Consider the following 41927-nt stretch of genomic DNA (forward strand, 5'->3'; position numbering starts at 1 on the left):
GTAAGGCCCTGGTTTTGGTACTGCTTAGCAACCGATACCACAAAGCGAAGGTTTGTTTTTGTCAAACGTTCTAACGCTACCTGGTCGCCCTCACGGATCTTTTGCGCCAGGATCACTTCCTCCTCAGCTGTGATCAAATCTACCTTGCCAATATCATGCAGGTATTTTTCGAGCGATGCCGATTCGCGGTTAGTGATTGATTGGGATATTTTAAGTTGTCTCATTTTTTAATACAGATTATTAAGCTAAAAACGGTTCAATAAGATACATGTGCCGGGTTAAACAACCGGAGGTAAAACAGATTACATTAAACTTTGCTTCCTTCTTTATTTGTGAACCCGGGATAGTATTTATTTAAAACGAGGGTTTGCTACTGATATTATTGCTGTAAGGAGCGAGCGGTTTAAAAGTTTTTTAAATAATGTGCTAACCAATTAAATGTTTAATCAACATATTACCCTATAATGAACAGCACAAAGGTAAGCATTTATTTGCTATTATAGTGTCATTTAAACACCATGAAAATAAGGTTAATGTGAAGATTTTTGAACTTAAACTAATCTTGTTTAGGTTCGGGCGCTTGTTGGGTTTCATCTGTCTTCTGCTCATCATCATCTGTTTTTGTTTTTTTATGGTTTTTGTTCCACTTAATTTTTATTTTACCTTCATCGCCATCGGTGGCAAGTATATGTAAAACAATGCCTTTCATACGTTTTTTATTACGTTCGGTTTCATCTGCTATTTTGCTGTCATTCTTCGGGTTTCGTAGCGGTACATCAAGTGCAATGTTAGTACCCCGCGATAGCGAATAAGTGCCCTCAACGTCCATATTGAGCACGCTGGAGTTAATTTGCATCGGCGCAATTTTAATTTTATCGCCATCAAGATCAAACCGGGCTTTTAAATCGCCAAATGTTATGTTATCGAGATCGCGAAAAGGGAAGGCAAATTTGCCTACGCTTTTTATGGGCGCAAAGTTCACCAATGCACCATCGGTTAAATTAACCTGTGCAAATCCTTTTATTGATTTCGGTACCAGATCGCCGGTGTTTTTGATCCCGCCTTTAATATCAACCCTTGCCGAAAGAAAACCCCGCAAGTTATCGCTGGTAAAATCCTTGAGACCGAAGTTGTTAAACGATGCAAAGAAAGTATTAGTATTTACGTGGTTAATAGTTGTGCTAATTGCAAAATTATTGGTTGGCCCCTGCAGTACCAGGCCGCTTAAACTCAATGATCCTCCCGAACTTTTAAGGCTTACATTGCGCATTTTCATGGTATTGTCGGCCAGTAAAATATCGGCATTAACGTCTGTCGCCAAAAACTTTTTATAATATACTTTGGCTAAGCGCAGGTGAAGTTCGGCCTGCCCTTTATCAAAGGCGGTATTAAGTTGATTGGTGATTTTGGCATTGGACATCCTTTTGCCCGTTCCGCCGCTGCTTTTACTGCTTTCGTATCCGCGGTTGTTCAGGAAGCCTAAAAACTCGCCAAGATGTATCTGCGGACTGGTGATCTGCCATACAATCAAAATCTTTTGTGGATCGGTATAATACAGGTTGAGGAAATTGCTCACCTTACCCTGCATATACACTACGCTACTGCCATTTTGCAGGCGGATATTATTTATGTAAAGATCTTTATCGGTAAATTTTAAGGCAATGGAGTTGTTTTTGAATACGAGTCCACGGGGGAGGTAATTTACATCTGCATTTTTTATATCTACATTACCGGTAACGAAGGGTTTAGTGAATTTGAAATTTACAATATCGGCTTTATAGGCCAGTTTTAAATCAACAATGCCTTTGGTAAATTTCAGGCTTTCATCGCCAATAACCGGGTTAAGTTTGGTAACGGGAAAGCGCGATCTGAAAATCCCGGTGGCCACCGGTGTATTCAGGTTGTTGATAAATGCGGTATCAATAGTAAATGGAATATTCTTATAGCTGCCGTTAAAATGATAAAGCTTTATAACCGAGTTATCGTCATTTAAACCTTTGCCATTGATATAGTTATTACTGAATACACCATTAAAACTACAATTTTCAACAGTGCCCCCAAGGGTTTTCAATATGTTATCTTTTACTTTAGCCGTAACATAAATGGATGGATCGCCGCCGCCGCCAAAGCTTCCCTTCAGGTCGCAGGTAACATCAATTGGCTTTTTAAGATCGAACATTTTGAGGCTTTTGGTAATGTTGGCAGCCAGTAGGTTTGCAGCATCGTTCCACAAAATTTCATCCACTTTGAGGTTGATGGTGAAATCGGTTTCGGGCGATTTAAGATTAAACTGTCCACCTACAGTAAATGGGTTATCGCCAATGTTTAATGTATTGGGAGCAAGGTTAATAACCTGCGATGCATAATCATAACTGATATCAAAATGGCCTTTTAAAAGCCTGTTTTTCATAAAGCTTCCCTTTTTTGTATTGAAGGAAAAGCTATTTGCCATGGTATTTAAGTCGATATCGGCGCTCCACCCTTTAGCAGGATACTCCATTCTACCCTGAATATCGTTAACTGCAAATTTGAACAGTTTGTAAGCATGACGATCGTCAACAACAAAGTTTACCTTGTTTAACGAAAACCTCCCAATTTGTGTGGAAGAACTGGTTTGTTGCTCTTTCGGATCTTTTTCAACCTTAGGTTTTGCTTTAAATATCGAAGTATTGCTATAACCGGTGCTATCGGTAAACACGTCGATATCGGCATTGCTGATATCGATTTTATTGATCACCACTTCGCCCTTTAAAAGGGCCGAGGCATTTACGGATACTTCAAGGTCTTTGGCGGTAAGCAATGTATGATGATGTTGCGCCCAGCGGTTATCTTTCAGTACTACATCTTTCAGCTCGACAGACACCCCCGGAAAACCTTTAAATAATGTTGGATCGATAGTGCCGATAGTTAGCGTGCCGTTCAGGTTTTTATTAAGCTCGGAGGTGATCATAGCAATCACCTTGTGTTTATTATTATTAACATAAACAGTAAGGGCAATAAACATAATTATAATTAAACCAACAAGCGCTCCGGCGATCTTTAAGGTTATCTTTAACCATTTCGGCATCTTCAACTAATTTATTGTTAAAGCGTTATGGTTATATAATTGTTTGTATTGTAACATATAATTAACACATGGTATAGGAATAGGTAAATAAATCTGCAATAAGATACAATATTTTAAATGTATAATCGGCTACATCAATATCATGGAAACAACTAATAAAATAAAAGTAATTGTCACAGGTGCTACCGGCATGGTAGGCGAGGGTGTATTGCACCAATGCTTATTGAGCGATAAGGTTGAAGCAGTATTAGTTATTAACCGTAAACCCTGCGGTGTAACACATCCTAAACTAAAGGAAATTATACATGCTGATTTTTTTAACCTCAAACCCATTCAGGATCAGTTAGAAGGTTACAATGCCTGCTTTTTTTGTTTAGGCGTTTCATCGGTAGGGATGAGCGAAGAAGCTTATTATAAAGTAACTTACCTGCTCACTATGCACGTGGCCGAAATTTTGAGCCGCATAAATCCGGATATGACCTTTTGTTATGTATCTGGTGCCGGTACTGACAGTACAGAAAAAGGCCGCAGTATGTGGGCCCGGGTAAAAGGCAAAACCGAAAATGATTTGATGAAGCTGCCCTTCAAACAGGTATTCAACTTCAGGCCGGGATTTATGAAAAGCTTTAAGGGGGCAAAAAACACATTGCCGTTTTATAAATACATCAGTTGGATGTACCCCATAGGCCGCCTTATTTACCCAAAGGGTTTTATTACGCTGGAGGAAGTTGGCAAAGCCATGATCAATACGGTAAACCGCGGTGCTGGTCGCTGGATATTAGATGGAAAAGATATTGTTGCCATGGCGAATAGCTAATAGCGGGTAATGATATATGGAGGAGGCCATCGTGTAAAACCCGATATATCGTAAATGTTGGGTAGTTGTATTTTGATTAATAGTATTTTGTGTTTTTGGAGCAAGCTTTGAAATGGTACTGTTAACAGTATTATTTATGAAACTTAAACTCCAGCAAAAAATGAACACAAAATTCATGAAAAGCCGCTTAAAAGCACATTTAATAGCGGCGACTATTTTATTAGGCAGCTTGTTTGCCTTTACTTTTAAGGCCGCTGCCCAGGCACAGCCCGTTAAAAACATTGTATTAGTGCACGGGGCTTTTGCCGATGGCTCGGGCTTTAAGGCCGTGTACAATATCCTTACTAAAAAAGGTTATAATGTTACAGTAGTGCAAAATCCGCTTACTTCTTTAAAGGACGACGTTGACGCCGCCAACCGGATCCTGGATAAACAGGATGGCCCGACAGTATTGGTAGGCCACTCTTATGGCGGTACGGTAATTACCGAAGCAGGGAATAATTCAAAAGTGGTAACATTGGTTTATATAGCCGCTTTTATGCCCGATAAAGGGGAAAATACGATAAAATGGGTACAGTCGGCTCCTCCGGCTCCCGAAAACGGTATTTTGCCGCCGGATGATAAAGGTTTTGTTTACTATGATAAAGCCAAATTTCATGGCGGCTTTGCCGGCGACTTAAGTAAAGCCGAAGCTGACTTTATGTTTGCATCGCAGGGGCCAACGTCTGTTCAGTGTTTTGTTACGCCTGTTGCCGAAGCGGCATGGAAAACCAAACCAAGCTATGCTATAGTGGCCACCGAAGATAAAAGCATTGTGCCCGATGTTAAGCGCACGATGTACAAACGTGCCGGTGCAAAAGTAACAGAGGTAAAAGGCAGCCACGTGATTTTCATTTCGCAGCCTGAGGCAGTTGCCAAAGTCATCATCGACGCGGCAAATGGCGTTAAATAATCAGATAGTTTTTGTTACAGTTTTAGGCGGAATTGGTCGTGATTGACTGTTCCGCTTTTTTATTGGTTTGCCGGAAAAGTGTTGTCACAGGGCAAAGATGTTATTTGATTTTCCCAGTGCGCCGGATTCATTTTTAGTAACGGCAATGCTATATACTTTATGAGTAAATTAAACGTTTTACCATCTCAAAACAGCCAATCCGTTGTGCAAACCTTATTTTATATTGTTAAAATAACACTAATTATTGCTTGTCTGAATAGACGTAACGGCAATTTTTTTAACAGGCGCTTAAACTATGTAATGACTTTTTTACAGGCCAAAAGGTTCCTTTAAGTAAATAATGCATTTTATCCGAATAAAATTTTAAATAAAATTTTTCTTTGTCAAAAATTAAGTGTTATTTCGACAATAATTATAAATCTTTATATGAGCAATAACCAATTAGTGATCGGGGTTGATTACGGGTCTGACTCCGTGCGCTCCGTGATAGTAAACGCGGCCAACGGAGAAGAAATAGCATCATCAGTATTTAATTATCCCCGTTGGCGCGATGGCAAGTATTGTGTACCTGCCGAAAACCAGTTCCGCCAGCATCCGCAGGATTATATCGACGGACTTAAAGCCACCATTAAAGATTGTATTGCACAGGCCGGCGGTGAAGCCATTGCAAAAAATATAAAAGGCATTTCTGTTGATACCACCGGCTCAACCCCCGTTGCGGTTGATGCTACAGGTACTCCGCTTGCTTTAACCCCCGGTTTTGAAACTAACCCCAATGCCATGTTTGTATTGTGGAAAGATCATACTTCGGTTAAAGAAGCAGCACAGATCAATGAGCATGCTACAAAATTTGATACCAATTATTTGAAATATGTTGGCGGTATTTACTCATCTGAGTGGTTTTGGGCTAAGCTGCTGCATGTGCTAAGGGTTGATAAAAGTGTACGTGATGCTGCCGCCTCATGGGTTGAGCATTGCGACTGGGTTCCTTTCCTGTTAACCGGTGGTACCGATGTTAAGTCTATTAAGCGCGGCCGTTGCTCTGCAGGTCACAAAGCATTGTGGGCCGAAGAATTTAATGGCCTGCCTCCTGAAGAATTTTTTGTTTCCCTTGATCCGATACTGGCTGGTTTCAGGGATAAATTATATGAAGATACATACACGGCCGATGAAGCAGCCGGAAACCTCAGCGCGGAGTGGGCGGAGATATTGGGACTCTCAACCGATGTGATTGTAGGTACCGGCGCTTTTGACGCACACATGGGCGCTGTTGGCGGCCAGATTGAGCCTTATCACCTGAGCAAGGTAATGGGCACATCAACCTGCGATATCCTGGTTGCCCCAACCTCAGAGATGGAAGGCAAACTGGTACGCGGTATCTGCGGACAGGTTAACGGATCTGTTATTCCGGGAATGGCAGGTTTAGAGGCTGGTCAATCGGCTTTTGGCGATACTTATGCCTGGTTTAAAAATATCCTGGCCTGGCCATTGAATAACCTGCTTTCGCAATCGCAGGTAATTGACGCGGCTACTGCTGAAGCGTTGAAAGAGGAGATTTCAGAAATGATCATCCCTGAATTGAGCAGGCAGGCAGCATTGTTACCCATCGAAGAAAGCAATGAGCTGGCTATTGATTGGTTTAATGGACGACGTACACCGGATGCTAACCAGGAATTGAAGGGTGCTATAACCGGTTTAGGTTTGGGCAGCGATGCACCACGGGTATTCCGTGCGCTGGCCGAGGCTACCTGCTTTGGTGCCAAGAGCATTGTTGATCGTTTTATCAGCGAGGGTATCCCGGTTAAAGGGATCATCGGTATCGGCGGCGTAGCTAAAAAGTCACCTTTCGTGATGCAAATGATGGCCGATGTTTTGGGGATGCCTATCCGCATTCACCAGTTTAAACATACCTGTGCTTTGGGCGCTGCGATGTTTGCTGCGGTAGTTGCCGGTATCTACCCAACTATTGAAGAAGCTATGACAGCCATGGGCCGCGGCTTTGACGTGGTTTATGAGCCAAACATCGCGCTAAAAGAAGTTTATCAGCAACGCTATAACCAATACAGCATATTGGGCAAGTTTGTAGCTGCCGAAGTTGCTTTGAAAAATAACCCTGAACTGCAAAACGCTTAATAAAGACATGAGTAAATATGATCATATAAGGCTTAGTGCCTATAATGCCAATATGCAGCTGCCCAAACTGGGCCTGGTGCTGTTCACTTTTGGTAACGTAAGCGCCGCCGACAGGGAATTAGGTGTATTTGCGATAAAACCAAGCGGTGTTCCTTACGAGGATTTGTCGCCGGAGAAAATGGTAATCGTTGACTTTGATGGTAACACGGTTGAAGGTGACCTTCGCCCGTCAAGTGACACCAAAACACACGCCGTACTTTATAAACACTGGGAAGGCATCAACGGTATTGTGCATACGCACTCTACCTACGGCACTGCCTGGGCACAATCGCAACGGGATATCCCAATTTTCGGTACTACCCATGCCGATCATTTAACGGTTGATATCCCTTGTGCACCGCCTATGAATGATGAAATGATTAAAGGCAACTACGAATACCAAACCGGTTTCCAAATCATGGAATGTTTTGAGGAAAAAGGCTTGGATTATAAAGAGGTTGAAATGGTGTTGGTTGGTAACCACGCGCCGTTTACCTGGGGTAAAACCGCCGAAAAAGCGGTGTATAACAGCGCCGTACTGGAAGCTGTAGCCCAGATGGCTTACCTTACCGAGCAAATTGACAGAAGCGCCCCCCGCTTAAAAGATGCGCTGATCAAAAAGCATTACGAGCGCAAACACGGACCTGATTCATATTACGGACAATAAGCATGAGAAAGATAAAAACGTTTTTAGCTCCCCTCTTGAGAGGGGGCGCGATGGATAAGAGCGGGAGTGTGTTATGCGCCCGGAATAACAAAAGCGATGAACACACCCCTACACCCCCCTCAAGAGGGGAATCGCACGGTTCCCACTTTTTCTCTTTTTTCCTGCTGCTTTGTTTTTTTGCCTGCACCCGTTTATCGGCTCAGGTAGCAGCTACACCGCCAATGGGCTGGAACAGTTATAACTGTTTTGGTTCGGCAGTACATGAAGATGAAGTAAAAGCTAATGCTGATTACATGGCCGAACATCTGAAACAACATGGCTGGGAGTATGTAGTGGTCGACTTTTTATGGTCGTACGATAACCCTCCGGGTAGTAATATCGGCAACCCTTTCCAGTTGCGTTTACAGGATGGCTCATATGTGCCATGGTTAACTATGGATAAATGGGGCCGCCTTACGCCGCAGCCTACTAAATTCCCTTCGGCTTTTGGCGGTAACGGCTTTAAACCGCTGGGCGATTATATTCACAGCAAAGGTTTGAAATTTGGGATCCACGTAATGCGTGGGATCCCGAGACAAGCCGTTTGGTCAAAATCGCCGGTTAAAGGCACCAATGGCATTACTGCCGATATGGTGGCCGATACCAACTCAAAATGCCCTTGGATGAACCACATGTATGGTTTGGACATGAAAAAGCCCGGTGCACAGGAATACCTGAATTCGCTGCTGGAGCTTTATGCTTCATGGGGAGTTGACTTTATTAAGGTAGATGACCTTTCGCGCCCGTACAGTAATGCCGAGGTTGAAGGTTACCAAAAAGCCATTCAGCAATGCGGCAGGCCGGTTGTATTAAGCTTATCGCCCGGTGAAACCCCGGTTGCGCAAGCGGCTCATGCTACCAAATATGCCAATATGTGGCGCATGGCTGATGACTTTTGGGATAACTGGAAAGAGATCCTTCATATGTTTGAATATGCTAAAAGCTGGGAAGGTGTAAGTGGCCCCGGTCACTGGCCCGATTGTGATATGATCCAGATTGGTAAGCTAAGTAAACGCGGCCCGGTAGGGCAGGAGCGCTTCAGCCGCTTTACCGAGGACGAGGAATATACCCACATGACCTTCTGGAGCATCTTCCGTTCGCCGCTGATGATAGGTGGTAACCTGCCCGAAAACCGTGATTTTGAGTTGAAGCTTTTTACCAATGATGAGGTAATTGCGGTAAACCAAAAAGGATCGAACCCTAAGCAGTTATACAAAAAAGATGGCGCCATGATCTGGTATTCGCAGATCCCCGGCAGTCAGGACATTTACGCAGCCTTTTTCAATATTGGCGATGATGACAAATCTGTATCCCTGAATTTCAAAGACCTGGGCCTGAAAGGCAAAGTAACAGTTCGTGACCTGTGGAAAAAACAGGATGTTGGCCAATACAAAACAAGCTATCAGCAAAAAATAAACAAACACAGCGCAGCATTATTCAGGCTGTCGCCAAAAAACTAAACCAATTCACTAAATCACTCATTCGCTAAATCAATAATTAATTATAATGATCGATCTGAAAACATTTGAAGTATGGTTCATAACCGGGAGCCAGAATTTATACGGAGAAGAAACACTGAAAAAAGTTGCCGAGCACTCGCAGGAAATTGCTAAAGGTATTGATGGCGCTGCCAATATCCCCGTGCGTGTGGTATATAAACCAGTTGTTAAGTCAACCGAAGAAATTTATAACACTTTGCAGCAGGCTAACGTTGCCGAAAACTGTATCGGTGTTATTGCCTGGATGCATACTTTTTCGCCAGCCAAAATGTGGATCAGGGGCTTAAGCATCCTTAAAAAACCGATGCTGCACCTGCACACCCAGTATAACCGCGATATTCCATGGAGCTCAATAGATATGGACTTCATGAACCTGAACCAAAGCGCCCATGGCGACAGGGAATTCGGCTTCATGGTATCACGCATGCGCATTAACCGTAAAGTAGTTGTTGGTCACTGGCAGGATAGCGAAGTGTTGAAAGACATTGAAAGCTGGAGCCGTGCGGCAGCAGGCTGGTACGATTGGCAAGGTGCCAAATTTGTTCGCTTTGGTGATAACATGCGCTTTGTTGCTGTTACCGATGGTGATAAAGTTGAGGCCGAATTGAAATTTGGTTTCGCTGTAAATACTTATGGTATTGGTGATTTAGTAGCTGTTGTTGACAGCATCAGCGATGCTGAGGTTAAAGCCCTTACCGATGAGTATGAAGCTACTTATACTATGGCCGACGACCTTAAGCAAGGCGGTGCAAGGTATCAATCGGTATATGACGCTGCTAAAATTGAACTTGGCTTACGTAAGTTTTTACAGGATGGCGGCTTTAAAGGTTTCAGCGACACATTTGAAGACCTGCATGGCATGATCCAGTTACCAGGCATTGCTTCACAGCGCTTAATGGCCGATGGTTACGGTTTTGCTGGTGAAGGCGACTGGAAAACTGCTGCCCTGGTACGTGCATTTAAAGTAATGGGTGCCGGTTTGCCGGGTGGTAACGCTTTCATGGAAGATTATACTTACCACTTCGACCCAAACAATGCTTTGGTTTTAGGCTCACACATGCTTGAGGTTGATAGCAGCTTAGCTAATGGTAAAGCAGCATTAGAAGTACATGCCTTAGGTATTGGCGGCAAGGCCGATCCTGCACGTTTGGTATTTAACGTAGCTGGCGGTGCTGCATTGAACGCTTCTATTGTGGATATGGGCAATCGTTTCCGTTTAATTGTTAACGAAGTTGAAGCCATTGAGCCGGTTGAAGATCTGCCGAAATTACCGGTTGCAAGGGTGCTTTGGAAACCACTGCCAGATATGAAAACCGGTTGCGCAGCATGGATCTATGCCGGTGGCGCACACCATACCGCTTACAGCCAAAACCTGTCGGCCGAGCTGATCAACGATTTTGCTGATATGGCCGGTATCGAGTTTTTACGCATTGGTAAAGACACCAAGCTTGATCAGTTCAGAAACGAGATCAGGTGGAATGACGCGGCTTATAAATAGCCCCCTCTAAATCTCCCCCTGAAGGGGAAACTTGAAAAAAAATATAAGATGGTCGCCGCTCGGCTCCGGCCGAGTGGCAACTATTAAGCGGCCTCTGGCCGCCGGGATTGGAGTAGCAGGCCAGAGGCCTGGGGATAATAACCACTCGGCTGAAGCCGAGCGGCGGCGTTTTTTTTAAAGACTTACGAAGTTTTTAAAACTTCGTAAGTCTTAAGTTCTGCGCTGTTTCGCGTTAGGGATAAAAGCGGATACTGGCCAGTGAATAAGGCCTTGTGCAGTATGAGCGGATAGCCCGGCCGCAGGCAACGCCATTGTGAATTTGAGATTTCGGATGTGGGATTTCGGAATTGTCTGAACTCGAATTCATGGAATTAAAGAATTTATCGAATTAGATTAGCATGCTGTTAATCCTTTAATTCGGCAAATTCAGGTTCAGACAAAAATGAGAAGAATATAAACTTAACCAATGCTTTAAAAAGCCCTCACCGTTTAGGGGAGGGTTGGGTGGGGCGCTAAACTAAATTTTAAACCAAATAATGAACAAATTTTCCACTATCGATTACGTGATCTTCGTAATCTATTTTATTGTAGTTACGAGCTACGGGTACTGGGTATACAGCCGTAAAAAGATCAAAGGCGTATCTGATAGTCACGACTTTTTCCTGGCCGAAGGTTCACTTACCTGGTGGGCCATTGGTGCTTCGCTAATCGCGTCAAACATATCTGCCGAGCAATTTATAGGCACCAGCGGACAGGGTTTTGCCGTGGGTTTGGCCGTTGCAGCTTACGAATGGGTTGCTGCCATAGCGCTGATTATTGTGGCTGTATGGTTTATACCGGTATACCTCAAAAATAAGATTTTCACCATGCCGCAATTTCTGCATACGCGGTATAATGAAACGGTAAGTTTTATCATGGCCATTTTCTGGCTGTTGCTGTATGTACTGGTTAACCTAACCTCTATACTTTACCTGGGTGCATTGGCCATTAATAACTTAATGGGCGGCGGATATCTGCATGAGATCATCATCGCATTATCCATTTTCGCGCTGTTCATCACCCTTGGTGGTATGAAAGTTATCGGCTTCACCGATGTTATACAGGTATTGGTACTGGTTGTAGGGGGGTTAGCTACTACTTACATAGCGCTTACTTTGGTGAGTGAGCATTTTGGCTTGGGCAAAGATGCTATGGCGGGCTTAAATAAAATGATGAGCGATGCGCCTGATCACTTTAAAATGATGATGGCTAAACCTAAGCCGGGCGCTCCGCAGGCAGAGATCAACAAATACCTTGCGCTGCCTGGTATTGCTATGTATTTTGCCGGTCAGTGGATCGTGAACCTTAACTACTGGGGCTGTAACCAATATATCACCCAAAGGGCTTTGGGTGCAAATCTGAAAACTGCCCGTACCGGGATCCTTTTTGCCGGTTTAATGAAACTGGCCATGCCTGTTATTGTGGTTTTACCGGGTATTGCTGCTTACGTATTGTACAAAAACGGCGGCTTGCAACAGGAAATGGCATCGGGTGGGCACTTCAACTCAGATAATGCTTACTCGGCTATATTGGGCTTTTTACCAACCGGGTTAAAAGGTCTTTCGGTTGCAGCTTTAACTGCTGCTATCGTGGCTTCGCTGGCAGGTAAGGCTAATAGTATCAGTACCATCTTTACGCTTGATATCTACAAGAAACACATTAGCAAAGAAGCCAGTGAAAAGAGTATGGTTAATGTAGGCAGGCTTACTATTTTGGCTGCATTAGTGTTCTCTATCATGCTTACCTGGAAAGATCTTTTAGGCATAGGCGGCGAAGGCGGCTTTACCTTTATCCAGAAATACACAGGCTTTATCAGCCCGGGGATCTTCGCCATTTTCATTTTAGGTTTCTTTTGGAAACGTACCACCGGAGCCGCGGCTATTGCAGGTATTTTGACAGGCTTTGGCATGTCGGTGCTGTTCAATAATTATGCGCCAAAATTGTTTGGTAACGAGACTTTGCTTTACTCAGCTTTCCCTAACGGTAAGGGCGGCTATGAAATTCCGTTCCTGATTTGTATGGGGCTGTCATTCATGTTCACCATTATTGTGATGGTGGCCATCAGCCTTGCCGGACCGAAAGTTAATCCTAAAGCATTTGAAATTCCGCGTAGTATGTTCAAGGTTGAGAAATCAACCATGGCATTAATTGTAGTTACACTTATCCTGCTTACCATGCTTTATGCAAAGTTCTGGTAAGTACAATAATTTATAAAATGAAGTTTTTTATTGACACAGCCAACCTGGCACAAATTAAAGAAGCCCATGACCTGGGTGTATTAGACGGCGTTACCACCAACCCATCATTGATGGCTAAAGAAGGTATTACCGGCCATGAAAATATCATTAACCACTACAAAGCCATTTGCGAAATTACGGATGGCGATGTAAGTGCCGAAGTTATATCAACCACTTTTGACGAGATGGTTGCCGAAGGCGAAGCGCTCGCTGCCCTTCACGAGCGCATTGTGGTAAAGCTGCCCATGATAAAAGATGGCGTAAAAGCTTTAAAATATTTTAAGCAAAAAGGAATTAAAACCAATTGCACGCTGGTGTTTTCAGCGGGTCAGGCCCTGTTGGCGGCTAAGGCTGGTGCTACTTACGTATCACCGTTTATTGGCCGTTTAGATGATATCTCGACGGATGGTTTACAACTGATTGAAGATATCAGGCTGATTTATGATAACTACGGTTATGAAACACAGATACTGGCAGCTTCGGTACGCCATGCTATGCACATTGTTAACTGCGCTAAGCTTGGGGCCGATGTGATAACCGGTCCGCTGAGTGCTATTACCGCTTTGCTAAAACACCCGCTTACAGATAACGGACTTGCGCAGTTCCTGGCCGACCATGCCAAGGCTGCAGGTGTTTAGTTGAAATATTTGATTTTTGAATAAGAAAGTCCCGCGCGAGGCGGGCTTTTTTTAATTAAATATTTTAAGTGTTTTTTTAACAATTATAAATTAATTTTTATACATTGGTCTCACTGATTCCCAAACCATTAGTTAAACCAATTTATTTGTTCCGGAAATTATAATAGCTAAACGGCAAATGCTTTAAAAAGCAAGCTAACAACCTCAAATTATGAAGAATAACAAGAATTTATTAATGATGTTAAGCTGTTCGGCAGCGCTTTTTGCAGCTTGTAACAGCAATCCAAAAGCAACTGATTCAACCGTGAAAGATTCGACCTCGGTAACTACCCAGTCAATACCCGATTCGGCCAATTTTGAGGCCGATGTACAGGGGCAAAAAGTTAAACTCTTTACCCTAAAAAATAACAGCGGCGCAACAGTGGCCGTTACCAATTATGGCGGCAGGCTGGTAAGCTTACTGGTACCTGATAAAGACGGTAAAGCTACCGATGTTATTTTAGGTTACGATTCATTGAAAAGCTATCAAAAACCAAAGGAGCCGTATTTCGGCGCCATTATAGGCCGCTATGGTAACCGCATTGCAAAAGGTAAATTTACTCTTGATGGCAAAGCTTACCAGTTGGATATTAACGATGGTGTAAACACCCTGCATGGCGGCTTCAACGGCTTTTACGGAAAGGTATTTGCGGCTAAGCAACTGAGCGCTTCGCAGCTGGAATTTACCTATGTTTCAAAGGATGGCGAAGGCGGTTATCCTGGCAATTTAACTGCAACAGTGGTTTATACTTTGGGTGATGATAATGCGCTTAAAATAGAATACAAAGCTACTACCGATAAAACTACCATTGTTAACTTAACCAATCACGCTTATTTTAACCTCAATGGCGCCGGTAATCCAACCATTACTGATAACGTACTGCAAATAAATGCCGACGCTTTTTTGCCTGTGGATACCACGCTTATCCCAACCGGAAAACTGCAGCCTGTTAAAGGTACTCCGTTTGATTTTACTACATCAAAAACCATTGGTAAAGACATTGATGTGGCCGACGAGCAATTGAAAAACGGTAAAGGCTATGACCATAATTTTGTTTTGAACAAACATGATCTTACTACTCCTGTTGCTACAGTAAAAAGTACGGTAACTGGTATCACTTTAGAAGTGTTTACCGAAGAGCCGGGACTGCAATTTTACTCAGGCAACTTTTTAACCGGCGAAACTAAAGATGGAAAAGGCGGCAAAGCTTACCCGCACCGGTCGGCGTTTTGTTTGGAAACCCAGCATTTTCCTGATGCGCCAAACCAGCCGGCGTTTGCTTCAACGGTGTTAAAGCCAGGGCAAACTTACCATACGGTCACCATTTACAAATTCTCCAAATAAATAAGCGATGCTAAAAAGAGCTTTTTTAATGCTGTGTGCTGCCGGTACTTTTACCGCGATGCATGCGCAAACGCAATATACTATAGCGGCTGATAAGGTGAAGGCACACATTCAGCCTACCATGTATGGGATATTTTTTGAGGATATTAACCTTGCTGCCGATGGCGGTGTTTATGCCGAGTTGGTAAAAAACCGTTCGTTTGAGTTTAACATGCCTTTGATGGGATGGAAAGAGCAAAAAAAGGACGGCGGTGACGGCCGCACTGAAGTGATCAACCGTGCTGTTGAACGTCCGGAAAATGCGCACTTTATAAAGAGCTATATCACAACTGATGCCGGTTTTTACGGTTTCTCGAACGAGGGTTTCCGCGGGATGGGGGTTAAGGAAGGCGAGGAATACAGCTTTTCGGTGATAGCCAAACAGGAAGGTGATACCAACGTAAAGCTGAATATTGAACTGCACGGCGATAATGATGCTGTTATAGGTAAAGCCGAACTTACGCCAACCGATAAAGAATGGAACCGTTACAGCGTGAAGTTTAAATCGAGTGCTACAACGCAGAAAGCACAGCTGTATGTTTGGATGAGCGGTAAGGGCGTAATCGACCTCGATATGATTTCCCTGTTTCCCGAGCACACCTGGAAAAACCGCCCGGGTGGCCTGCGTGCCGACCTGGTACAGAGATTGGCTGATCTTAAGCCCGGCTTTTTGCGTTTCCCCGGCGGATGTATTGTTGAAGGCCGCGAGCTGAGCAACCGCTATCAGTGGAAAAAAACTATCGGCGCGGTTGATAAACGCGAGAACATCATCAACCGCTGGAATACCGAGTTTAAACACCGTCCAACGCCTGATTATTACCAAACTTTCGGTCTGGGCTTTATGGAGTATTTCATGACTGCCGAGGATATTGGCGCTTCGCCGCTGCCTATCCTGAATTGCGGTATGGCCTGCGAGTTCAACACCGGCGAACTGGTGCCTTTGGATAAGCTTGATCCTTATGTGCAGGACGCGCTCGACCTGATTGAGTTTGCCAATGGCGATGCCAGCACCAAATGGGGTAAGCTGCGTACCGATCTCGGTCACCCGGCACCGTTTAATTTAAAAATGATCGGTGTAGGTAACGAGCAATGGGGCCCGCAATATATCGACCGTTGGAAAATCTTTACCAAAGCTATCAAAACTAAATACCCGGATATCAAGATTGTGTCTGCTTTAGGCCCATCGCCTGATGGTAAAGAGTTTGACCTGTTAAATAAAACCTTCCGCGGTTTAGGTGCCGATATTTTGGATGAGCATTATTATGCGCCTGCAAAATGGTTCAGGGATAATGCCCGCCGTTATGATAACTATGACCGTAAAGGCCCTAAGATTTTCGCCGGTGAATATGCCGCGCAAAGCAAATCAACCGTAAACCCCGATAACAAAAACAATTGGGAGTGCGCATTATCTGAAGCGGCCTTCATGACCGGTTTGGAGCGTAATGCAGATGTGGTGAACATGGCTTCATACGCCCCGCTTTTTGCTCATGTTGAAGGCTGGCAGTGGACACCAAACCTCATCTGGTTTGATAACCTGAAAAGTTATGCTACGCCGAATTATTATGTGCAGCAACTGTTTTCCATTAATAAAGGAACAGATGTAGTGCCGCTTACCTTAAACAACGAGGCCGTAGCCGGCCAAAATGATAGCTATGCTACTGCCAGTTTAGATAAGAATACCAATGAACTGGTGATCAAGTTTGTGAATACCAGCACTTCGGCTCAAAATGTAAGCTTTAAAATTACAGGCTCAAAAGGTTATCAAAAACAGGCCACGGTTACTACACTAAAAGCCGACGACAAGGATGCTGAAAATTCATTGACCGCACCAACGGCAGTTAGCCCTGTTGAAAGCAAGATTGATATTTCGGGCAATACCCTGAAGCTGGCAGTTGAACCTTACTCGTTTAAAGTAGTAAGGCTTAAAAATAAATAGCCTTGAAAAAGATCCTATTGATCATATCCTTATTGTTCCCGGGCATTTTCTGCAATGCCCAGGAACTAAGGACTGATATATCGGTACACGACCCGGTAATGACCCGACAGGATAGTACGTATTACATCTTTTGTACGGGCAACGGCATTGCTATGTGGTCGTCAAGTGATAGGGTACATTGGAAGGCCGAGAAACCGGTGTTTGCAACGCCCCCGCAATGGGCGGTTGATGCTATTCCCGGTTTTAAAGGGCACATTTGGGCGCCGGATATTTCGTTTTATAATGGGCTGTATTACTTGTTTTATTCAGTATCGGCCTTTGGCAAAAACACTTCGGCCATAGGTGTAGCAACCAATACTACATTACATACCAATGATCCGGCATATAAATGGATTGATCATGGCAAGGTAATTCAATCCATCCCAGGCAAAACCAACTGGAATGCCATCGACCCTAATTTAATTACGGACAAAGACGGTACGCCATATTTAGTTTTCGGCTCGTTTTGGGATGGATTAAAACTGGTAAAACTGAATAAAGACAGGTTAAGCGATGCGGAAAATATTGATAACATTCCAACCATTGCAACACGCCGAAAAATAGCAACGGAAAATCTACCCGCTGTTGACGGTAATCCTGTTGATGCAGGAGGCAATGCCATTGAAGCGCCGTTTATTTTTAAACACGATCAATACTTTTACCTGTTTGCCTCGATAGATTATTGCTGCAAAGGACCGAAGAGTACTTACAAAATGATTATCGGTCGCTCGAAAAAACTGAAAGGGCCATACCTGGATAAAGAAGGCATAGCCATGAAAAAAGGTGGCGGTAGTATCCTGCTGGCGGGCGATAAGGATTGGTATGGTGTTGGACATAACGGTGTAAGCACCTTTGACGGCGCGGATTACATTATTTTCCACGGCTATGATGCAGCTGATAGAGGGATTTCGAAGTTGAGGATAGAGAGGCTGGATTGGGTTGATGGATGGCCGGTGATAAGGAAATGAATACCTACTTATAGTTATTGCTTATAACTTAGTCGCCACCGCTCGGCTCCAGCCGGGTGGTAACGATCAAGCGGCCTCTGGCCGCCGAAGCAGGAGTAGCAGGCCAGAGGCCTGGGAATAAAAGCCATTCGGCTGGAGCCGGGCGGCGGCTGTTATTGTTGAACCCAGCGCAGGTTAAGCTTCCTCGCCTGAAATCTGTTGCATTAACATTACAATATGAAAATATCACAATACCTCATCGCATTGGGCCTGGCATTTGGCAGCCTGACATATGCCAATGCCACAACCCGCGATACCACATTCCATGCCGATGGTAACCCCATTATCAGGCACAAGTATACTGCCGATCCGGCGGCTATGGTTTATAAGGATAAGGTATACCTGTACACCGGGCATGATGAAGCTGCGCCCGGTCATAACGGCTATACCATGCACGACTGGACCTGCTTCACTACAACCGATATGGTAAACTGGACAGAGCATCCCTCACCGATGAATGTTAAGGCTTTTCAATGGGCCAGGGACGATGCATGGGCTTCGCAGGTGATAGAACGGAATGGCAAGTTTTATTGGTATGTGGCTGTTGAACATGGCACTATTCATGGCAAAGCTATTGGCGTGGCGGTATCTGACAGTCCGTTAGGGCCGTTTAAGGACGCCCGTGGCAGCGCTTTGGTTATCAACGATATGACCAAGGCCGTAAAGCATTCATGGGATGATATTGACCCGACGGTTATTATTGATAAAGGCGGGCAGGCCTACCTGTTTTGGGGAAATGGCATTTGCTATTATGCTAAACTTAAAAGCAACATGACCGAGCTTGACGGGGAGATTAAAACGATTACCCTGCCGCATTATACAGAAGCGCCGTGGATCCACGAGCGTAACGGCTGGTATTATCTTTCATATGCCTATGAGTTTCCCGAAAAAATAGCGTATGCTATGAGCCGGAATATCAATGGCCCGTGGGAATATAAGGGGATCATTAACGAAATAGCTGGAAATTCTAATACCAATCACCAGGCTATCATTGAGTTTAAGGGCAAATGGTATTTTATATATCATAACGGAGCGTTAGTGCCTGATGCGGGCAGTTTCCACCGTTCCGTTTGCATCGATTATTTGTATTACAATAAAGATGGAAGTATTAAGCGGGTGGTAATGACCAGCGAAGGGGTTAGGCCGGCGAAATAATTAGTCGCACTCAAGCCTTCTCCACCAGGGAGGGCTTTGAAGTTTTCCTTACATGATAGTCTAAAGGGAGAATTATTCCAATTGATAAGTACATAATTTAATGAAAGGTAACTTTACCAATTATTTTACTGATATTGCGTTGCGTACGTTTGGCCTGTAAACCAACCGGCTACCAGCTGTTTTACCGCAAAAAACCAATTATAATAAAATATGATCATTAAAAATGTTTACTTATTACTTGCCGGACTTTTATTGGCCGGTTTTACTTCATGCAAAAAGAAGGAAGTTTTGCCGGGCAATTCCGGGAACGTTCCCGGTGATACGGTGGTAAACACCGGAAAGGCGTTGCCGGCTGGTGCAAAAGATGGGGTTACTTTTATCAATTCGGGTAAATCGGTAATTTTTAACCTGTATGCGCCGGGCAAAAAATCCGTATCAGTAATAGGTGATTTTAACGGTTGGGATGTAAATGATACCAAGGCCGTGATGAATAACACACCCGATGGCAAACGCTGGTGGGTACAAATTGATAACATCGATCCCGCTGCTGAATATGGTTACCAGCTTTATATTGATAAATCATTGAAGGTAGCTGATCCATATACCGAAAAGGTGCTTGACCCTGATAACGATTCATACATTTCTTCAGATACCTATCCCAACTTAAAAAAGTATCCAGCCGGGAAAACTACCGGTAATGTAAGCGTTTTTCAGGCCAATCAGCCTGCGTACAGCTGGAAAAACACCAGCTTTACCCGCCCCGATAAAAAGAACCTGGTTATTTATGAGTTATTGCTACGCGATTTTATTGATGCCCATAACTATCAAACCCTTACAGATACGCTGAAGTATCTCTCAAACCTGGGCGTTAATGCTATTGAACTGATGCCTTTTAATGAGTTTGAAGGCAATCTTTCATGGGGCTATAATCCGTCTTTTTATTTTGCACCTGATAAATACTACGGTACCAAAAACGCCTTGAAAGCTTTTATTGATGAGTGCCACTCGCGGGGTATAGCAGTTATCCAGGATATAGTGCTTAATCACTCCTTTGGCCAATCGCCAATGGTACAAATGTATTTTAATACAACAGCGGGCAAACCTGCGGCCAACAATCCCTGGTATAATGTGGACCCAACGCATCCTTACAATGTAGGTTACCAGTTTAACCATGAAAGCGCCGACACTAAATATTTTGTAAAAAACGTGCTCAAATTCTGGATGACGGAGTATAAGATAGATGGTTTCCGCTTCGACCTTTCAAAAGGTTTTACCCAGGTTAACTATGGCACGTCTGATGCAGCCGTGAACGCATGGAGCCAATATGATGCCAGTCGTGTAGCCATCTGGAAAGATTATAACAACTATATAAAAAGTATCGATAATAATAACTTCTACGTAATACTGGAACATTTTGCGGCTAACCAGGAAGAAAAAGAACTGGCCGGCGAAGGCATGATGCTTTGGAACAACCTGAACTATAATGCCAATGAAGCTACTATGGGCTGGCTAACCAACTCCAATTTTCAGGGTTTGTTTTATGATCAGCATACGTTTACGCAGCCGTATAACCTGGTAGGCTACTTTGAAAGCCATGATGAGGAACGCCTGCAGTTTAAAAATGAAAGCTATGGCAATGCGGTTGGCAGCTACAATGTAAAAGATAAAAACACAGGTTTGGCGCGCGAAGAAATGGCAGCTGCGTTCCTGTTTTCGGTTCCGGGGCCTAAAATGCTATGGCAGTTTGGGGAGCTTGGTTATGATGTAAGTATTAACCAGGGAGGCCGCACCAGCAATAAACCTATCTACTGGAACTATAATACCGACCCTAACAGGAGGCATTTATATGGTGTTTATGCAAAGATGATTAAGATGAAGGAAAAGAACGCTGTATTTGCCTCAACCAATTACACTTATGATCTTGCCGGTCCCATTAAAACAATCCAACTAAAAGAAGCCAGCGCGAATGTTGAGGTGGTAGGCAATTTTGACGTGGTGCTGCAAACCGGCAGTATCAGCTTCCCGGCTACCGGAACCTGGTATGATAACATTAACAAAACCAGTATAAGTGTAACATCATTGCCATATTCCATGACGCTGCAACCCGGCGAATATCATGTTTACAGCAGTACTCCTTTACAGCAATAACCAAGTTAAAACACTAAGTGTTAAGGCTTTCGGGAGTTGACAAATGCTGTTTTAAGAGGTAGTTTTTAACAGGAAATTACACTTCTGAAAACTATAAACGTGTAATGGCCTTATTTTTAATTGATTGTTAATAATTAATGTTACCTTTGTAGTAATTAAATAAAAATATAATGCAAGGAACAGTAAAATTCTTTAATGAAACCAAAGGTTTCGGATTTATTACACCAACTAATGGTGGTGCCGAAGTTTTTGTACACGTCTCAGGCCTGATCGACACTATCCGTGAAAACGATAGCGTTACCTACGATGTAGAGCAAGGCAAAAAAGGCTTAAATGCGGTAAATGTAAAAGTAGGTTAAACTATCAATTATATAAAAATCGTACAGCATCTGTTCAGCAATGAGCAGATGCTTTTTTTATGCAATAAAAAAAGCCTAACATATGCTATAAAACAGCTCCGTTAGGCAATAATTATATTCAACAGGGGAGTTTTCCTAAGAAGGCTTTACTATCTTCACTAAGGCATCAATAAATTTAGGTGCATCATTCAAACTCTCAACCAGTTGCACATGCTCACCGCCGAGAGCTTTAAACTCGTCACCATATTCGGTAGTTACTTCATATACGGTTTCAAGGCAGTCGGCTACAAAGGCGGGGCAAAATACCAGGAGACGTTTTTTACCTTCGCCGGCCAGTTTGGCTACAATTTCGCTGGTGTAAGGCTGCACCCATGGGTCATTGCCCAGGCGCGATTGAAAGCAGATGGTATATTTCTCTTTCGGAATGCCCATTTTTTCAGCTATCAGTCTCGCCGTATGATGTGATTGTGCCGAATAGCAAAACCTGTTGGCATCAGTAAGCGTTTCGCAGCAGCCGGCCGATTTAAGGCAGTGGTTATGCGTATGGTCTGCTTTAATCAGCTGCCTTTGCGGCAGTCCGTGAAAGCTAAATAAAACGTGATCGTACGTTTCGGGATTATATTTTTGAGCGTTATCAGCAAAAGTTTCAATCATCAGCTCATTATCATGGAAAGAGTTGATGAACGTAATATTTGGCGATGTTGGCCATTTGCCAACAATGTCCATCACCTTTTCATAAACAGACCCGGTACTGGCCGAAGCATATTGCGGAAACAAAGGGATTACCTGGATACTTTCAACAAGGGCTGCTTTCAGCTTCTCCAAAGCCGACTCGATAGAAGGATTTTGGTAACGCATAGCCAGCTCAACCATATAGTCATCGCCAAGGCGCTGTTGTAAAGCCTGCTGTTGTAAAACACTGTAATGTAACAGTGGTGAGCCTGTTTTAGGGTCCCAAATGGCTTGGTACAATTTGGCCGATTTAGGTGCCCTGAACGGAACAATAAGGCCTTTGACTAAAAGAGTGCGTGAAATGGCCCCGATATCAATAACCCGCGGATCCATCAAAAACTCATTCAAATAACGCTTTACATCTGCTGTGCTGGGGCTATCCGGGGTGCCCAGGTTAACCAGTAAAATTCCTTTTTTAGCCATAACTGTAGGCGCAAAAATAGCAAAAAATGCTCCGTAAGTTATGACGTCGGTCACAATTTACAAATAAATGAGGTGTAAGATAAGTGAATGTTTGAAAGTAGAAATTGAATTTAGGAACTGTGTTATTTGTTTTTCAGGAAATATGTTGATAAGTAATTTAACGTATCAGCTATTTTTATATGATTAGGGCGTTACCTGCGGCCGGGCTCTACGCTCATACTGCACGGGCATTAGCCACAGGCCGGTATCCGCTCCGATCCCTAACGCGGGTTGGATTTAACAACTTTCCACAATCTCCACCAGGGTACACCCGGCGATTCATGGTGCTCATAATGATAGCCAAAAAAATAGCAACTAAAAAATGCAGCCAAATGATTGCGGCGCTGGCTCCGGGCAAAGTGCCGGTTATTGTGTTCGCCTTTATGGGGTTGGTATGTACCGAAGTAAAATAACTGTAATGTGCTTAGTAATGAGGGCGCAACCCAAAACATGATCAGGTTTGGCTGCGGGATCCAGATCTTCAGGATATTGAATACAACAGCCATCACCACAATTTGCCATATGGACAGGTAATTGCGGATAAATTGTACATACCATGCAAAAAAGCTGCCCTGATGATAATCCGGATCTTCATGGGTATGTACGTGGCTATGGTGCTTGTGGTGTTTGGTGTACAATTGCGGGTACCAGAACGAGGCATATAGGAAAGTGCTGAGGTAACCCACAAAGTTATTTAAGCCCTTATCGGGCGAAACTGTACCATGCATAGCATCGTGAGCGGTGATGAACAGCCCGGTATAAAGGTGCATTTGCACCAGCATCAGTACATAAACAAGAGGATTGCTGAAGCTGAAATGCCATTGCATCAGTAATGTAATACTTGTTGCCCAGCAGCCAATTACCAGCGCGGCCACAAATAAACCAATATTTGATGGACTTTTTTGCATGTTACCTATTACAGCAAAAAGCGTGCTGTTAAAAGCTTTCTATAGCGGCTTTTACTTTCTGCATCAGCCACATGGGGGTTGATGTTGCACCGGCAATACCAATGGTATCATTTGGCGCAAACATGTTTTTATCCAGCTCGTCGGTTGAGGATATGAAGTAAGTATTGGGATTGTGCTTGCGGCATACTTCATACAATACCTTACCGTTTGATGATTTTTTGCCAGATACAAAAACAATCTTATCAAAGCGTGTTGCAAATTTAGGCAGGTCTTTATCCCGGTTACTTACCTGGCGGCAAATAGTATCATTAGCCTTAAGGGCGTAGCCGCGTGAAATAAGCTCATCTTTAACCGAGTAGAATTTATCCATACTCTTGGTGGTTTGGCTATACAGCGTAATGTTGTGCGGCAGTTCTACATTGTCCAGCTCGGCAATATCCTGGAAAACTATCGCTTCATCATTTGTTTGTCCCTGCAGGCCAACCACTTCTGCATGACCGTGCTTGCCAAAAATCAGGATCTTCTCGTTCGAGTCGTATGAGGTTTTGATGCGGTTTTGCAGTTTAAGCACTACCGGGCATGAGGCATCAATAAGGGTGATGTTATTCTCTAAAGCCGTACGGTAGGTGTCGGGAGCTTCGCCATGGGCACGGATGAGCACCTTTTCATTATGGAGATCTTTAAGCTGGTCGTGTTCAATGATGCGCAGGCCTTTTGCTTTCAGGCGTTCAACCTCTTCGTCATTATGCACAATATCGCCAAGGCAGTACAGGTAGCCGTCTTCTTCTAAAATCTCCTCGGCCATATCAATGGCATAAACCACCCCAAAGCAAAAGCCCGAATCCTGGTCAATAGTAACTTTTAACTGATAATCTCCCATGGTGCTGCAAATTTACGGCAAAAATAACCGTTGATTGTAATGATTGCATTGATTTTGATGATTATTATATCACTAAATAGTTGATCCCTTAGCTCAATACACCAAATTCAAAACAGCAAAAAATAAAAACTGCGCAATTAGTAATGTTGGGCCAACAATGCTTTGCCGTTTAAATTTAAACTGCTCAAATATAAAAAGCAACAATGCACTCAGCACAAACCAGCAAACATAGTTTTTAAACGGAACGCCGGCATCCAGCCAATGCCAGTAATCAAAATGTATGGCAATAGGCTCAATCAGCACATCGAGCAGGGTAAGGACCATAGCTCCTGAAAGTATTCTTACCAATGTACTTTTTAGGCGGCTTCGCTGCAGGGTAATGCCCGCGGCATAGACCAGCAGGAACCAATTTACCCCGATCATCAGGGGAATTTCAAATAGTTTAATGCCAAGTGTTCTGCCATATTGATAATGCCCGAAGAGCCAACCGGTATGTACACCGATGTATTCGGCCAGGAAGCCGATGCCGAAGGCGGTCAATGCAAACAGCAGAAACCTGCTGTCGAAATTGTCATAACTATAAATGATAATCCCAAGCATCAATAGTAAATGCCAAGGTACCAGGGTTATAAATAATACGGTTAATGAGGGGATAATAAAGCCTATCAACCCTACCAGGTGAAACAGGAAAATAACTATGATACAGATCCTGTTTTTTGCCCGGACAGCATTATCGGATGCCATGGGTTTCAAATTTTTCGCCCTTTCCACATCGTGGTTTTGGTGAGATACCTTTGGATGGATAAAACAGCTACGACAAGCAGGCTAAACATTTGAGCAGGATGTAAAAGGATGTTATACTCCGCTTTTTGACCGGCCGAAAGGGAGATCATGATCCGCGTAAGAAAAATAAGGCCTGCGGTAAAAAGTATCAGCGGCATGTTCAGGGTTGTCAGGATAATCAGCGGACCGGCAATAGTGATGGTAATGTACACTAAAAAACCAATGATGCTGTAGTTAAAAGCCGCCAGGAAATTTTTACTGAACCCGTTTATAGCTTCGCCATATCCCCGGTACATACGGCAGCTGATCATGCCGTTGGCCAGCAGGGCCTCGCCATTATAACGCTCCGCTTTTATGAGGCGCATGATCTCCACGTCTTCCACCACCTTGTTTTTTACCGCTTTGTGCCATTGGTGTTTATGATAAATGGCAGCATCAAACAACATAAACTGACCGCTGGCGGCCGCTACTGAGGCGTTTTTTAATATATATACCAGGCGTAAAGGCAGCAGGTTTAGCAATATGAAATGCATGAGAGGCACTACCAGGTTCTCGCCGAGGGTAAGCATGGTTTGATTGCTAAACAGGCTTAATAAACCCAGTTGGTGCAAATGCATACGGTGCACAGCACTGTTGATAAGCCGGTTACTAACTTGTTCGTCGGCATCCAAAAACAGTAGATATTTACCATCGGCCTGTTTAGCCATTTGGTGGCAGGCGTAATTTTTCCCCATCCAGCCATCTGGTAATTTACCTCCCTTTAACACCCTGAAATGAGGGTGCCCGGCGGCAAATTCAGTACAAACCTGGTAAGTATCATCGCTTGAATCATCGTCATAAATAATAACCTCGTAGTTGTTATAGTCCTGCCGATGGATGGAATTTAACAGGGTTAATATGTTTTCGGCCTCGTTACGTGCAGGGACCAGGATAGAAACTTTATCCGAATAATACCGCCCTATATGGGGCAGTTTGGGGTTGGAGATATAATTGAATAGCGTTACCGCAAACCTGAGTATGATAAAAAAGAGGGTTATTAATATAGCTATGGTCACTTTTTATATATCAAATTCGGTTTGCAGTAATTTGGAGGCTTCATAATGCCTTTGGTAAGCTTCCTGTAATTTACTTATGCTTTTACCGGTGTAATTTTCTGGTTCGCTTTTTAAATAAACGGTTGCCGTTGCCTTTTTATGTTTAAAGTACTGAATAAAAGTTGAAGCAAACACGAGCTGGAAATTTCCGTTTGCTTTTTCAATGATCCTCATAACCCCTTTTTCAAAGTTTATGCAGGTAACAAAGTTAGCATACAGTTTGCCCTGTGGAAATATCAAAACCAAATTTGCCGGATCGGTAAGCAATCCGGCCGCATAGTCAAGGGACTGGATGATACTTTTTGAATCTTTTTTTACCGAAAAAGCACCGGCAAATTTCAGGAAGCGCTCGCTACGGGCAGTCTCTTCCAGGATCATGACATGTAACTTTTTCTTTAGCAATTTATCGTTTACGCAGTATAATATCAACCCATCCCAAAAACTAAAGTGGTTGCCTATCAGCAGCACCGATTTATTTTTATCAATTACAATGTCGTTAAACAACAGTTCATGAAACGTTTTGCCAACTATCCATTTAACATAGTAATGGACAATACGGGTCATGAAAAAGTTTTCTTTATTGCGGATCATATTTTACACGAATGTATTGCATGTCGGCGACAATTTTATCGAATTACACGAAATTTGCTGATGGCTTATCAAATGAAATTAGTGTCAATTTGATATAATTCGGGAAATTAGTGTCAATTAATTAGTGTTCCATATTGATCTGGTTTTTTAACGCTTGCTGATGTGCGTTATTAATGTTCTCCTTCAACTGCTCAAAACTAAGTTCGCCGGCAACACCTAAATCAAACAAATGGACATAGGCGCGGGGCTTCAGGCTTTCAAAGTAATCGATCAGGGTACAATGATAAACCACCTGGCAGGGGCCTTTTATCTGTCGCATCAGTTTATAAACACCGGTTTCAACACGTATAAATGTTTCATGGTTTGAATAGAGCTCGCCCTGCGGAAATATCACGATAAGATTATCAGGATCATTTAATATCCCGGCCGAGTAACTGAGCGAGTCGAGTATCTCCCTTGACCCCTTTTGAATGGAGTAGGCACCAATGTATCGAAAATAACTATGCTGATCGAACTGGTCCTGCTGCATCATGATGTAAAATTGCTTTTTGAGATCATAAACAGCTGTCCGGTTAGCAATGAAACCATCCCACCAGCTAAAATGATTGGTCAAAAGCAATATTGAATGGCCCGGGCGTGGCTCAAAGGGCTGTACATTAACCTCTTTAAAATTACGGCCGATCCACCATTTTACACAACGGATGAATAATTTACTCCAAAATTTCTTTTTACGCGAAGGTACCATGTTTATTTAACTAAATACTCGTCAAGTGCTTTTGTAACCAACCAGTGCCCAAGTTCAATTTCATGCACTTCGGCATTATGAAGCATTCCTAAAAATGGCATTGCCGCCGATTTAGGGAATAGTTTATCATGCCTGCCAAATATCAGCAAACATTTAATTTTATGCTGATTGATTAGTTGTGCTACTTTCTGCACATCAGGCTTTAACTGCCTGATCAAATTTAGGGTATAATAGGTGTCAAGCCGTTTTTGTTCGGTATCAATTTCATTATAAGCTATGCGGTAAAGGCTTTCGTCAATAGCGCCAACGGTTTTCATGCTTTTAACTAAAAAAGGTGCCAGCCATTTGCTTTTTGTGGCCGTACGGAAAATTGCGCGTCCAAGCGTATTATGCAATATAAAATGAAAGCCTTTAAATACAGCAAGGCCATCAGGGGCCATTAAAATGATGTCATCAATCATATCGGCATATTCTTCAACCAATATCAGGGCCAGGTTGGCGCCTATAGAATAGCCCATTACCGAAAAACGTTGCCGGCCGTAAAGCTTAAACCATTCTTCCATGTAGCCGCTTACCATGGTTTTGGGCATCCCGGCCACGATCTGTTGTTCTGTCCAGCCATCCAGCCTGCTTTCGCCGTGAAAAAAGTGATCGAAACCATAGATGTGATATTGGGGTAGGATGGATTGATCAAGTACATGAAACTGTTTCCCAGTCATGCCATAGCCATGAAAGGCCAGCAGCGGTTTTTGACCGGTACCATACTCGTGAAAATGTGCTTTGCCCAAGCCGGGCAGATGTAAAAAACCCATTAAGGCAATATTAAGAATTTATCGCTTTTGTACAGTAAACAGCCATGTTTTGTTTTGAATGATGGAATAGTCTTTTTATAAAATTGTCATTTCGATGAACGGCGAAGGGCGCGAAGCTGGGTGTGAAGAGAAATCTTCTGCTTCCTGCAAATCCACCATACATGGTTTACTTACCGGGTGTACAATTTCTCACTCGTTCCTCATATCATTAATGGCATTTTTTATTTATCGATATACTTCATGATCATTTCCGTAGCCCCTACATTTTCCTTCACATAATTAAATACCTTTTTACGGGTAATATTATAAAACGCCTCGTCATTAACCAGTGTGTCAACAATATCTTTTAATTCTGTTTCATTGCTGATGCTAAAACCGGCATTAATGGCTATAAGTTCCTTGGCTTCGTTAAATTTCTGATAATTGGGGCCAAAAATAACCGGCAGACCGAACGCGGCTGCCTCCAGGGTATTATGAATACCCACACCAAAGCCGCCACCTATGTAAGCAACGTCGGCATAAGCATAAAGCGATGAAAGCATGCCGATATTATCTATCACCAGCGATTGAAGATTGTTAGATGTAAGCGATTGGTTAATAAAATCTCCTGACTTTAAGCCTTCTGCCTCAGTTCTTAGCTGAGAAAAAGTGATCGCCTTTCCCTGCGGAAGCAACTCTATTAAGTTATTAATCTTTTCTTCCGGTATTTCATGCGGAGCGAAGATGAATTTCCAGTCGGGATACTGGCTTACTAACTTGGTTAATATATTCTCATCCTGTGGCCAGGTGCTGCCTGCTATAAATAACTTGTGACCGTTTTTAAATTGTTGTATCGAAGGCAGCACTTTAGGTTTTTTTGCATTTGCCCAAACGCGATCAAACCGGGTATCGCCGCTAACTGATGTGTTAGTAATACCGATACTTTTCAATAACTGCGCAGATGCCTCATCCTGTAAAAAGAAGTGCGATACCAGACTTAGGATTCTGCGATTAAAACCGCCATACCATTTAAAAAACACCTGTGTGGGCCTGAAGATGCCTGATACGATATACAGGGGGATATTACGCTTGTTTGCTTCATTAAAAAAATGGAACCAGTACTCGTATTTAGTAAAAATGACAATCTCGGGGTTAATGGCATCAATAAACCTGCGGGCGTTTCGGGCAGTATCCAAAGGCAGGTAGTAAACATAGTCCGCAAGGGGGGTGTTTTTCCTGATCTCATATCCCGAAGGGGAAAAAAAAGTGACTACTATTTTCTTTTTGGGGTGTAAATTTCTCATTGCTTCCAGTATCGGCCTTCCTTGCTCAAATTCGCCAAGTGAAGCAAAATGAAACCAAATACTGCTTTCTATACGTACAAAGACAGGATTTTTACGCCCTGCAACCCAAAGTTTTGCCTTGTTGTTAAACAATGCGGCAAAACGGATAAAAAGGGAATATAATTTGATACCTATATTATATAATAACATCAATTTTAACGCTGAATGATTATCTTAGCCGGGCATAAAAGTAATAACAATAATTACAATATTAGTTTATGGCCCGCCCGGTGCTATAATAAGTCGGTTATATGATTGATCATACAAATATTGCTTACTTAAATTTAAAACACATTTAACACTATGAAAATTGCAGTAATTGGTACGGGCTATGTAGGCCTGGTAACGGGAACTTGTTTAGCCGAAACGGGAAATGAAGTAACCTGTGTAGATATCGTGGAAGAAAAAGTAAACAAGATGCGGAATGGCGAAATGCCGATCTATGAACCGGGTCTTGATATTTTATTTCTGCGTAACATTAAACAGGAAAGACTAACCTTTACCACTAATCTTGCCGAAGCAATAGCCCCGGCCAAGGTGATCTTTTTGGCATTACCAACGCCTCCGGGAGCCGATGGAGCAGCCGATTTGAGTTATGTGCTTGGCGCGGCAAAAGATATAGCCAAACTGATCACCGAATATAAAGTGATCGTAACCAAATCAACTGTACCGGTAGGTACGGCAGATAAGGTAACCGCAGTGATGAAAGCCAATACCGATGTTCCCTTCGCTGTAGTATCCAACCCCGAGTTTTTACGCGAAGGCGTAGCCGTAGAAGACTTCATGAAACCGGATAGGGTAGTGATCGGTACAACGGACGAAAAAGCCCGCCAGGTAATGGGCGATTTATATGCACCTTACGTGCGCCAGGGCAACCCTATATTATACATGGACGAACGCTCATCCGAGCTAACCAAATATGCAGCCAACTCATTTTTGGCCACCAAGATCACGTTCATGAACGAGATTGCCAACATGTGCGAGCTGGTAGGGGCGGATGTAGATATGGTACGCAAGGGGGTAGGAGCAGATGGCCGCATTGGCAAACGCTTCCTGTTCCCGGGTGTTGGTTATGGGGGCAGCTGTTTTCCTAAAGATGTGCAGGCCCTGTCCAAAGCAGCCGAAGAAAATAAATACGACTTCAAGATCCTCAACTCGGTGATGGAAGTGAACGAAACTCAGAAGAAACGGCTGGTAGTTAAAATGCGTGAATATTATGGCGAAGGCGGACTGAAAGGAAAACATTTTGCCCTGTGGGGACTGGCTTTTAAACCGGAGACCGACGATATCCGCGAAGCACCGGCACTGTACATTATCGATGAGCTGTTAGCAGCCGGGGCGACAGTAACCGCCTACGACCCGGAAGGCATGCCAAACGTTAAAAAACTACTTGGCGATAAGATAAGCTATGCCACCAATCGGTACAATGCCCTTGAAGATGCAGATGCTTTGCTGATTGTGACCGAATGGCCGGTATTCCGTACTCCAGACTTTGACTTTATGAAAGAAAAGCTGAAGTCGCCCGTAATTTTTGACGGGCGTAACCTGTATGACCTGGACAGGATGAAAGATTATGGATTTTATTATAACAGTATAGGCCGTAAAACAGTAGCAATATGACAGAAAGAAAAAGAATCCTGATTACAGGAGCGGCCGGTTTTTTAGGCTCGCACCTGTGCGACAGGTTTATTAAGGAAGATTATCATGTGATCGGGATGGATAACCTGATCACCGGCGATTTGAGGAATATCGAACATTTGTTCAAACTGGAGAACTTTGAGTTTTATAACCATGACGTATCCAAGTTTGTTTATGTACCGGGCGAACTGCATTATATCCTGCATTTTGCCTCACCGGCCAGCCCGATAGATTATCTGAAAATTCCGATCCAGACATTGAAAGTAGGCTCACTGGGAACCCATAACCTGCTGGGACTGGCCCGGAACAAGAAGGCACGGATGCTGATCGCCTCCACCTCGGAAGTATACGGCGATCCGAACATCAACCCGCAGCCAGAGGAATATTGGGGTAATGTAAACCCGGTAGGCCCGAGAGGGGTGTATGATGAAGCCAAAAGGTTCCAGGAAGCTATTACCATGGCTTACCATACCTTCCACGGGTTGGAAACCAGGATCGTTAGGATTTTCAATACTTATGGCCCAAGGATGCGACTGAACGACGGAAGGGTATTACCGGCTTTTATAGGGCAGGCACTGCGGGGCGAACCGCTGACCATGTTTGGCGACGGCTCACAAACGCGGTCGTTTTGTTATGTAGATGACCTGATAGAAGGGATCCACAGATTATTGCACAGCGATTACGCCCAGCCGGTGAATATCGGCAACCCTGATGAAATCACGATAAAACAATTTGGCGAGGAGATTATTAAGCTGACGGGCACCAACCAGGAGCTGATCAGCCTGCCTTTGCCAACAGACGATCCGAAGCAACGCCGCCCGGATATTACCAAGGCCAAAGCTATATTAGGCTGGGAGCCAAAAGTATCCAGGAGTGAAGGTTTGAAGATCACCTTAGAATACTTCAAGTCGTTGCCCGAACATGAAATAAACCATAAAGACTTTACCTATTACAATAAGTAAAGGTAACCAGGCCGGAAATTAATTTTTTTGGCCTTTTTTATAATATAAAAGCGGATGAATTGTCACAATCTGCTTACTTTGCCGAACATTCAAACATACTCTCTATTTAAACCATGAAAATATTAGTAACAGGCGGTTTGGGTTTTATTGGTTCGCACACCGTTGTTGAGCTGGTTAACGCGGGGTATGACCCCATTATCGTTGACGACCTGTCGAACTCGGACCCTAAAATATTAGATCAGCTTACAAAGATCTTAGGCTTTACCCCGGTATTTCATAAGCTTGATCTTTGCGATGAAGCCGCCGTTAGATCACTTGCACTTGCCGAACCCGAAATAGGTGGTATCATCCACTTCGCAGCCTTTAAAGCGGTGGGCGAATCGGTAAAAAAACCAATGAAATATTACCGGAATAATTTTTATTCTCTTATCAATCTGCTCGAAGCTTATTACGGTAAGGCTATCAATTTTGTATTTTCATCAAGCTGCACAGTTTATGGACAGCCCGAAAAATTACCCGTTACTGAGAATGCTCCGGTACAGCCTGCGCAATCGCCATATGGTAATACCAAGCAAATAGCCGAAGAAATTTTGGTTGATATGGTAAATTCCGGCAGCGATTATAAAGTGATTTCGTTGCGTTATTTTAACCCCGTAGGTGCCCATGAGTCTGCTTTGATCGGGGAGTTGCCAATAGGTGTACCACAAAACCTGGTGCCTTTTATTACACAAACTGCCATAGGCAAACGCGAAAAAATAACCGTTTTTGGTAATGATTATAACACGCCTGATGGTAGCTGCATCCGCGATTATATTCACGTAGTTGATTTGGCGAAAGCCCATGTAGCCGCGTTAAGGCTTGCCGAAAAAGACGAATTTAAAGGTTATGATGTGTTTAACCTGGGCACAGGCAATGGCACTTCAGTATTGGAAGTAATTCATGCTTTTGAAAGCACTACTGGCGAAAAACTGAACTATGAAATTGGCCCGCGCCGTGAAGGTGATGTGGAGCAGGTTTGGGGCGATGTTACCAAATCATCAACCAAACTTGGCTGGACAGCTAAACTTGGTATTGGCGAAATGATGTCATCAGCCTGGGAGTGGGAAAAATATATTGCTCAAAATCCATTCAATTAATATCAACAGCAAGGAATGAAAAAGATCATTATAACAGGGGGCGCTGGTTTTATTGGTTCGCATGTGGTGCGCAGGTTTGTGAAAAATTATCCTGATTACAGCATTGTTAATTTAGATAAGCTTACTTATGCGGGTAACCTGGCCAATTTAAAGGATATTGAAAATGAACCTAATTATAAGTTCGTAAAGGGAGATATTGTTGATATTGCTTTTATTAATGAACTTTTTGCGGCTGAAAATCCAGATGCGGTGATCCATCTTGCTGCCGAGTCGCACGTAGACCGGTCGATCACTAACCCCCTTGATTTTGTGATGACCAATGTGGTAGGCACCGTAAATTTATTGAATAGCGCCCGTGAGCACTGGAAAGGCAAATATGATAAAACCCGTTTTTATCATGTTTCTACCGATGAGGTATACGGTACCCTTGGCGATGAGGGGATGTTTACTGAAGAAACTGCCTATGATCCACATTCACCATATTCGGCTTCAAAGGCGGGTTCTGATCATTTTGTGCGGGCCTACCAGGATACTTATGGTATGGATACCGTAATATCAAATTGCTCAAACAATTATGGATCATTCCATTTTCCGGAAAAACTTATTCCGCTGGCAATTAATAATATCAAGCAAAGTAAACCTGTACCGGTATATGGTAAGGGCGAAAATATCCGCGATTGGCTTTGGGTTGAAGACCATGCGCGGGCAATTGATGTAATATTTCATAATGCCAAATCGGGCTCAACCTATAATATAGGCGGGCATAATGAATGGAAAAATATTGACCTGATCAAATTGCTTTGCAGTATATTGGATAAAAAATTAGGCAGAGCTGAGGGAGAATCGGCTAAGTTGATCACTTTTGTGACAGACAGGGCCGGGCATGACCTGAGATATGCTATCGATGCAACCAAATTAAAAAATGATTTGGGTTGGGTGCCGGGCATAACTTTTGAAGAAGGTTTGGAAAAAACAGTTGATTGGTACCTGGCTAATGAAGATTGGCTTAATGATGTAACGTCGGGACATTACCAGCAATATTACAGCAGTCAGTATAACGATAGATAAAAATGTTCGGGCTTTTTAAGAGGAAGAAGGCAGTAAGGGAATCAAAGTTCAATTATGAGGGAATCATGGTTGATATGCACTCGCATGTGTTACCGGGAATTGACGATGGCGCTAAAACGCCTGAAGACTCGGTAGAATTGATAAAAAAGATGATGGAATTGGGGATAAAAAAAGTTATCGCTACGCCACACATCATGATAGATTTTTATCGCAACACCCCCGAAACCATAGGAAACGCGCTTGCTATATTAAAAGCCGAACTGGTTAAGCAGGGAATTGATATACCGGTTGAAGCCGCTGCCGAACACTATTTTGATGAAACGTTTGAAGCTCGTGTAGAGGATGGCCCGATCATGACCATGGGCGATAATCACGTATTATTTGAATTTTCATTTATAAATCAACCGCCAAATACTTACAGTGTAATTCAAAAGCTTCATGATAAAGGGTATAAACCTATTTTGGCCCACCCCGAGCGCTATCAATACCTTGATTTAGAGAAATTGAAAAATTTGCACAGTTGGGGTGTCGACTTTCAGCTTAACACCATATCTCTTACCGGGTATTACGGCAAGGAGATAAAGAAGATGGCCGAAGACCTGATTGATAATAGTTTGATAGATTTTATTTCAAGTGATATGCACCACTTAAGGCACGCCGCAGCATTTGGCGATGCACTAAGAACAACCTATATCGAAAAATTGCTTATCGACTATCCGCTTAAGAATAAGATGTTGTTTTAGCAAAAGCAGTATTGCAAAAATGATATAGCCTAAAAAATCGTTGTTGTGGTACGAAGCAATAACGATTTTTTTATTTGTTTTAAATGCTAACGTCCCATCAGGGTCTCTCGCAGAGGACCCTTATGTATACGCCATACAAGATTCGCTGTTCTGAATATGCTATTAGGTATTTATAGAAAACATAGTGATGTTGTTAAAAAAAAACATCCCGAAGAAGGTAAGTTTGATGTACCTTCTTCATTTATAAATATTAATATAGTTTATAGTTGGAGTTTGGCGATAGCGTAACTTCGCGCTGAATGAAGGAAATATCCTGTTTACGAGTTATTTCAAAACCTTTAGGGGGAAAAGGTAGGGTGTTGTTTTTATTAACATTTTTTATTTTTGTAAAATAATAAGTTGGTATTTTTGCTTGTATTTTATATATAATAAATATAACTTTATATCAAAAGCTATATTATTATGAAAAATAGACAACTCTTTAAAGTGGTGTTAATTGTTTTATTGGCAATTGGCAGTCAAGTATTATTCGGGTTTTCACCCGCTAAGTCAAAAAATGCCTATAAGTTAAAATCAGTTCACATTACCAGGCTAAATGCCAGGTTGGTGCAATATGATTTTTATTTTAGCAATGGCAATAATAGTGTTACATTAAGCGGGCGCGGGCAAACGAATAGCGGTAACATTAACGCATTTTTGGTTGAGTATTTTGGGACTAGCCCTGATAACGCGGTAGGTGCCGGTACAGCAAGTGGTACTTACTCTATCGATGCAAACGGGAATTGTACAATAAACGTAACCTATACCGCATATGGCCACGCCCAGGAATGGTATAGTGGAGTGGCAAATTATTCCGTCGTTTAAATTATATACGTTTTCTATAAGGAGGTCATCTAAAAGTTTAAGGGTGACCTCTTTCTTTTAAATTGCACTTTGCTGTTTCTGTAGGGTTCTGGTAATAATTTTTGTAAATGTAATCGTTGCGTTTTTTAGTTCGGTATTGTTGCTATTCGTACCTCAAAGCTTCAACCGGATCCAGTTTTGCTGCTTTTTTTGCCGGGTAGTAACCCGATATCAAACCAATAAACGTACACAACACCACTGCAAAGAACAGCCATCCCCATGGCACTACAAATGCGCCGCTTATTTGTACGGCAATTAGGTTTCCGGCAGCCATGCCCAGTATCATACCTGCTGCACCGCCTATAAGGCAGATCACTATGGCCTCTATTAAAAATTGTTTACGAATGATTGCCGGGGTTGCTCCTATAGCTTTTCGCACACCAATTTCGCGGGTGCGTTCTGTTACTGATACCAGCATGATATTCATAAGCCCTATGGCGGCACCGATTAGCGTGATAATACCTACAGCAAAACCGGCGGCTGTAATACCTGCAAGTTGACCTGAAAGCTCTTTTTGAATGGAATCGCTTCGGCTTATTTCAAAGTTATCCTGGTTAATTACGTTAAGCCCTCTTACGTTTCTGAATAAGGAAGTGGCTTCACCTATGGTAGCATCAAGGGCACCGGGAGTGGCTACTTTAATGGTTACTGTGAACGAAGCATTTTTGGTACTGTCTATCTGTTTGGCTTTCAATACCGGGATCACGCAAAATTTATCGCCTCCGAATGAACTTGAGCCTTTTGATGCAAATACACCAACTATCCTGAACCTATCGGTACCAAGATATATCGATTTATTTATCGGGTCTTCGGTTTTAAACAGTTTCTTTTTAATCTCGTCGCCAATAATGACCACGTTCGATCCATGTTCCAGTTCAGAAGCTGAAAAATTACGCCCGAAAGCCAGCTTTTTACCCGCTGTAACCAGGTAATTTTCGTTTGAGCCGGAGATAGATATGTTTGGATTGGTTTTTTGATTGCCGTATTTGGCTACTGCGGTACCATTTACCTCTAAATTAATGGCTACAGCTACCGGCAATTTAAAAGTATTTTTAAAGCGTACAGCTTGGTCATAAGTAATGGCCGGATACACTTTACGATGCCCGCCGTTGCCGAAGTTCAACCCCTCGCCACGGTTTTGCAGGGTGAATGTGTTGGCGCCAAGATCGGCAAAAGCATCATTAGTGAACTGCCTGATGCCTTCAATGGCCGTTAAAATACCCACCAACGCCATGATACCAATAGCTATGATGAGCGCGGTTAATGAGGTGCGCAGCCTGTTGCCGGCTATAGACTGTAATGCAATGGAAATGTTTTCTTTGTAAGAGGTTTTTACCGGCATGGTATAAATATAAAAAACTTGCTGGTATGACTATGCACTCCGCCTATTTGTTACAGTTGCTGATCAATAAACTTTTTGATGGATAGTATAGCCTGGCGTCAATGATATTGCCTGTTTGTTGCAATTTTAATCCCTATATATTAAATATCTTCAGGTATATTTATGAAATATAAACTAAACCTGCCATGAAGCAAATTTTCCTCTTGTTTTTATTTATTGTATTGAGTGTTGGTGCGTGGCCTCAGGACAGCCTGTTGCATAAAGTTGTTAAGCATTCCTTTAATATTGACGAACATTCGGTAGTAAAAGATTCGACCGGAAAGCAACTTACTTACAAGGAATGGGGCGATCTGGTGCGTACCAGGCAGTTTGTTTTATGGCGCGAGAATATAGAAGATCCTAAAACTGCCTTTATTGTTAAGAAGAAGGGCACCAAAGAAGTGCGGTACATAAAGTCTGAAACTGAGCAAACGACAGGAACACGAGAGAGTATGCCGAAACAGCTATCGCCCGAAGAAGCCAAAGAGCAGTACATGGCTTCTCTCCCCAAACCCTACGAATCGACCTATTTTAACACCGGTGAGATAATGGAACCGTTTAGTACACATGATATTAACGGTAATAAAATCAAACTAAAAGATTTACGCGGCAAAGTCGTTGTCTTGAATTTTTGGTTTATAGGCTGCCCGGCCTGTATGCAGGAGATTCCGGAGTTAAACAAGCTGGTTGATGATTATAAGGGTAACTCAAACGTGATTTTTTTGGCAATAGCACTGGATTATCGCTACGATCTGAAGAAATTTCTGAAGCAAACGGAGTTTAAGTATGATATTATCGATGATGGCCGGGATATAGCCGCCAGGTATAAAATAGGCCTTTATCCAACCAGTGTTATATTAAATAAGGAGGGAAAAGTTACCTTTCATACTGTAGGATTTGCAGTAAACTCCCCGTATTGGATGAGAAAGACGATTAACGAGGGATTAAAATGAGGCAATTGTTTCAATGTGGGGGCGCATAATTGTGTCTCCCGTAAGACAAGCCGCATGCCCAATTGCGTAAATTGCACGCGGTAGAGACGCAATTATGCGTCTTACAAAAAAAGCGGCATCAGGATGATCGTGATACCGCTTTATAATATTTTAAAGAAAATTTTAAACCGAGAAAGAAGAACCACAGCCGCAGGTGCTGGCAGCATTAGGATTGTTGAAAGTAAAACCACGGGCATTTAATCCGTCCTGGTAATCGATTTGCATACCGGCCAGGTATAAACCGTGCGCTTTGTGCATGAAAACTTTAATACCATCAATAATATATTCCTGGTCGCCGTCTTTTTTCATGTCGAAGCCTAAAATATAGTTCATGCCCGAACATCCACCACCCTCAACACCAACACGTAAACCAAATTCGTCGTTTATTTCTTGCTGGTCTTTTAATTTATAAAGTTCTTTTACTGCGCCCGGTGTAAAAGAAACCGGAGCAGCTTCAACAGCTATACTCATCTTTATTTTTATTTATTCCACACAAATATAACGTAAAATGCAGATTTTTGTTAGTGTCATAATTTTATGACCTCTGTATAACATTTATAAACATGCCCACTCTACCTTTTTTGTTTGATATTTTAAAATATACCATTTCGGGCTTAGGCGTTGTGTATATCGCTTTTTACCTGTTTAAACCATACCTTGATAAATCAGAAAGTATCCAGCTATTGGAATTAAAACGTACTATCAGTAATCAAACACTGCCCTTGCGCCTGCAGGCTTACGAAAGGGTTGTACTTTTCATTGAAAGGGTTAATCCTGCAAGTTTACTTATCCGCCTTAACGGATCGGCCGATACCGCCGCCGAATTGCAGGCTATTATTGTTAACGAGGTGCGCAACGAGTTTCAGCATAACATTACGCAGCAAATTTATGTAAGCGCCCGGGTTTGGAACGTGGTAAAAAGGGTGAAGGACGATACCATTAATATGATCAATAATGCTGTAAAGGCTTTACCTCCCGATACCTCAGCACTTGAGTTAAGTAAGGTTATCCTGGTACATTTAAGTAAGCTTGAAGATAACCCTTATGATGTGGCGCTTGGGCTCATCAGGCAGGACATGGAAGAATTATACTAAGCTTATGGCCAGGGATAAAAAAATTACCACTACATCGGGTATCGAAATTAAGGAGGTTTATACCAAACCTTCAAATATGAGTGAATTGCCCGGTGAGTTCCCCTTTACCCGCGGCATCCAAAAAGATATGTACCGGGGCAAACCCTGGACCATGCGTCAATACGCCGGTTTTTCAACCGCCGAAGAATCAAACAAGCGCTACCACTATTTATTAAGCCAGGGAACAAACGGACTTTCGGTAGCCTTCGATCTCCCAACACAAATAGGCTATGACTCCGACCATCCCCTTGCCGAGGGTGAGGTAGGCAAGGTAGGGGTAGCCATTGATTCGTTAAAAGATATGGAGGTTTTATTTGAGGGTATTGAACTTAAGAATATCACTACCTCCATGACTATTAATGCCACGGCCCCAATCTTGCTGGCTATGTACATTGCCCTGGCCAAAAAGCAGGGAGCAGATCTCAAGCAAATCTCCGGCACCATACAAAACGATATATTAAAAGAGTATGCTGCCCGCGGCACCTATATATATCCCCCTGCGCCATCCATGCGGCTCATTACCGATGTATTTGAATATTGCAGCAAAGAGGTGCCCAAATGGAATACCATCTCCATATCAGGTTATCACATCCGCGAAGCAGGCTCAACCGCCGTGCAGGAACTGGCATTTACTTTGGCCAACGGCAAAGCCTATTTAAAAGCCGCACTGGATAAAGGACTTGATATTAATGTGTTTGCCAAGCGCCTTTCTTTCTTTTTTAACTGCCACAGTAATTTTTTTGAGGAAATAGCCAAGTTCCGGGCTGCAAGGCGCATGTGGGCGCATATTACTAAACAATTGGGAGCTACCGATGCCGGCGCTCAAAAACTTCGCTTTCATACGCAAACGGGCGGCTCAACATTAACAGCACAACAGCCTCTTAATAATATTATAAGGGTAAGCAACCAGGCAATGGCTGCCGTGCTGGGGGGCACACAATCATTACATACCAATGGGTATGACGAAGCCTTGTCGTTACCAACAGAAGCCGCAGCCAAAATAGCCTTGCGCACCCAGCAGATCATCGCGTTTGAAAGTGGTGTTACCGATACGGTTGACCCGCTTGCCGGTTCATACTTTATCGAAGCTTTGACAGATGAGATGGAAGCAGCAGCCCAATTATATATAAATAAGATAGATGCGATGGGTGGCGCGGTAAAAGCCATAGAGCAGGATTATATCCAGCAGGAAATAGCAGCCTCTGCTTATCAGTACCAACAGGAGATTGAAGCCGGCGAAAAAGTGATTGTAGGTGTTAACAGGTTTACCCAGCAGGAGGAAGCTCCCTTTAACGTGTTTAGGGTGGATGATGCGATCAGAAAAATGCAATCGGAAAAAATTGCAGAGCTAAAAAAGGCGCGTAATAGTGAAGAAGTTGAGAAAAGTTTACATCTTTTGAGAATGGCTGCTGCCGGTGCTGAAAACTTAATGCCGTTTATAGTAACTTCGGTAGAGAGCCATGCAACCCTGGGAGAGATTGCCGACGTATTGCGCAGCGTTTTTGGGGAATATTAGGATCGCGGTGCGGCTTTTAGGTATGTGTTTATTGCGTGCCGCAAATCAAAAAAAGTTAATTTTTAATTTTATAAAACACTAAACCAGCGCATTATTTTTTAGTTTATAATAATAGCTGAAACGGCTCAACAATTACCCCTGTTTTGACGTATAATTAAGGGTTGTAACCGGCGGTTTTATTATTCTTTTTTTTGAAATTCCAAAAAAAGAAAAAAACAATTGAGAAATATTTGGATTGTGATTTTTATACCAAAAATTATGTTATCTATACAAAAATTTCATTAAAAAATCGAATTTGTTAGTAAAAAGCCAAATGTTAAAAAAGTGAAAATTTAATTTTTTTATAAGCTTTTTTTGGCAATATTCGATGTTCCGTAGCAAGGCCAAAAGTTGTTTCGCTGGGGGTTGGAAATCAATATTTTACTTTTATTTAT

The 41927-nt window shown here is 42.9% G+C and carries 36 protein-coding genes (1 of these 36 cut by a window edge); 23 read left to right on the top strand and 13 right to left on the bottom strand.

Translation table 11 applies throughout. The features are described 5' to 3' along the window. Both J3L18_RS30870 and J3L18_RS30875 read right to left on the bottom strand, forming a co-directional pair. Nucleotides 1-224: the beginning of a sigma-70 family RNA polymerase sigma factor gene (locus J3L18_RS30870; RefSeq protein WP_091165711.1), read on the bottom strand. The gene continues 637 nt to the left of window position 1, outside the view; 224 of the gene's 861 nt are visible here — the first part of the coding sequence; its start codon is at nucleotides 222-224; the stop codon falls past the left edge of the window. A gap of 332 nt (nucleotides 225-556) precedes the next feature. Then, nucleotides 557-3067, bottom strand: coding sequence for an AsmA-like C-terminal region-containing protein (locus J3L18_RS30875; RefSeq protein ID WP_129569089.1), 2511 nt, complete (start codon nucleotides 3065-3067; stop codon nucleotides 557-559). Nucleotides 3068-3209: 142 nt separating this feature from the next. Here J3L18_RS30875 and J3L18_RS30880 point away from each other — a divergent pair, with 142 nt between their 5' ends. The 14 genes from J3L18_RS30880 (at nucleotide 3210) to J3L18_RS30945 (ending at nucleotide 21692) form a co-directional block, all read left to right on the top strand. Further along, entirely contained in the window at nucleotides 3210-3884 is a 675-nt protein-coding gene (locus tag J3L18_RS30880; protein WP_129569088.1) for an NAD-dependent epimerase/dehydratase family protein, read from the top strand. 136 nt (nucleotides 3885-4020) lie between these two features. Next, the gene (locus J3L18_RS30885; protein ID WP_223266153.1) at nucleotides 4021-4836 is read left to right on the top strand and encodes an alpha/beta hydrolase; all 816 of its coding nucleotides are present in this window, start codon (nucleotides 4021-4023) and stop codon (nucleotides 4834-4836) included. Nucleotides 4837-5262: 426 nt separating this feature from the next. Further along, complete coding sequence (locus J3L18_RS30890) at nucleotides 5263-6969, top strand: ribulokinase (RefSeq protein ID WP_129569087.1); 1707 nt, start codon at nucleotides 5263-5265, stop codon at nucleotides 6967-6969. Nucleotides 6970-6976: 7 nt separating this feature from the next. Continuing rightward, a complete protein-coding gene (locus tag J3L18_RS30895; protein ID WP_091165722.1) occupies nucleotides 6977-7675 on the top strand; it encodes an L-ribulose-5-phosphate 4-epimerase in 699 nt (232 codons plus the stop codon). Nucleotides 7676-7677: 2 nt separating this feature from the next. Then, on the top strand, nucleotides 7678-9174 hold the full coding sequence (locus tag J3L18_RS30900; RefSeq protein ID WP_208102358.1) for a glycoside hydrolase family 27 protein: 1497 nt from the start codon (nucleotides 7678-7680) through the stop codon (nucleotides 9172-9174). A gap of 46 nt (nucleotides 9175-9220) precedes the next feature. Continuing rightward, on the top strand, nucleotides 9221-10711 hold the full coding sequence (gene araA, locus J3L18_RS30905) for an L-arabinose isomerase (RefSeq protein WP_129569086.1): 1491 nt from the start codon (nucleotides 9221-9223) through the stop codon (nucleotides 10709-10711). Between the two features lie 536 nt (nucleotides 10712-11247). Further along, nucleotides 11248-12948: a sodium:solute symporter family transporter gene (locus J3L18_RS30910; RefSeq protein ID WP_129569085.1), complete on the top strand. Its 1701-nt coding sequence runs from the start codon at nucleotides 11248-11250 to the stop codon at nucleotides 12946-12948. A 17-nt stretch (nucleotides 12949-12965) separates the two neighbouring features. Continuing rightward, nucleotides 12966-13625, top strand: a complete 660-nt coding sequence (fsa, locus tag J3L18_RS30915) for a fructose-6-phosphate aldolase (RefSeq protein WP_090528887.1) — start codon at nucleotides 12966-12968, stop codon at nucleotides 13623-13625. A 211-nt stretch (nucleotides 13626-13836) separates the two neighbouring features. Further along, the gene (locus tag J3L18_RS30920) at nucleotides 13837-15009 is read left to right on the top strand and encodes an aldose epimerase family protein (RefSeq protein ID WP_223266152.1); all 1173 of its coding nucleotides are present in this window, start codon (nucleotides 13837-13839) and stop codon (nucleotides 15007-15009) included. Nucleotides 15010-15016: 7 nt separating this feature from the next. Then, nucleotides 15017-16984, top strand: coding sequence for an alpha-L-arabinofuranosidase family protein (locus J3L18_RS30925; RefSeq protein ID WP_223266151.1), 1968 nt, complete (start codon nucleotides 15017-15019; stop codon nucleotides 16982-16984). Between the two features lie 2 nt (nucleotides 16985-16986). Next, the gene (locus J3L18_RS30930) at nucleotides 16987-17991 is read left to right on the top strand and encodes an arabinan endo-1,5-alpha-L-arabinosidase (protein WP_208102357.1); all 1005 of its coding nucleotides are present in this window, start codon (nucleotides 16987-16989) and stop codon (nucleotides 17989-17991) included. A 216-nt stretch (nucleotides 17992-18207) separates the two neighbouring features. After that, nucleotides 18208-19185: a glycoside hydrolase family 43 protein gene (locus tag J3L18_RS30935; RefSeq protein WP_129569084.1), complete on the top strand. Its 978-nt coding sequence runs from the start codon at nucleotides 18208-18210 to the stop codon at nucleotides 19183-19185. A 210-nt stretch (nucleotides 19186-19395) separates the two neighbouring features. Next, on the top strand, nucleotides 19396-21333 hold the full coding sequence (locus J3L18_RS30940; protein ID WP_129569083.1) for an alpha-amylase family glycosyl hydrolase: 1938 nt from the start codon (nucleotides 19396-19398) through the stop codon (nucleotides 21331-21333). A gap of 167 nt (nucleotides 21334-21500) precedes the next feature. Continuing rightward, entirely contained in the window at nucleotides 21501-21692 is a 192-nt protein-coding gene (locus tag J3L18_RS30945) for a cold-shock protein (RefSeq protein WP_090528875.1), read from the top strand. A gap of 135 nt (nucleotides 21693-21827) precedes the next feature. Here the strand turns inward: J3L18_RS30945 and hemH are convergent, their stop codons facing one another. The 9 genes from hemH to J3L18_RS30990 form a co-directional block, all read right to left on the bottom strand. After that, entirely contained in the window at nucleotides 21828-22847 is a 1020-nt protein-coding gene (gene hemH / locus J3L18_RS30950) for a ferrochelatase (protein WP_129569208.1), read from the bottom strand. Nucleotides 22848-23107: 260 nt separating this feature from the next. Then, complete coding sequence (locus J3L18_RS30955; RefSeq protein ID WP_129569082.1) at nucleotides 23108-23794, bottom strand: fatty acid desaturase; 687 nt, start codon at nucleotides 23792-23794, stop codon at nucleotides 23108-23110. A 28-nt stretch (nucleotides 23795-23822) separates the two neighbouring features. Beyond that, nucleotides 23823-24674, bottom strand: a complete 852-nt coding sequence (locus J3L18_RS30960) for a 4-hydroxy-3-methylbut-2-enyl diphosphate reductase (protein WP_112652757.1) — start codon at nucleotides 24672-24674, stop codon at nucleotides 23823-23825. 93 nt (nucleotides 24675-24767) lie between these two features. After that, nucleotides 24768-25418 carry a carotenoid biosynthesis protein gene (locus tag J3L18_RS30965; RefSeq protein ID WP_129569081.1) on the bottom strand — a complete coding sequence of 217 codons (651 nt, stop codon included), beginning with the start codon at nucleotides 25416-25418 and terminating at the stop codon, nucleotides 24768-24770. Between the two features lie 5 nt (nucleotides 25419-25423). Next, a complete protein-coding gene (locus tag J3L18_RS30970) occupies nucleotides 25424-26512 on the bottom strand; it encodes a glycosyltransferase family 2 protein (protein WP_129569080.1) in 1089 nt (362 codons plus the stop codon). Between the two features lie 3 nt (nucleotides 26513-26515). Next, complete coding sequence (locus tag J3L18_RS30975) at nucleotides 26516-27142, bottom strand: 1-acyl-sn-glycerol-3-phosphate acyltransferase (protein WP_129569079.1); 627 nt, start codon at nucleotides 27140-27142, stop codon at nucleotides 26516-26518. A 121-nt stretch (nucleotides 27143-27263) separates the two neighbouring features. Then, the gene (locus tag J3L18_RS30980) at nucleotides 27264-27887 is read right to left on the bottom strand and encodes a lysophospholipid acyltransferase family protein (protein ID WP_129569078.1); all 624 of its coding nucleotides are present in this window, start codon (nucleotides 27885-27887) and stop codon (nucleotides 27264-27266) included. Nucleotides 27888-27889: 2 nt separating this feature from the next. Next, nucleotides 27890-28699: an alpha/beta fold hydrolase gene (locus tag J3L18_RS30985; RefSeq protein WP_091165758.1), complete on the bottom strand. Its 810-nt coding sequence runs from the start codon at nucleotides 28697-28699 to the stop codon at nucleotides 27890-27892. A gap of 221 nt (nucleotides 28700-28920) precedes the next feature. After that, nucleotides 28921-30171: a 3-deoxy-D-manno-octulosonic acid transferase gene (locus J3L18_RS30990; RefSeq protein WP_311085041.1), complete on the bottom strand. Its 1251-nt coding sequence runs from the start codon at nucleotides 30169-30171 to the stop codon at nucleotides 28921-28923. 153 nt (nucleotides 30172-30324) lie between these two features. Between J3L18_RS30990 and J3L18_RS30995 the strand changes: the two genes are divergently transcribed. The 6 genes from J3L18_RS30995 (at nucleotide 30325) to J3L18_RS31020 (ending at nucleotide 36432) form a co-directional block, all read left to right on the top strand. Beyond that, nucleotides 30325-31641, top strand: a complete 1317-nt coding sequence (locus tag J3L18_RS30995) for a UDP-glucose dehydrogenase family protein (protein ID WP_129569076.1) — start codon at nucleotides 30325-30327, stop codon at nucleotides 31639-31641. Next, entirely contained in the window at nucleotides 31638-32621 is a 984-nt protein-coding gene (locus J3L18_RS31000) for a UDP-glucuronic acid decarboxylase family protein (RefSeq protein ID WP_129569075.1), read from the top strand. The genes J3L18_RS30995 and J3L18_RS31000 overlap by 4 nt, the downstream gene beginning before the upstream one ends. A gap of 113 nt (nucleotides 32622-32734) precedes the next feature. Continuing rightward, nucleotides 32735-33757: a UDP-glucose 4-epimerase GalE gene (gene galE, locus J3L18_RS31005; protein WP_091165775.1), complete on the top strand. Its 1023-nt coding sequence runs from the start codon at nucleotides 32735-32737 to the stop codon at nucleotides 33755-33757. Nucleotides 33758-33772: 15 nt separating this feature from the next. Beyond that, nucleotides 33773-34825: a dTDP-glucose 4,6-dehydratase gene (gene rfbB / locus J3L18_RS31010; RefSeq protein WP_129569074.1), complete on the top strand. Its 1053-nt coding sequence runs from the start codon at nucleotides 33773-33775 to the stop codon at nucleotides 34823-34825. A 65-nt stretch (nucleotides 34826-34890) separates the two neighbouring features. Continuing rightward, nucleotides 34891-35568, top strand: coding sequence for a tyrosine-protein phosphatase (locus J3L18_RS31015; protein ID WP_243771429.1), 678 nt, complete (start codon nucleotides 34891-34893; stop codon nucleotides 35566-35568). Between the two features lie 462 nt (nucleotides 35569-36030). Next, nucleotides 36031-36432, top strand: coding sequence for a hypothetical protein (locus J3L18_RS31020; RefSeq protein ID WP_091165788.1), 402 nt, complete (start codon nucleotides 36031-36033; stop codon nucleotides 36430-36432). Nucleotides 36433-36574: 142 nt separating this feature from the next. On the opposite strand, the gene J3L18_RS31025 is transcribed toward J3L18_RS31020, so the two are convergent. Beyond that, nucleotides 36575-37813 carry an ABC transporter permease gene (locus J3L18_RS31025; protein ID WP_129569073.1) on the bottom strand — a complete coding sequence of 413 codons (1239 nt, stop codon included), beginning with the start codon at nucleotides 37811-37813 and terminating at the stop codon, nucleotides 36575-36577. A 185-nt stretch (nucleotides 37814-37998) separates the two neighbouring features. On the opposite strand from J3L18_RS31025, the gene J3L18_RS31030 reads away from it, so the two are divergent. Then, the gene (locus tag J3L18_RS31030) at nucleotides 37999-38805 is read left to right on the top strand and encodes a redoxin domain-containing protein (RefSeq protein ID WP_129569072.1); all 807 of its coding nucleotides are present in this window, start codon (nucleotides 37999-38001) and stop codon (nucleotides 38803-38805) included. 162 nt (nucleotides 38806-38967) lie between these two features. On the opposite strand, the gene J3L18_RS31035 is transcribed toward J3L18_RS31030, so the two are convergent. Continuing rightward, nucleotides 38968-39315 carry a HesB/IscA family protein gene (locus J3L18_RS31035; RefSeq protein ID WP_129569071.1) on the bottom strand — a complete coding sequence of 116 codons (348 nt, stop codon included), beginning with the start codon at nucleotides 39313-39315 and terminating at the stop codon, nucleotides 38968-38970. 92 nt (nucleotides 39316-39407) lie between these two features. Between J3L18_RS31035 and J3L18_RS31040 the strand changes: the two genes are divergently transcribed. After that, nucleotides 39408-39938 (top strand): DUF7935 family protein, encoded by a 531-nt coding sequence (locus J3L18_RS31040; protein WP_090528832.1) that lies wholly within the window; start codon nucleotides 39408-39410, stop codon nucleotides 39936-39938. 4 nt (nucleotides 39939-39942) lie between these two features. Further along, complete coding sequence (locus J3L18_RS31045) at nucleotides 39943-41493, top strand: acyl-CoA mutase large subunit family protein (protein WP_129569070.1); 1551 nt, start codon at nucleotides 39943-39945, stop codon at nucleotides 41491-41493. Nucleotides 41494-41927 lie beyond the last annotated feature (434 nt).

This window comes from Mucilaginibacter gossypii (genome assembly GCF_017569325.2).
Classification (GTDB): domain Bacteria; phylum Bacteroidota; class Bacteroidia; order Sphingobacteriales; family Sphingobacteriaceae; genus Mucilaginibacter; species Mucilaginibacter gossypii.

Excerpts from the sequence above, each read along its gene's own strand:
- J3L18_RS30875 (WP_129569089.1), bottom strand. The coding sequence starts at position 3,067 with ATGCCGAAATGGTTAAAGATAACCTTAAAGATCGCCGGAGCGCTTGTT.
- J3L18_RS30880 (WP_129569088.1), top strand. The coding sequence starts at position 3,210 with ATGGAAACAACTAATAAAATAAAAGTAATTGTCACAGGTGCTACCGGC.
- J3L18_RS30885 (WP_223266153.1), top strand. The coding sequence starts at position 4,021 with ATGAAACTTAAACTCCAGCAAAAAATGAACACAAAATTCATGAAAAGC.
- J3L18_RS30890 (WP_129569087.1), top strand. The coding sequence starts at position 5,263 with ATGAGCAATAACCAATTAGTGATCGGGGTTGATTACGGGTCTGACTCC.
- J3L18_RS30895 (WP_091165722.1), top strand. The coding sequence starts at position 6,977 with ATGAGTAAATATGATCATATAAGGCTTAGTGCCTATAATGCCAATATG.
- J3L18_RS30900 (WP_208102358.1), top strand. The coding sequence starts at position 7,678 with ATGAGAAAGATAAAAACGTTTTTAGCTCCCCTCTTGAGAGGGGGCGCG.
- araA (WP_129569086.1), top strand. The coding sequence starts at position 9,221 with ATGATCGATCTGAAAACATTTGAAGTATGGTTCATAACCGGGAGCCAG.
- J3L18_RS30910 (WP_129569085.1), top strand. The coding sequence starts at position 11,248 with ATGAACAAATTTTCCACTATCGATTACGTGATCTTCGTAATCTATTTT.
- fsa (WP_090528887.1), top strand. The coding sequence starts at position 12,966 with ATGAAGTTTTTTATTGACACAGCCAACCTGGCACAAATTAAAGAAGCC.
- J3L18_RS30920 (WP_223266152.1), top strand. The coding sequence starts at position 13,837 with ATGAAGAATAACAAGAATTTATTAATGATGTTAAGCTGTTCGGCAGCG.
- J3L18_RS30925 (WP_223266151.1), top strand. The coding sequence starts at position 15,017 with ATGCTAAAAAGAGCTTTTTTAATGCTGTGTGCTGCCGGTACTTTTACC.
- J3L18_RS30935 (WP_129569084.1), top strand. The coding sequence starts at position 18,208 with ATGAAAATATCACAATACCTCATCGCATTGGGCCTGGCATTTGGCAGC.
- J3L18_RS30940 (WP_129569083.1), top strand. The coding sequence starts at position 19,396 with ATGATCATTAAAAATGTTTACTTATTACTTGCCGGACTTTTATTGGCC.
- hemH (WP_129569208.1), bottom strand. The coding sequence starts at position 22,847 with ATGGCTAAAAAAGGAATTTTACTGGTTAACCTGGGCACCCCGGATAGC.
- J3L18_RS30955 (WP_129569082.1), bottom strand. The coding sequence starts at position 23,794 with ATGCAAAAAAGTCCATCAAATATTGGTTTATTTGTGGCCGCGCTGGTA.
- J3L18_RS30960 (WP_112652757.1), bottom strand. The coding sequence starts at position 24,674 with ATGGGAGATTATCAGTTAAAAGTTACTATTGACCAGGATTCGGGCTTT.
- J3L18_RS30965 (WP_129569081.1), bottom strand. The coding sequence starts at position 25,418 with ATGGCATCCGATAATGCTGTCCGGGCAAAAAACAGGATCTGTATCATA.
- J3L18_RS30975 (WP_129569079.1), bottom strand. The coding sequence starts at position 27,142 with ATGATCCGCAATAAAGAAAACTTTTTCATGACCCGTATTGTCCATTAC.
- J3L18_RS30980 (WP_129569078.1), bottom strand. The coding sequence starts at position 27,887 with ATGGTACCTTCGCGTAAAAAGAAATTTTGGAGTAAATTATTCATCCGT.
- J3L18_RS30985 (WP_091165758.1), bottom strand. The coding sequence starts at position 28,699 with ATGGGTTTTTTACATCTGCCCGGCTTGGGCAAAGCACATTTTCACGAG.
- J3L18_RS30990 (WP_311085041.1), bottom strand. The coding sequence starts at position 30,171 with ATGTTATTATATAATATAGGTATCAAATTATATTCCCTTTTTATCCGT.
- J3L18_RS30995 (WP_129569076.1), top strand. The coding sequence starts at position 30,325 with ATGAAAATTGCAGTAATTGGTACGGGCTATGTAGGCCTGGTAACGGGA.
- J3L18_RS31000 (WP_129569075.1), top strand. The coding sequence starts at position 31,638 with ATGACAGAAAGAAAAAGAATCCTGATTACAGGAGCGGCCGGTTTTTTA.
- galE (WP_091165775.1), top strand. The coding sequence starts at position 32,735 with ATGAAAATATTAGTAACAGGCGGTTTGGGTTTTATTGGTTCGCACACC.
- rfbB (WP_129569074.1), top strand. The coding sequence starts at position 33,773 with ATGAAAAAGATCATTATAACAGGGGGCGCTGGTTTTATTGGTTCGCAT.
- J3L18_RS31015 (WP_243771429.1), top strand. The coding sequence starts at position 34,891 with ATGGTTGATATGCACTCGCATGTGTTACCGGGAATTGACGATGGCGCT.
- J3L18_RS31020 (WP_091165788.1), top strand. The coding sequence starts at position 36,031 with ATGAAAAATAGACAACTCTTTAAAGTGGTGTTAATTGTTTTATTGGCA.
- J3L18_RS31025 (WP_129569073.1), bottom strand. The coding sequence starts at position 37,813 with ATGCCGGTAAAAACCTCTTACAAAGAAAACATTTCCATTGCATTACAG.
- J3L18_RS31030 (WP_129569072.1), top strand. The coding sequence starts at position 37,999 with ATGAAGCAAATTTTCCTCTTGTTTTTATTTATTGTATTGAGTGTTGGT.
- J3L18_RS31035 (WP_129569071.1), bottom strand. The coding sequence starts at position 39,315 with ATGAGTATAGCTGTTGAAGCTGCTCCGGTTTCTTTTACACCGGGCGCA.
- J3L18_RS31040 (WP_090528832.1), top strand. The coding sequence starts at position 39,408 with ATGCCCACTCTACCTTTTTTGTTTGATATTTTAAAATATACCATTTCG.
- J3L18_RS31045 (WP_129569070.1), top strand. The coding sequence starts at position 39,943 with ATGGCCAGGGATAAAAAAATTACCACTACATCGGGTATCGAAATTAAG.